This is a genomic window from Herminiimonas glaciei, from assembly GCF_042664955.1.
GTDB lineage: Bacteria > Pseudomonadota > Gammaproteobacteria > Burkholderiales > Burkholderiaceae_D > Oxalicibacterium > Oxalicibacterium glaciei.
In genome coordinates, this window is sequence record NZ_JBHTBU010000001.1 from 541,658 (window position 1) to 599,328 (window position 57,671).

The 57,671-nt window shown below is 54.6% G+C and carries 51 protein-coding genes (2 of these 51 running past the window's edge); 32 read left to right on the forward strand and 19 right to left on the reverse strand.

Annotated features, from left to right (window positions below; genetic code table 11):
* A protein-coding gene (locus ACFQPC_RS02335; RefSeq protein WP_382270035.1) for an MFS transporter crosses the window boundary here: on the forward strand, window positions 1-1,381 show its 3' portion. The gene continues 8 nt to the left of window position 1, outside the view; 1,381 of the gene's 1,389 nt are visible here — the last part of the coding sequence; its start codon lies off the left edge, out of view; the stop codon is at window positions 1,379-1,381.
* 508 nt (window positions 1,382-1,889) lie between these two features.
* Window positions 1,890-2,852, forward strand: coding sequence for an MBL fold metallo-hydrolase (locus tag ACFQPC_RS02340; RefSeq protein WP_382270036.1), 963 nt, complete (start codon window positions 1,890-1,892; stop codon window positions 2,850-2,852).
* A 117-nt stretch (window positions 2,853-2,969) separates the two neighbouring features.
* Here the strand turns inward: ACFQPC_RS02340 and ACFQPC_RS02345 are convergent, their stop codons facing one another.
* Window positions 2,970-3,914, reverse strand: a complete 945-nt coding sequence (locus ACFQPC_RS02345) for a TIGR03571 family LLM class oxidoreductase (RefSeq protein WP_382270037.1) — start codon at window positions 3,912-3,914, stop codon at window positions 2,970-2,972.
* A gap of 3 nt (window positions 3,915-3,917) precedes the next feature.
* Window positions 3,918-4,592, reverse strand: coding sequence for a DsbA family oxidoreductase (locus ACFQPC_RS02350; RefSeq protein ID WP_382270038.1), 675 nt, complete (start codon window positions 4,590-4,592; stop codon window positions 3,918-3,920).
* Window positions 4,593-4,711: 119 nt separating this feature from the next.
* Between ACFQPC_RS02350 and ACFQPC_RS02355 the strand changes: the two genes are divergently transcribed.
* From ACFQPC_RS02355 to ACFQPC_RS02400, 10 genes are all read left to right on the forward strand, one after another.
* Complete coding sequence (locus ACFQPC_RS02355; RefSeq protein ID WP_382270039.1) at window positions 4,712-5,632, forward strand: LysR family transcriptional regulator; 921 nt, start codon at window positions 4,712-4,714, stop codon at window positions 5,630-5,632.
* 133 nt (window positions 5,633-5,765) lie between these two features.
* Complete coding sequence (locus ACFQPC_RS02360) at window positions 5,766-6,956, forward strand: FAD binding domain-containing protein (protein ID WP_382270040.1); 1,191 nt, start codon at window positions 5,766-5,768, stop codon at window positions 6,954-6,956.
* A gap of 205 nt (window positions 6,957-7,161) precedes the next feature.
* Window positions 7,162-7,404 (forward strand): DUF1427 family protein, encoded by a 243-nt coding sequence (locus ACFQPC_RS02365; RefSeq protein WP_382270041.1) that lies wholly within the window; start codon window positions 7,162-7,164, stop codon window positions 7,402-7,404.
* Between the two features lie 241 nt (window positions 7,405-7,645).
* Complete coding sequence (locus ACFQPC_RS02370; RefSeq protein ID WP_382271853.1) at window positions 7,646-9,487, forward strand: amidohydrolase; 1,842 nt, start codon at window positions 7,646-7,648, stop codon at window positions 9,485-9,487.
* 4 nt (window positions 9,488-9,491) lie between these two features.
* Entirely contained in the window at window positions 9,492-9,911 is a 420-nt protein-coding gene (locus ACFQPC_RS02375; protein ID WP_382270042.1) for a DoxX family protein, read from the forward strand.
* Window positions 9,911-11,491 (forward strand): MFS transporter, encoded by a 1,581-nt coding sequence (locus tag ACFQPC_RS02380; RefSeq protein ID WP_382270043.1) that lies wholly within the window; start codon window positions 9,911-9,913, stop codon window positions 11,489-11,491. Before ACFQPC_RS02375 ends, ACFQPC_RS02380 begins: the two co-directional genes overlap by 1 nt.
* Window positions 11,492-11,575: 84 nt before the next feature.
* The gene (locus tag ACFQPC_RS02385) at window positions 11,576-12,268 is read left to right on the forward strand and encodes a hydrolase (protein ID WP_382270044.1); all 693 of its coding nucleotides are present in this window, start codon (window positions 11,576-11,578) and stop codon (window positions 12,266-12,268) included.
* A gap of 367 nt (window positions 12,269-12,635) precedes the next feature.
* Entirely contained in the window at window positions 12,636-15,731 is a 3,096-nt protein-coding gene (locus tag ACFQPC_RS02390; RefSeq protein WP_382270045.1) for a sensor histidine kinase, read from the forward strand.
* Window positions 15,731-16,360, forward strand: coding sequence for a response regulator (locus ACFQPC_RS02395; RefSeq protein WP_382270046.1), 630 nt, complete (start codon window positions 15,731-15,733; stop codon window positions 16,358-16,360). Before ACFQPC_RS02390 ends, ACFQPC_RS02395 begins: the two co-directional genes overlap by 1 nt.
* 122 nt (window positions 16,361-16,482) lie before the next feature.
* A complete protein-coding gene (locus tag ACFQPC_RS02400) occupies window positions 16,483-16,935 on the forward strand; it encodes a helix-turn-helix transcriptional regulator (RefSeq protein WP_382270047.1) in 453 nt (150 codons plus the stop codon).
* Between the two features lie 198 nt (window positions 16,936-17,133).
* Here the strand turns inward: ACFQPC_RS02400 and tal are convergent, their stop codons facing one another.
* From tal to pgi, 4 genes are all read right to left on the reverse strand, one after another.
* On the reverse strand, window positions 17,134-18,069 hold the full coding sequence (gene tal / locus ACFQPC_RS02405; protein WP_382270048.1) for a transaldolase: 936 nt from the start codon (window positions 18,067-18,069) through the stop codon (window positions 17,134-17,136).
* A gap of 93 nt (window positions 18,070-18,162) precedes the next feature.
* Window positions 18,163-19,023 (reverse strand): MurR/RpiR family transcriptional regulator, encoded by an 861-nt coding sequence (locus ACFQPC_RS02410; RefSeq protein WP_382270049.1) that lies wholly within the window; start codon window positions 19,021-19,023, stop codon window positions 18,163-18,165.
* A 15-nt stretch (window positions 19,024-19,038) separates the two neighbouring features.
* Window positions 19,039-20,508: a glucose-6-phosphate dehydrogenase gene (gene zwf, locus ACFQPC_RS02415; protein WP_382270050.1), complete on the reverse strand. Its 1,470-nt coding sequence runs from the start codon at window positions 20,506-20,508 to the stop codon at window positions 19,039-19,041.
* A gap of 45 nt (window positions 20,509-20,553) precedes the next feature.
* Complete coding sequence (pgi, locus tag ACFQPC_RS02420) at window positions 20,554-22,194, reverse strand: glucose-6-phosphate isomerase (protein WP_382270051.1); 1,641 nt, start codon at window positions 22,192-22,194, stop codon at window positions 20,554-20,556.
* A 317-nt stretch (window positions 22,195-22,511) separates the two neighbouring features.
* On the opposite strand from pgi, the gene edd reads away from it, so the two are divergent.
* The 4 genes from edd to rpiA all read left to right on the forward strand — a co-directional run bounded on the left by edd (window position 22,512) and on the right by rpiA (window position 27,766).
* Window positions 22,512-24,440 (forward strand): phosphogluconate dehydratase, encoded by a 1,929-nt coding sequence (gene edd, locus ACFQPC_RS02425; protein WP_382270052.1) that lies wholly within the window; start codon window positions 22,512-22,514, stop codon window positions 24,438-24,440.
* A 2-nt stretch (window positions 24,441-24,442) separates the two neighbouring features.
* Window positions 24,443-25,063 carry a bifunctional 4-hydroxy-2-oxoglutarate aldolase/2-dehydro-3-deoxy-phosphogluconate aldolase gene (gene eda / locus ACFQPC_RS02430; protein WP_382270053.1) on the forward strand — a complete coding sequence of 207 codons (621 nt, stop codon included), beginning with the start codon at window positions 24,443-24,445 and terminating at the stop codon, window positions 25,061-25,063.
* A gap of 163 nt (window positions 25,064-25,226) precedes the next feature.
* Window positions 25,227-26,981 (forward strand): cation:proton antiporter, encoded by a 1,755-nt coding sequence (locus ACFQPC_RS02435; protein ID WP_382270054.1) that lies wholly within the window; start codon window positions 25,227-25,229, stop codon window positions 26,979-26,981.
* A 113-nt stretch (window positions 26,982-27,094) separates the two neighbouring features.
* Entirely contained in the window at window positions 27,095-27,766 is a 672-nt protein-coding gene (gene rpiA, locus ACFQPC_RS02440) for a ribose-5-phosphate isomerase RpiA (protein WP_382270055.1), read from the forward strand.
* Between the two features lie 52 nt (window positions 27,767-27,818).
* On the opposite strand, the gene ACFQPC_RS02445 is transcribed toward rpiA, so the two are convergent.
* The 4 genes from ACFQPC_RS02445 to ACFQPC_RS02460 form a co-directional block, all read right to left on the reverse strand.
* A complete protein-coding gene (locus ACFQPC_RS02445; protein WP_382270056.1) occupies window positions 27,819-29,912 on the reverse strand; it encodes a putative bifunctional diguanylate cyclase/phosphodiesterase in 2,094 nt (697 codons plus the stop codon).
* A 181-nt stretch (window positions 29,913-30,093) separates the two neighbouring features.
* A complete protein-coding gene (locus ACFQPC_RS02450; RefSeq protein ID WP_382270057.1) occupies window positions 30,094-30,960 on the reverse strand; it encodes an MBL fold metallo-hydrolase in 867 nt (288 codons plus the stop codon).
* 106 nt (window positions 30,961-31,066) lie between these two features.
* The gene (locus ACFQPC_RS02455) at window positions 31,067-31,237 is read right to left on the reverse strand and encodes a hypothetical protein (protein ID WP_187148327.1); all 171 of its coding nucleotides are present in this window, start codon (window positions 31,235-31,237) and stop codon (window positions 31,067-31,069) included.
* Between the two features lie 56 nt (window positions 31,238-31,293).
* The gene (locus tag ACFQPC_RS02460; protein ID WP_382270058.1) at window positions 31,294-31,623 is read right to left on the reverse strand and encodes a putative quinol monooxygenase; all 330 of its coding nucleotides are present in this window, start codon (window positions 31,621-31,623) and stop codon (window positions 31,294-31,296) included.
* A gap of 233 nt (window positions 31,624-31,856) precedes the next feature.
* Between ACFQPC_RS02460 and ACFQPC_RS02465 the strand changes: the two genes are divergently transcribed.
* From ACFQPC_RS02465 to ACFQPC_RS02475, 3 genes are all read left to right on the forward strand, one after another.
* Window positions 31,857-33,107 carry an Hsp70 family protein gene (locus ACFQPC_RS02465; protein ID WP_382270059.1) on the forward strand — a complete coding sequence of 417 codons (1,251 nt, stop codon included), beginning with the start codon at window positions 31,857-31,859 and terminating at the stop codon, window positions 33,105-33,107.
* Window positions 33,108-33,372: 265 nt separating this feature from the next.
* Window positions 33,373-34,827 carry a Ppx/GppA phosphatase family protein gene (locus ACFQPC_RS02470; RefSeq protein ID WP_382270060.1) on the forward strand — a complete coding sequence of 485 codons (1,455 nt, stop codon included), beginning with the start codon at window positions 33,373-33,375 and terminating at the stop codon, window positions 34,825-34,827.
* A gap of 82 nt (window positions 34,828-34,909) precedes the next feature.
* The gene (locus ACFQPC_RS02475) at window positions 34,910-35,509 is read left to right on the forward strand and encodes a DedA family protein (RefSeq protein WP_382270061.1); all 600 of its coding nucleotides are present in this window, start codon (window positions 34,910-34,912) and stop codon (window positions 35,507-35,509) included.
* Window positions 35,510-35,523: 14 nt separating this feature from the next.
* Here the strand turns inward: ACFQPC_RS02475 and ACFQPC_RS02480 are convergent, their stop codons facing one another.
* Window positions 35,524-36,642: an ABC transporter substrate-binding protein gene (locus tag ACFQPC_RS02480; protein ID WP_382270062.1), complete on the reverse strand. Its 1,119-nt coding sequence runs from the start codon at window positions 36,640-36,642 to the stop codon at window positions 35,524-35,526.
* A gap of 193 nt (window positions 36,643-36,835) precedes the next feature.
* Here ACFQPC_RS02480 and ACFQPC_RS02485 point away from each other — a divergent pair, with 193 nt between their 5' ends.
* The 4 genes from ACFQPC_RS02485 (at window position 36,836) to ACFQPC_RS02500 (ending at window position 40,324) form a co-directional block, all read left to right on the forward strand.
* Window positions 36,836-37,495, forward strand: a complete 660-nt coding sequence (locus tag ACFQPC_RS02485; RefSeq protein ID WP_382270063.1) for a hypothetical protein — start codon at window positions 36,836-36,838, stop codon at window positions 37,493-37,495.
* 173 nt (window positions 37,496-37,668) lie between these two features.
* Entirely contained in the window at window positions 37,669-38,436 is a 768-nt protein-coding gene (locus ACFQPC_RS02490) for a GNAT family N-acetyltransferase (RefSeq protein WP_382270064.1), read from the forward strand.
* Window positions 38,433-39,293: a UDP-2,3-diacylglucosamine diphosphatase gene (locus tag ACFQPC_RS02495; protein ID WP_382270065.1), complete on the forward strand. Its 861-nt coding sequence runs from the start codon at window positions 38,433-38,435 to the stop codon at window positions 39,291-39,293. The genes ACFQPC_RS02490 and ACFQPC_RS02495 overlap by 4 nt, the downstream gene beginning before the upstream one ends.
* On the forward strand, window positions 39,275-40,324 hold the full coding sequence (locus tag ACFQPC_RS02500; protein WP_382270066.1) for a glycosyltransferase family 4 protein: 1,050 nt from the start codon (window positions 39,275-39,277) through the stop codon (window positions 40,322-40,324). Before ACFQPC_RS02495 ends, ACFQPC_RS02500 begins: the two co-directional genes overlap by 19 nt.
* A gap of 58 nt (window positions 40,325-40,382) precedes the next feature.
* Here ACFQPC_RS02500 and ACFQPC_RS02505 read toward each other — a convergent pair whose 3' ends face one another.
* On the reverse strand, window positions 40,383-41,567 hold the full coding sequence (locus ACFQPC_RS02505) for an MFS transporter (RefSeq protein ID WP_382270067.1): 1,185 nt from the start codon (window positions 41,565-41,567) through the stop codon (window positions 40,383-40,385).
* 257 nt (window positions 41,568-41,824) lie between these two features.
* Between ACFQPC_RS02505 and ACFQPC_RS02510 the strand changes: the two genes are divergently transcribed.
* On the forward strand, window positions 41,825-42,166 hold the full coding sequence (locus ACFQPC_RS02510) for a zinc ribbon domain-containing protein YjdM (protein WP_382270068.1): 342 nt from the start codon (window positions 41,825-41,827) through the stop codon (window positions 42,164-42,166).
* Between the two features lie 61 nt (window positions 42,167-42,227).
* A complete protein-coding gene (locus tag ACFQPC_RS02515) occupies window positions 42,228-42,638 on the forward strand; it encodes a hypothetical protein (protein WP_382270069.1) in 411 nt (136 codons plus the stop codon).
* A gap of 5 nt (window positions 42,639-42,643) precedes the next feature.
* Here the strand turns inward: ACFQPC_RS02515 and sixA are convergent, their stop codons facing one another.
* Together sixA and ppk1 are read right to left on the reverse strand one after the other, a co-directional pair.
* Entirely contained in the window at window positions 42,644-43,102 is a 459-nt protein-coding gene (gene sixA, locus ACFQPC_RS02520; RefSeq protein ID WP_382270070.1) for a phosphohistidine phosphatase SixA, read from the reverse strand.
* A 4-nt stretch (window positions 43,103-43,106) separates the two neighbouring features.
* Window positions 43,107-45,206: a polyphosphate kinase 1 gene (gene ppk1, locus ACFQPC_RS02525; protein ID WP_382271854.1), complete on the reverse strand. Its 2,100-nt coding sequence runs from the start codon at window positions 45,204-45,206 to the stop codon at window positions 43,107-43,109.
* A 178-nt stretch (window positions 45,207-45,384) separates the two neighbouring features.
* Between ppk1 and pstS the strand changes: the two genes are divergently transcribed.
* The 7 genes from pstS (at window position 45,385) to phoR (ending at window position 52,021) form a co-directional block, all read left to right on the forward strand.
* A complete protein-coding gene (pstS, locus tag ACFQPC_RS02530; RefSeq protein ID WP_382270071.1) occupies window positions 45,385-46,428 on the forward strand; it encodes a phosphate ABC transporter substrate-binding protein PstS in 1,044 nt (347 codons plus the stop codon).
* 149 nt (window positions 46,429-46,577) lie between these two features.
* Window positions 46,578-47,570 carry a phosphate ABC transporter permease subunit PstC gene (pstC, locus tag ACFQPC_RS02535; protein ID WP_187148379.1) on the forward strand — a complete coding sequence of 331 codons (993 nt, stop codon included), beginning with the start codon at window positions 46,578-46,580 and terminating at the stop codon, window positions 47,568-47,570.
* On the forward strand, window positions 47,567-48,427 hold the full coding sequence (gene pstA, locus ACFQPC_RS02540) for a phosphate ABC transporter permease PstA (RefSeq protein WP_382270072.1): 861 nt from the start codon (window positions 47,567-47,569) through the stop codon (window positions 48,425-48,427). The genes pstC and pstA overlap by 4 nt, the downstream gene beginning before the upstream one ends.
* 19 nt (window positions 48,428-48,446) lie before the next feature.
* Complete coding sequence (gene pstB / locus ACFQPC_RS02545) at window positions 48,447-49,229, forward strand: phosphate ABC transporter ATP-binding protein PstB (protein WP_382270073.1); 783 nt, start codon at window positions 48,447-48,449, stop codon at window positions 49,227-49,229.
* A gap of 84 nt (window positions 49,230-49,313) precedes the next feature.
* Window positions 49,314-50,024, forward strand: coding sequence for a phosphate signaling complex protein PhoU (gene phoU, locus ACFQPC_RS02550; protein ID WP_382270074.1), 711 nt, complete (start codon window positions 49,314-49,316; stop codon window positions 50,022-50,024).
* Window positions 50,025-50,030: 6 nt separating this feature from the next.
* The gene (gene phoB / locus ACFQPC_RS02555) at window positions 50,031-50,720 is read left to right on the forward strand and encodes a phosphate regulon transcriptional regulator PhoB (RefSeq protein WP_012080139.1); all 690 of its coding nucleotides are present in this window, start codon (window positions 50,031-50,033) and stop codon (window positions 50,718-50,720) included.
* A gap of 17 nt (window positions 50,721-50,737) precedes the next feature.
* The gene (phoR, locus tag ACFQPC_RS02560; protein WP_382270075.1) at window positions 50,738-52,021 is read left to right on the forward strand and encodes a phosphate regulon sensor histidine kinase PhoR; all 1,284 of its coding nucleotides are present in this window, start codon (window positions 50,738-50,740) and stop codon (window positions 52,019-52,021) included.
* Between the two features lie 137 nt (window positions 52,022-52,158).
* On the opposite strand, the gene ACFQPC_RS02565 is transcribed toward phoR, so the two are convergent.
* The 5 genes from ACFQPC_RS02565 to asnB form a co-directional block, all read right to left on the reverse strand.
* A complete protein-coding gene (locus ACFQPC_RS02565) occupies window positions 52,159-54,105 on the reverse strand; it encodes a polysaccharide biosynthesis protein (RefSeq protein ID WP_382270076.1) in 1,947 nt (648 codons plus the stop codon).
* Window positions 54,106-54,237: 132 nt separating this feature from the next.
* On the reverse strand, window positions 54,238-54,801 hold the full coding sequence (locus tag ACFQPC_RS02570; protein WP_382270077.1) for a sugar transferase: 564 nt from the start codon (window positions 54,799-54,801) through the stop codon (window positions 54,238-54,240).
* An 85-nt stretch (window positions 54,802-54,886) separates the two neighbouring features.
* Entirely contained in the window at window positions 54,887-56,065 is a 1,179-nt protein-coding gene (locus tag ACFQPC_RS02575) for a glycosyltransferase (RefSeq protein WP_382270078.1), read from the reverse strand.
* Window positions 56,062-57,339, reverse strand: a complete 1,278-nt coding sequence (locus ACFQPC_RS02580; protein ID WP_382270079.1) for a glycosyltransferase — start codon at window positions 57,337-57,339, stop codon at window positions 56,062-56,064. The genes ACFQPC_RS02575 and ACFQPC_RS02580 overlap by 4 nt, the downstream gene beginning before the upstream one ends.
* Before the next feature lie 2 nt (window positions 57,340-57,341).
* Window positions 57,342-57,671, reverse strand: the final stretch of a protein-coding gene (gene asnB, locus ACFQPC_RS02585) for an asparagine synthase (glutamine-hydrolyzing) (protein WP_382270080.1). Its footprint extends 1,686 nt past the window's final position; 330 of the gene's 2,016 nt are visible here — the last part of the coding sequence; the start codon falls outside the window, past its right edge; it ends in the stop codon at window positions 57,342-57,344.

The following is a 57,671-nucleotide window of genomic DNA, read 5'->3' on the forward strand; positions in this document are numbered from 1 at the left end:
AAATGATCTTGAGACAGCAGCGATCAGCGCTGCCGACAGGCTGGAGCGCCTGCCCATCTGCAACTACCACCGCTTCCTGTTTATGGTGATTGCGCTGGCATTCTTCTTCGACAACCTGGACCTGGCGATGATGGCCTACCTGCTGGGTTCGATTAAAACCGAGTTTGGCCTCACTACTGCGCAAGCAGGCATGCTGGGAAGTGCCAGCTTTGTCGGCATGGCGATAGGTGCAGTCAGCTCGGGCATGCTGGCGGATAAATTCGGACGCAAACCTATCTTTCAAATCAGCATGATCATTTGGGGTGTGGCCAGTTATCTGTGTTCCACTGCAAATGATCCCGTTTCGCTCGCTATCTATCGCGTCTTGTTGGGGATAGGCATGGGTATGGAACTGCCCTTGGCGCAGACCTTGTTGTCTGAGTTTATTCCTGCCAAGCGAAGGGGGAAATACCTGGCACTGATGGATGGCAATTGGCCCATTGCATTTATCTGTGCAGGCTTGATGTCGTACTACGTTCTTGCATCCTACAGCTGGCGCACGATGTTCCTGCTGGGCGCTATTCCTGCAGTATTCCTTTTTGTTATCCGGCGATATGTGCCTGAATCACCACGCTGGCTTGAATCAAAAGGGCGGCATGCAGAGGCATCCAACATTGTCGACGGCATAGAGGGTGAAGTGAAGAAGATACTAAAAGTAGATTCCCTGCCACCGATAGTGCAAACCGCAATGATGCGGGATCAGGAAGCGTTTGGCATAAAAGTCCTGTGGTCTGCGGTTTATCGGCGCCGCACACTCACTGTCTGGGGCTTGTGGTTCTTTGCGCTGCTTGGCTTTTACGGCTTGAATACATGGATAGGGGCCTTGCTGCAACAGTCCGGTCTTGAAGTCACCAAATCCGTTCTCTATACCGTGTATATCGCCTGTGGCGGCATCCCCGGTTTCCTGTGGGCGGCCTGGGTGGTGGAACGATGGGGGCGCAAGCCGGCCTGCGTTTCCACACTGCTGGGTGGTGCGGTCATGGTGTTCATCTATGGCTGGGTCGCCAGCTCTGCGCATACCTTTATCGCGCTGGTATCGGCCGGTGCGATGATGCAGTTCTTCATGTTTGGCATGTGGGCGGTGCTCTACACATATACCCCGGAGCTGTACCCGACACGGGCTCGTGCATCAGGTTGCGGCATGGCTTCTACCGTCGGACGTCTCGGCTCATTATTGGGGCCTACGATCGTCGGCGTGATTTTGCCATTGGTCGGGCAGATTGGTGTCTTTACTGTTGGGGCAGGCTGTTTCGTGGTTGCAGCATTTATTGTCTATCGATTCGGCATCGAGACGCGTGGTTTGTCCCTGGAAGAAATTTCGGAAATCAAGATACGGAAGTAGTGTGACGCAGATAGCAAGTTGGGCGGCAAGGCCTGGCGTCGATTAATACAAAAAAGGCAGACCACGGTCTGCCTTTTTTGTATTCCCCCTGATAAGGTTGGGATATTGTGAATGTTCCAAGACGCGCGCTTGAGCAAGGATGTCTGTCCCTGCGAAACTATGATCAGGCGTTCGAGGATCCAGTACGCTAGGGCGGACATCAGCAAGAGCACGCCGTAAATGGCGGACTAAAGGCAACTTCATGCATTCGTTTTTTTATGCATGCTCACCGATGTTTATACTGGGTGGTGCAAACAACTTAAACCATGCAAAAGCATTCTGATACAAGACAGGCCACATTTCATTTTCTAAGATCGGGATGCCTTCCAAGTTCATCGGAGCGTTACCTCAAGCCGTGTCTGCAGGAGCTATCTGATCGTCGCAGGATATATAAGCTCACGCTCGTTGCGCGAGCCGACATACTTGGGTGGGTGCACATGTGCTAACTACTCAATATATAGGATCCCGAATGAATATCTCTCGTTTTTACAAGCCTGTTGCGCCGCTAGCGGTTTTGCTCGCTGGCATGCTTATACAGACATTTGCAACGGCTGCTGCGCCGCAAGTCAAAACCCAGGCTCCCGGTTACTACCGTATCCCGATAGGCAGCTATGAGATTACGGCCCTTAGTGATGGGACAGCCGAGTTACCGGTTGAGAAGGTGTTGCATGAAGCACCGAAAAAAACGACAGCGGCCTTGCGCAAACATTTTCTAAGTACGCCGACTGAAATGTCTTTCAACAGCTTTCTTATTAATACCGGGAACAAACTGATATTGGTTGACACCGGTGCCGGCAGTCTTTTTGGGCCTACCCTGGGGAAACTGGTCGACAATCTGAAGGCAGCCGGTTATCAGCCCGAGCAAGTGGACGAAATTTATATTAGCCATATGCACCCGGATCATATAGGTGGTTTGGGCAGCGATAAGCTGGTCTTTCCGAATGCGATTGTGTATGCAGATAAACGTGACGCCGACTACTGGCTGAGTGCATCCAATATGGCGAAAGCATCATCGGAAAATAAAGAATTTTTTGCGGGTGCCATGAGTACGGTTGGACAGTATGCAAAAGCAGGGAAGCTGAAGACCTTCGATGGAAATACCCAACTTGAAACCGGAATTAAGGCAGTCGCCAACTATGGACATACGCCAGGTCATACTATTTTTGTCGTAGAGAATGGCGGACAGAAGCTGGTGCTTTTGGGTGATATGGTGCATATCGCTGCGGTTCAGTTTGACAAGCCTTCGGTCACCATTTCTTTTGATTCAGACACCAAGGCGGCGCGCGCGAGACGGATAGCGGTGTTCGCTGAAGCCGCCAAACAGGGATATTTGCTTGGCGCATCCCATCTGCAGTTTCCCGGCTTGGGACATATCCGGGCTAAAGGAAATGCGTATGAATTTGTTCCGGTAAATTATTCAATACCGCATTGAGTTTTGTAACTGTGGCAGCCGACCTGCCATGTCGGCTGTTTTTGTACGCATGGGATACGGATAATTTTAAAATCAACTTGTGACGGACCGCCATGCCTGCGGACAGGAACGCCTCCCTCAAGGAGGAAATCGGGGAATGACGTATTGACCGATTTCCTCGATTATTTCTCCCGCATTGCGCTGCTTGAGTGTCAAATTAAGGATGACATGGCTTACCCCCATCGTCTTCAGCCCTGCCAGATATCTGTTTAATCCATTACGCCCTGTACGTAAGCCCAATTCCAATGGCTCCGTTGCGGTGTCCGGATCACTGCTTAATTCGAGTTGGATAGACTGGATAAATGGCTTGTTCAGGCTTGCTCCCTTTTGCTCCAACGATAGTCGCCACAGTCCTATGCGCCCCTGCTGGCGTGCGTCTTCCCGATGATAGGTGGCCCAGGCATCGGCATGCTCGGCAATCCACTGCAGCGACTGTCTAGACGTGCCCACCACGATCATAGGAATGTCGCTGGCGGGTTTGCTCATGAGATCGAATCCGCCTGTGGCTGATCTCAGTACTGAGCGCTGTTCGTCCGACGAACTTAACGCTGATCGCAATAGTTTCCAGTGCTCCCGGTAAACGGCTGCTCTCGTTTCCGGGTCCTCATTGAAGGCGGCAAATTCTGCTGGTCGATCTCCGGACCCCAAGCCAAGAATAAACCGTCCCTTGCTTAATCTATCCATACTCAGCGCTGTTTTTGCCAGATGAATTGGATTGCGTAGCGTGAGGACCGCCGCCGCCGTACCCAGCGCAATCCTCTTGGTCACACCGGCGATGCCCGCCAACCAAATGAATGGATCATCGAGATTGCTTGCGGTATTGGCACTTCCTTGCGGCACCATCAGTGGGACATCGCGTACCCACAAGGCTTTAAAACCCAATTCGTCAGCCATCGCGGCCAGCCGGAATTGATCTTCCATGTCAGCCAGATCATGCGTAGCGTCGCCGAACGGTGTCATTAAGCCCAGCGTCAATTCGCCATTCTGGAACACCTGGGTGTGGGCAGAATTGAAATGTGGCATCAATTAATTCCTGGCGTTATGGGTGGAAGAGGGGCTGTCGGTGGCTATCAGTCCTGCGGCACGATGCAGCACGATCCTGAAGTGCTCCATCGATTGTGCGCCACTAATTATCTCTCCGTTGATATTAATCAGCGGCACACTGCGTATACCATCGAGCTGTATGGCATGTTCTGCTGCGCGCACTTCATGCACACCGGCATCGCTGGCGAGGAAGTTTACGGCTGTTTTCCGAGGAAGTCCGTTGTCCCGGGCAATATCGGCCAATACTTCGATATCGCCGATATCAGCACCGCGCTCGAAGTAGGCGGAGAATACCGCTCCTGCTATGGCAGTGGCTACGCCCTCGCGCCTTGCCAGTTGCATGAGGCGATGAGCAAGAAACGTGTTTGGCGTCTTCTTGATGGCGGCGTAGTCAAATGCGACCCCTTTATTTTGTGTCGCCTGCACGGTGTGTGCGTCCATTGCCTGGCTGCGTTCCCAACTGCCGAATTTCATCGTTCGATAGGTTTTACGGTCCATCCCCTGGACTGGCATATCGGGATTGAGTTCAAACGGATGCCAGCGTGTCTCGACGGTGATGCCGTCCGGCAGTTCGTTAATTGCCTGACTCAATTGACGTTCGGCGACGAAGCACCAAGGGCAAATGAAATCGGATGTGATATCGATGATGAGCTTCATAGTAATCTCCGCATGAAATGATCTTCAGCACCTATGTTGCAGCCATTCATCGGAAATGATAATGCATTGAAATATGATATGTTCTTTGCGTTTTGTGCAAAGATTGATTGGAGAATATCTTGGACCGATTCGCTGCTCTGAGCGCCCTCGTAGCGGTTGTCGAACACGGTGGCTTCGCACCCGCGGCACGTCGCCTGGATTTGGCACCGTCGTCGCTAACGCGACAGTTGAACGTGCTGGAAGAAAGCCTGGGCACTATCCTGCTGAACCGTTCCACCCGTGCCGTCACCTTGACTGAGGCAGGGCAGCGCTACTACGAAGACGCGCGCAGGATTCTTGAGGAGCTGGAGAACGCTGATCGCTCTGCGAGCGAGTTGGCCGGCCCGCCAAGCGGTTTGCTGCGGATCTCCCTACCCGCGGCTTTTGGTCGCTTGCACGTAGCGCCTGCACTGCCTTTGTTTTTGCGCCAATGTCCGGACATGCGTCTGGATATCCAGTTAAGCGACACGATCGTCAATTTGGTGGATGACCGGATTGATGTTGCCATTCGCCTGGGCTCGCCAGCATCAGACAATTTGGTCGCCCGCAAGCTTGCGCCGCATCGGAGGGTGATATGTGCCAGCCATGACTATCTTGGTGAACATGGTGTTCCGACCCAGCCGGGCGAGCTATCCGGACACAATTGCTTGTTGTTCGACTACGCGACCGTCACGAGTACCTGGAATCTGACGCGTGACGGCAAGACAGAGAAAGTGTCAGTCTCGGGCAACTTGCGCGCCAACGGCTCCGAGCTGCTGCGCGAGGCCGCCATCGGCGGTGCCGGACTATTGCTCATGCCGACCTGGCTGGTCGGGGAAGACATCGCTGCCGGCCGCCTGGTGCCGGTACTGGAGGAATGGTCGCCCGCTGTTGGTGCAGACGATGGCGCGATCTGGGCGGTTTACCTGCAAAGCCGGCGTGGCTCCAAGAAGCTGGCGGCTTTTCTGGATTTCCTAGTGCAGCACTTTGGCACCCCCCCCTATTGGGAGCGTTATAAATAAGCGTTGCCTCTTTCCCGGGGAGGCGACGATTGCCGTCTTCTTTGCGTCTGGCGCAAAGAAGATAGCGAAATATATCTAATTATCATCAGAATAAAATTGGAGCACAGTGTGGGCATCGCAAAGGAGCCACGCCATGCCCAGTTACCCTGTTTCCCAACCCACCCTCGCAACCCGTCCCCGCGCCCTGGTCATCGGTGGCTCGCTTGGAGGTTTGTTCACGGGTAATTTGTTGCGTCATATCGGATGGGATGTCGATATTTTTGAGCGTTCGGCGCACGATCTCGACAGCCGTGGTGGCGGTATCGTGTTGCAGCCGGACGTGGTTGAGGTGTTTCGCCGGATCGGCGTCGACTTGAATGAAATCGACCTGGGTGTGTCCTCGGTCCATCGCACGGTATTCCAGCCGGATGGCCGTATCCGCTCCAGGCAGTACGCACCCCAGACGCAAACCTCATGGTCACTGATCTACACCACACTGCGATCAGCCTTTGCGGATGCCCACTATCACCAAGGCAAGGTACTGACGCTGGTCGAACAGGATGCCGGTACCGGCAAGGTCACTGCCCACTTTGCCGATGGTAGTTCCGAGATAGGCGATCTTCTCATCGGCGCAGATGGAGGAAATTCGGCAGTACGCCAGCAGTTCTGGCCCAATCAAGTAGCGACGTATGCAGGCTATCTGGCATGGCGCGGGCTAGTCCCGGAAAACGAAATGCCCGCTATCGCCCGGGACGCACTGCTTGGCGACTTCGGCTTCGCCAACAACACGGGGTCCCATATCCTGGGCTATCTGGTGCCGGGTGAGAATAACGACGTACGTCCCGGTCATCGCCTCTACAACTGGGTGTGGTATCGCGTGGCGGATCCGATTCAGTTGGAACAAATCATGATAGACAGGGACGGTCGGCAGCGTGGCTATTCCCTGCCCGAAGGTATGTTGGCCGAACACTGGATAGAACATATCTACCGGGAAGCGCAGCTGCTGTTGCCGCCCGGTTTCCGCGCCGTTGTCGAGGCGACGCAGCAGCCATTCGCGCAGGCGATCCGGGACCTTGCTTCGGACCAGATGGTAGCGGGTCGTGTTGCCATACTCGGCGATGCGAGTGCGATACCGCGCCCACATACTGCAGCGAGTACCTCGAAGGCCGCGTCCAATGCAATGGACCTGGCCGACGCACTGCTAGCCTCGCCAGCAGATATTGATGCGGCGTTGCATGCTTGGGCACCGCGACAAATCGCGCTCGGGCAAGCATTGCGTCGCAAAGGGACTGAGGCCGGCGACTATCTGCTGTTTCATCGTATTTCCATCACAAGTCCCGCCTGATACAGGAAGAAAACATGCGCAATCCTGTCTTGCACTGTTCCTGCGATTGTTTTGGCGTATGCACTTTACAACTTTGCCAGGCCATAAGGTTGGACATCGGAGTTGACGGCCGTCAGCAGCTTTAAAAAATAGCATTCTGATACAAGTGTATGTTTAACGGATAACTAATAATCCACTTCATATGAAGATCTCGAGGAGGTATTCCATGTATTTGATTTCCATCGGAACCGGAGTGTTGGTCGGCGTGCTGTACGGACTGCTCCATGTACGTTCACCGGCACCACCGGCGATAGCGTTATTGGGGCTGCTCGGCATGTTGATCGGTGAACAATTGGTGCCTATCGCCACCCGCATCCTTCATCGAGAGCCTATAACTATGTCGTGGTTTTGCGAAAACTGCACTCCCAAGATTACAGGCGTCGACGCTACAGAAAAAAACAAGAAATAACTTGCATAACCATACTTCCAATTTACTGTTTTCTTACATCTGACGGGTTCTTCTCATGAATAACAATCGTAGAAATGTACTCAAGTCCGTTGCTTCCGGGGCCGCGTTGGCGACATTCGGTACCATCGGTGGTCGCTCCGCTCCAGCTGCTGCGGCGAATGCTGCTAACCCTGGTCTGCCGGCCAAGGCCCAGGCAGCGGGGAGTACGGCAGCGACCGCGATCGGCGGTACGGCTGGCACCATGATTTTGATCAACGGTCGTTTCCATACCGTTGACAAGAGTCGCCCGACTGCAACTGCGGTCGCGATCAAGGATGGCAAGTTCCTTGCCGTAGGCGATATCGAGGATGTGATGCGCCATCGCACCCCGGATAGTCAAGTGATAGACCTCAATGGTCGCACCGTGATCCCGGGTTTGAACGATTCGCACATCCATTTGATCCGCGGCGGTTTGAACTACAACCTCGAATTACGCTGGGAAGGTGTGCCTTCGGTCGCAGATGCTTTACGCATGTTGAAAGAGCAGGCTTTGCGTACACCTAATCCACAGTGGGTACGTGTAGTTGGCGGTTGGACCGAGTTTCAGTTCGCAGAGAAACGCATGCCGACACTGGATGAAATCAATGCCGCTGCGCCGGATACGCCAGTGTTTGTATTGCATCTTTACGATAGGGCATTACTTAATCGCGCTGCCTTGCGTGCGGTTGGTTATACGAAGGACACGCCGAATCCTCCAGGGGGTGAAATTCAACGTGATAAGGCGGGTAATCCGACCGGCATGTTGGTGGCGAAACCGAATGCACTAATTTTATATGCGACGCTGGCCAAGGGACCGACCCTGCCACGTGAGCTGCAAGTGAATTCGACCCGCCAGTTCATGCGCGAACTGAATCGCCTCGGCATCACCAGCACCATAGATGCGGGCGGTGGCTTCCAGAATTACCCGGAAGACTACGAAATTATCAGTGAACTTGCACGCGAACAGCAGTTGACAGTGCGCATCGCCTATAACCTGTTCACCCAGAACAAGGGCAAGGAGCTGGAAGATTTCCAGAAGTGGACAAATATGATCAAGCCCGGGCAGGGCGATGATTTTTATCGACACAACGGTGCCGGTGAAATGCTGGTGTTTTCTGCCGCGGACTTTGAAGACTTCCTGGAGCCACGCCCTGAACTGGCGGCAGGCATGGAAGACGAACTGGAAAAAGTGGTGCGCCATCTGGTGTCACAACGCTGGCCGTTCCGCCTGCATGCTACTTACGATGAGTCTATAGGCCGCATGCTGGATGTGTTCGAGAAGGTCAACCGCGATACGCCATTCAATGGCTTGCGCTGGATGTTTGATCATGCAGAGACGATTACGCCACGCAATATCGACCGTGTCCGCGCATTGGGTGGTGGTATTGCGATTCAACACAGGATGGCGTTCCAGGGTGAGTACTTTGTTGAGCGTTATGGCGCCGAAGCGGCAGCGCATACGCCACCTATCAAACGCATGCTGGATGCCGGCATACCTGTGGGTGGTGGCACCGATGCGACCCGTGTCGCCAGCTATAACCCATGGACGGCCTTGTACTGGCTGGTATCCGGGCGCACGGTAGGCGGTATGAAGTTGTACCAGGCTGGCGCACAGCTATCACGTGATACCGCATTGGAGTTGTGGACCAATGGCAGTGCATGGTTCTCCAGTGATCAAGGCAAGAAGGGCCGCATTCAGGAAGGCCAATTGGCCGATCTGGCCGTATTGTCGGCAGATTTTTTCAGTATCCAGGAAGACGCAATCAAATCGCTGGAATCGGTCTTGACCGTCGTGGGCGGCAAGATCGTATTCGGTGCAAATGAGTTTGTGAACCTCGCACCGCCACCGATCCCGGTATTGCCGGACTGGTCACCGGTCAAAACGGTGCCAGGTCATTACCGTCAGGTGAGTGCACGCCAGCAAGTCGCAGCCTTGCCGCATCAATGTGCCGGTGCATGCGGTGTCCATATGCATGCACACGATGTGGCGCGCAAATCTTCCGTACCTATTTCAAATTACTCCGGTTTCTGGGGTGCACTGGGTTGCAGCTGTTTTGCATTCTGACGCCATGACAAAAACTTCTTTTGGCCTGAATGCGCCACACATTGATCTCGGCTTGCTGTTTCTGCGGCTCAGCGGTGCTTTTATGCTGTTCCACGTACATGGCTGGCCCAAAATCGTGCATTACAGCGAGGAGCTGGTACGGATCGAAGACCCTTTTGGTTTGGGTACGACCTTTTCACTGCTGGCGGCGATTTTTGCAGAAGTGATATGTGCGGGACTGATCGCGATAGGTTTGCTGACACGCTTGGCATGCCTGCCCGTCATAGCGGTGTTGGTGGTGTCCATGTTGATCGTGCATCCGCAATGGTCTATTGCCGAAGGACAATTTGGCTGGTTGCTGTTGATTATTTTTACTGCGATTGCGTTGTGCGGTCCCGGCAGGTTTTCAGTAGATGCAATGTTCGCACGTAAGCAGGAGGACTGATGGCGAACTCCTCTTTTAGTCCGCTGAAAAATAAGCTGTTCCGTGCCTTATGGCTAGCTACGGTTGCATCAAACATCGGTACCTGGATGCATGATGTGGGCGCCGGCTGGATGATGACTTCGCTGAGCACCGATCCGTTCATGGTGGCTTTGGTACAGGCCGCGACCAGTCTCCCCATGTTTTTATTTGCCTTACCTTCCGGTGTGCTGGCCGACATCATCGACCGTCGCAAGTATTTATTGTTTGCCCAGTACTGGATGCTGGTCACCGCAGCGGTACTGAGTGCGTTGGCATTTCTCGGCATGGTGACGCCTGAAATTTTGCTGGCCGCGACGTTCTTTCTCGGTATCGGTGCGGCAATGGCGGCCCCGCCGTTCCAGGCGATCGTGCCTGACCTGGTACCCAAGGAAGACCTGGCGGCGGCAGTTGCACTTAACTCGCTGGGTATCAATATCAGCCGCGCTATCGGACCGGCGCTGGCCGGTGTGATTCTGTCTTTTGCCGGACCGGCGGTGGTGTTCACGCTGAATGCCTTGTCGGTACTGGGTGTGGTCGCCGTACTGTATTTCTGGAAGTCGCCGCCGCGGGTGCAGCGTTTGCCGGCTGAACACTTCCTGCCGGCGGTGCGTGCCGGCTTGCGCTATGTACATGCCGCACCGGTATTGCAAGTGGTCTTGATCCGCGCAGTTGCTTTCTTTGTATTTGGCAGTGCAGCGTGGGCTTTGTTGCCGCTGGTGGCAAGGAATGGCCTTGGCCTGGGAGCCGGTGGTTATGGCATTTTGCTGGCTTGCATAGGCGTGGGTGCGGTGGTCGGTGCCCTGGTCTTGCCGGGTTTGCGCAAACGTTATTCCAACGACATCCTGGCACTGGGTGCGACGTTGATCTTTGCCGCTTCGATGTTGGCGCTAGGGCTGATGAAAAACGCGGTGTTGCTGGGTGTCGTGTTGCTGTTTTCCGGCTTTGCGTGGATCGCCATGCTGTCCATCCTGAACGTGGGTGCGCAGCGGAGTTCAGCGGGCTGGGTCAAGGCACGGGCGTTGGCGGTGTATCTGGTGGTGTTCTTTGGTTCGATGGCCATGGGTAGTGCAATCTGGGGGCAAGTGGCGGGGAAGTTCGGTACATCAAATGCACTTGTCGCCGCGGCGATCGGCATGGCCTTGTTCTGTGTCACGGCATTGCGCTGGCGTCTCGATTTATCGCCGGACCTGAATTTGGCGCCATCAAAACATGTGAGCCAACACGAATCCGTAGATGAGACAGATGGTCCGGCACACGATTCCGGGCCGGTGATGATCACGGTCGAATATTTGGTCACGCCCGAAAATCAGGCCGATTTCAAAATCGCAATCCAGGAAATGCGCCGCGTGCGGCGACGTGGCGGTGCGCTGACGTGGGGGATTTTTGCAGATACCGCCAGGCCGGGTCGTTATGTAGAAACCTTTGTAGTTGAATCCTGGCTTGAACATTTGCGGCAAGAGTATCGATTTACCGAGAACGACAGGGCGATCACCACGCATGCGTACAGTTTTCATAGCGGTCCGGAAGCACCCCATGTCGAACATTTTATTGCAAGCGTATAGGGCAGTGGATAGGCATTTTTTACCCATTTGATTTTTTACCGGCTATGAGCATTCATAGTTATTTTCAACTTAATGGAGCAAAGCATGAGCAATTCGAAACTGGAAGTATTGACCCCCAAGAATTCGCAAATTATTTTTATTGATCATCAGCCGCAAATGGCGTTTGGCGTGCAATCGATAGATCGTCAGGTGCTGAAGAATAATGTGGTGGCACTGGCCAAAGCCGCCAAGGTATTCAATATTCCGACCACCATTACGACGGTGGAAACGGAGAGCTTCTCCGGCCATACTTATCCTGAATTGCTGGATGTGTTTCCGGGTAAAGATATACTCGAACGGACTTCAATGAATTCCTGGGATGACCAAAAAGTACGCGATGCGCTGAAGGCAAATGGCCGTAAGAAAATCGTTGTTGCCGGCTTGTGGACCGAGGTGTGCAACAACACCTTTGCACTATGCGCGATGCTGGAAGGCGACTATGAAATTTACATGGTGGGTGATGCCTCCGGCGGCACATCGTTGATGGCCCACGATCTTGCGATGCAACGCATGATCCAGGCTGGTGTGGTTCCTGTCACCTGGCAACAGGTGATGCTCGAATGGCAGCGTGACTGGAGACATAAAGAAACCTATGACGCCGTTACCACGATAGTCAAAGAGCATTCGGGCGCCTACGGTATGGGCATCGATTACGCCTACACCATGGTACACAAAGGTCCTGAACGTGCGGTCGGCCCACACAAAACATTGGCACCGATAGCCGCTCCGGTACGCTGAAGTATATGAGTTGCTGTACCGTGGTGCAGCAACTCTTATTCGCTTCGGTATGGTCTTTAACTGGCGACTTGCATCGCCGAATGTATGCAGCATATTATTCCAGTGTCATCTGGAATGTTTACCAAACAGACCCTGGTCCCGGCAATCAAGTAAATTTCTCAAAAAATTGCCGGACTCCGTTGCTAATGCCATGGTGTGATGATCGCACCATTCAGGCGTCCTGGTTCTATCAACGCTACTGATTGATGGATCTCCCTAAACTTGTTGATTGCTTGATTGTCGGGCAAGGAAACGGCGGCTGAGGCAAGTATTGAAAGATGATAGACCCGATCGGGACATCTTCGATTCACCGCAATGACGGATAGCCATGACCTTATTCCAGCAATTGGTGGCAAAGATACGCAGGGCTGCCGGGAACGGGCGTGCTGCCATCACTTTGGGCCGGGGATACCTTCTTCCGCATTTAATTACGCTATGCATGCTGCTGGCCAGCGCAGAAGTACTGGCAACAGGCACTTCATCGTTGGGGCATCTGGAGCATAGGCGCTGGTTGGCGGCCGACGGTGGCCCGAGTCAGGTCGGCGCGATCGCACAAACACGCGACGGTTACCTCTGGTTGGGTACCAACGATTCCTTGTATCGTTTCGATGGGTCCCGCTTTATTCGCTATGAAACGCCCGACCGTAAGGCACTGGGGATAGTGTCGTCGTTACTGGCGGACGGAGATGACCTTTGGGTCGGGATGCGCGCTGGTGGCGTAACCCTGATAAGGGCAGGTGACGCACACCGTTTTGCGCCGGATATCAATCTTCCCGGTGGCGCCATCTACAGTTTGGCGCGCGATCGCAAAGCGCAGATATGGGCCGCGGCCGATGACGGCCTGGCGCGTTTTGACGGCAAGAGCTGGCAGCATATTTCACTCGATTGGAAGTTTCCAGGACGTAAAGCGCGTGCGGTCTTTGCTGACCGTAGCGGGGTAATCTGGGCCGCGAATGAAAATCGCCTTTTTTATTTGCCGGAAGATGGCCGCGCATTCATCGATACGGGTCTGTCCGTCGACGGTGTGAGTAATATCACCCAGGCGGCAGATGGGTCAATCTGGTTTGCCGGGCGTTACAGTGGAAAACTGCATCGTGTCGTGCTCGCCGCCGGGAAGTTGACCATCAGCAGTGCGCGCGATATTTCGTCCAGCGGCATGTTGTTTGATCGCACCGGCAGCTTATGGATCAGTACGCTGGGACATGGATTGAAATACGTCGCCGCACCTTCTAATCTCAATGCATTAGGTACACGGGAAAATTTTTCCAGCAAGGATGGTTTAAGTTCGGATTACGTCTGGCCAATGCTGGAAGACCGTGATGGCAATGTGTGGATAGGAACCAATGCGGGCCTGGATCGATTCCGTAAGCGCGCCCTGATGCCTGCCGATTTTCCATTGGATGCACTGAATTATGCTTTGGTGGCGGGTGTTGACGGTAGCCTGTGGGCTGGCAGTAGCAATCGTCCTGCGATGAGATTAAATGGAAAAAATGTGCATGTGCTCGGGATGCCTGCGCCCACTACTAGCGCTATGCGTGATAGCGCGGGCCATATCTGGATGGCTGGCCCGGGTGGCATATGGCGCTCGCAAGGAGAGCGTCTGGTTTTTGTCGCTCCCTTACCGGCAGGAGCCCCGGCAGATTCTTCTGTGCGGGCGATGGCGCATGATGCTGCCGGTAGTTTATGGGTGGCGATTAATCGTCTCGGACTTTTTAAACTGCAGGCGGGTGTATGGGAGCAGATGCCTGCGCCGACAAATGCATCCAGCCAGTTGATGCCGGTGGTGGCGGCCGCGGATCTGCAAGGACGCTTATGGTTCGGTTATCGCGATAATCTGCTGGTGATGCGTGAGGCTCAAAAGGAACGTCGCTGGGGTAAAGATGACGGCCTCAATATAGGGCATATAACGGCAATTTCGCCGCAACGATCACGGATATGGATAGGTGGCCAGCACGGCATAGGCTACATTGAGGGAGAGCGGTTTTATCCGTTGCCCATGCCGGCTAACGGCTTGTTCGACAATATATACGCGATCCTTGCGGTGCCGAAGGAAAGTGGTGAGGATTTGTGGCTGCACACCAAGGCAGGGATATTCGAGTTGACCAGGGCAGAGCAGGAGCGCGCACTGGCTGATCCTGCTTATCAGATTCGCTACCGTTCTTACAATTTGATGGGTGGCCTGGCAAACGATCCATATCAGGTTTTACCATTGCCGACAGCAGTGCGTACCGGAGATGGACGGCTATGGTTTTCCACTAGCAACGGTGTCATGTGGATCGATCCGGCACGGCCGCGACAGGACGATGCCGTACCTGAAGTCACTATCGAGTCTGTCAATGTCGATGGCGCATATCTCGATGCAACTACGCCAAGCCTGCTTGCATCGAATGCACAGCGCATTGTTATAGATTACGCTGCGCTCAGTTTGTCGGCGCCTGAGAGTCTCTCTTTTCGTTATCGCCTCGATGGTTACGATCTGGATTGGCACGATGCAGGTCGGCAGGGGGAAGCAATTTATACAGCCCTCGCGGCTGGTGAGTACCGGTTTCGTGTGCTGGCATATAACAAGGACGGCCTGCCAAGTTCACAAGAAGCGGTATTTTCTTTCACTATTCCACAAGTGTTCTACAAGCGGCCGTTATTCCTGTTCATGATCGCCGCCGCGATTTTTGCGCTGCTATTCTTTTTCTACCGGATCAATGCGCGACGGGCAGCAGAGCACGTGCGTGCAAGATTGGAAGAAAGGCACGCCGAACGTGAACGTATCGCACGGGAATTACACGATACTCTGTTGCAAGGTGTTTACGGTTTGATATTACGTTTTCAGGCCGTTGCGCAATCAATTCCAAATGATCATGCAGCACGTATTGGTTTGGAAAAGGCTTTGGATCGTGCGGATGAAGTTCTGAACGAGGGACGTGATAGGGTCCGCGATTTGCGGAATGATGTGGTAACTGGCGATTTGCATGATTGTATACAGGCGCTGGGTGTAAGCCTGGCATATGACGGGAGTGCTCAATTCAACTTGATAATCCGTGGTACGCCATCTCCGTTAAAAGAATCGGTCAAGGATGAAATATACCGAATAGCACATGAGGCAATTAACAATGCATTCAGGCATGCCCGGGCCCAACGGGTGAATGTAAGAATTGAATATTCATTCTTCTTTTTCCGTATGAATATCAGCGATGACGGCATTGGAATGAACCAGGCATACATCAATATTAAAGGGCGCCCGGACCATTGGGGCTTGCGCGGCATGTATGAGCGGGCGCGCAAGATAAATGCAGTGCTGACGATTAATAGCAGTGTGGATACCGGCACCAGTATCCGGCTCAGGCTGACGGCCAGGTCGGCGTATCGGAATATCATGCGGCGCTGGCTGGGAGCCGCCTTACCCAAGAAAAAAGAAAGTGATGTGTGATGATTGGAGACAAAGTGATCCGGGTACTTGTTGCTGATGACCATCCGTTGATGCTGGAAGGGATAGCCGCAGTGATAGGAAGCCAGGAAGATATGCAACTGGTAGGTGAGGCGGCAGATGGTATTGAAGCGCTCTCCTCGTACCGTACTTTACAGCCGGATGTGACCTTAATAGACCTGCAAATGCCGAAGGCAAATGGTATAGATGCCGTACGCATGATACGGGCGGAATTTCCATTCGCATGCATTGCGATATTGACGACCTACAGCGGTGACGTACGCGCATTACATGCAATCAAGGCCGGGGCGCAGGGATATCTGCTTAAAAGCGCCTTACGCAAGGAGTTATGCGATGCGATAAGGGTGCTGGCGAGTGGTCAGCGCTATTTTCCGCCGGAAATTTCAAATGAACTGATGGCTTATCTGGGACAGGATTGTCTTAGCCCGCGTGAAATCCAGGTTTTGAAGCTGATAGCGCAAGGTTTTAGCAATAGGCAGATTGCCGTGCAATTGGTATTGACCGAAGATACTATCAAAGGACACCTGCGCAGTATTATGGACAAGTTGGGTGCTAACAACCGTACACATGCGGTAACTATCGGTATTGAGCGCGGTTTTATAGAATTGTAGTTTTTAGTGTAAACCACACTTAAGTGTAGTTTTACTTCCCCCAGCCAGGAGCTTTTCGGCAATGGCTTACACACGCATCATCCTCGCTTGTGACTATCGCGTCATGTTAACAGGAGTAATTCGTGCAGACCATTCAGCCTCGCAGTTCTTCCGTATGCCATAAACGCCTCAATACAGATATCCCTTTTTGGGAAGATGTCTCCCCTACTAAAGGGTGCAGAAAAACGCTACTTAGCGTTAGGCAAATCCGCAATCTGAACACGTACATTGATGAACGAATGGCGACACGAATCAGGACGATGGATCTGGCTGCAGATCTGGGATTGAGCGTGAGTCATTTTTCAAGAATATTTAAACAGACTACGGGCACTTCACCGCGTATCTATATTTTGCGACGGCGCATTGCAGGTGCTTGCGCCACCATGCTGCTATCTGATTTGCATTTGACCGATATTGCGTATATGTACGGCTTCTGCGATCAATCACATTTTAATCGTGCCTTTAATTTTGCTAATGGCATATCTCCATTAGAGTGGCGCAGGGTGCAAAGAAAAGTGGTTTCAAGTTTCCGCTGACACTTGGGAGATTTGTATCCGAAAGCATTGCAGGGAATGCGGTATCACAGTGGGTTAGGCCAGCAGGAAGGTCGTGCATTTGCTGTTTGCGCAGGCAGACGCAAAACAACGCGATTCAATTTGTATATGAATGCAAGCGAGCAAGCTCACGCTTGCCCGCTTAATCAAAATCAACTTGCCTGTATGGGCAAGGTCTGTCTACTTTACCGACTCAATCAATTTATCCAGCTTCACCGCATCAACACAGAATGCACGTATGCCTTCTGCCAGCTTCTCGGTCGCCATAGCATCGTCATTCAGCAGGCTGCGGAAGGTTTTTTCATCCAGCGTGAGCTTGACGATGTCTGCATTCTTCGCTTCTGCCGGCACCAGTTTGCGTGTCAGCGGTGCGTCGGTTTCTGCGAGTTTCTGCAAGAGTTCGGGGCTGATGGTCAGCAGGTCGCAACCGGCGAGTTCGATGATTTGCGATGTGTTGCGGAAGCTGGCGCCCATGACTTCGGTGTCGTAACCGAACTTGCGGTAGTAGGTGTAGATGCGCTTGACCGATTGCACGCCCGGATCATCTGCACCGGTGTAGTCGGTGCCGGTCGATTTTTTGTACCAGTCGTAGATGCGGCCGACGAAAGGCGAGATCAGCTGGACCCGTGCATCGGCGCAGGCGATCGCTTGCGGCAGCGAGAACAGCAGGGTCAGGTTGCAGTGTATGCCTTCTTTTTCCAATACCTGCGCTGCACGTATGCCTTCCCATGTGGATGCAATCTTGATCAGGACGCGGTCGCGTGAAATGCCGGCGGCTTCATACAGGCGGATCAGGGTACGGCCTTTTTCTATCGAACCTTCAGTGTCGAAAGACAGGCGCGCATCGGTTTCGGTGGAAACACGGCCCGGGATGACTTTCAGGATTTCCTGACCGAAGGCGACCAGCAGGTGGTCGACGATTTCATTCGTGCTTTTGCCTGCGTGATCGCGCGCGACCTTTTCCATGATGGGCCTGTACTCATCTTTTTGTACGGCCTTCAGGATCAGCGATGGATTGGTGGTTGCATCTTGCGGTGCAAATGCCTTGATCGACTGGAAATCGCCTGTGTCGGCAACAATGGTGGTGTATTGCTTCAGTTGTTCGAGTTGGTTCATGGCACGCTAATGAGTTGGCTGTAAATGAAGGTATTGACAACCTTATTGTACGCAATGTTTCGCCATCTTTGCTGCTGCCGGCGCAGGCAAATTTTAGGGTGCTTGCAGGAAGGAATCGAATTGCAGGTCGAATTTTTGCAGCGCCTTTTGCGCATTGAGCATTTTCTTGCGGCGTTCAGGGCTCAGGCGTAGTGCCAGTCCCACTGCCAGGATGTCGATCACGACGAGGTGCGCGAGGCGTGCCGAGATCGGGGTGTAGGGATCGGTATGGAATTGCAGGTCGATCGGGATCAGGACCGTGGCCAGTTCGGCCAGCGGTGTGCCGCTCGGTGCCAGCACGACGATAGCGGCGCCTGAACTGCGTGCCAGTTGCACACTGCGCAGCAGCGACAGGCTGCTGCCGCGTTGCGAGATGGCGACCACCACATCGCCTTTCTTTAACAGCGAAGCGGCGATGCTGTGGATGTGCGGATCGGAGTAAGCAACGGTCGGAACGCCGGAACGAAAGAATTTATGCTGCGCATCGGCGGCGATGATGCCGGAAGTACCCTGGCCGTAAAATTCTATGGTGTTGGCACGGCCCAGCACTTGCAGTGCTTGTTCAATTGCATTCGCATCCAGGCTGTTGCGCAGGTCGAGCAGGGTGTTGATCGAACGATTGCAGACCTTGTCGACCAGATCTGCCGCCATGTCTTCCAGCATCGGCGCTTCGTCGCCGGTGCCGGGGGAGAGTGCAAGCCCTTGTGCCAGCTTGAGCTTGAAAGCCTGCCAGCCGTCGAAACCGATGGCGCGACAAAAGCGCACCACGGTCGGTTCCGATACTTCGGCTTTTTTAGCGAGTGCAGTGATGTTTTCCGCAATCGCCAGTTCAGGCTGTTCCAATACGGCCAGCGCGACTTTCTTTTCCGATTTGGAAAGCGAGTCGTATTGCGTGCGTATTGAATCGAGCAACATGCGCTTGTGTTCCGCTTATTCCGGCAAGGCTTCTTCGCGCCACTGCAGGCCATCACGCCCGATCAGTGAGCTGGAGGCGGCAGGGCCCCAGGTACCGGATGCATACGGCAAAGGTTCATTGCCTTCCTGTTCCCAGTAGCGCAGCACCGGTTCCACCCATTCCCACGCGGCTTCCAGTTCATCACTGCGCATGAACAGTGTCAACTGGCCGCGCAAGACGTCCAGCAGCAGGCGTTCATACGCATCCATGCGCGGTGCCTTGAAGGTTTCGGCGAAGTCGAGTTCCAGTTCCACCGGTTTCAGGCGCATGCCGTCGCCCGGTGTCTTTGCCATCAGGTTCAGTTGCAGACCGTCGTCCGGTTGCAGGCGGATGACCAGGCAGTTCGGCTGGAAGCTGCTGGTAGATTGTGCAAAGATCGAATGCGGGATCGATTTGAAGCGCACCACGATTTCTGCCAATTGATCGGCCATGCGCTTGCCGGTACGCAGGTAGAAAGGCACACCGGCCCAGCGCCAGGTATCGATCTCGGCTTTGACCGCAACAAAGGTTTCAGTATTTGAATCAGGATCTGCGTTCTTTTCCTGGCGATATGCCGGCACCGCCACGCCATCTACATGGCCGGCGCGGTATTGGCCGCGCACCACATTCTTGGCCAGTGTGTTTTGCGTGAATGGTTTCAGCGAACGTAGTACTTTCAGCTTTTCATCACGCACCGCATCCGGTGTCACCGACAGTGGCGGTTCCATTGCGACGATACACAGCAGCTGCAGCAAATGGTTTTGCATCATGTCGCGCAAGGCACCCGAAGTTTCGTAGTAACCCATGCGATTGCCGACGCCCAGCTCTTCCGCAATCGTGATCTGTACATCGGAAATCCATTCGCGACGCCACAGGGGTTCGAACAAGACATTGCCGAAGCGCAGTGCCAGCAGGTTCTGTACCGCTTCCTTGCCGAGGTAATGGTCAATCCGGTAAATCTGCGATTCCTTGAAGACCTGGCTGACTTCCTGGTTGATTTGCTTGGCGCTGGCGAGGTCGCGGCCCAAAGGTTTTTCCAGTACGACGCGCGTTTGTTCGGTGGCCAGGCCGCGGGCCGACAGGTTGTGGCAAATCTTGGCGAACAGGGTAGGCGGTGTCGCCAGGTAAAACACGCGGGTAATCGCGCTGCTATCGCGCAATACATCGTTCAGAGGCTGATATGTGCTTGCATCGCTGGCGTCCAGCGCAACGTATTTGATGCGAGCACAGAATTTTTCCCACACGGCCTGATTGAAAGTCTTTTCATTGATATGCGATTTGGCGTTTTCATTGACGGTCTCAATGAATTCCGCAGCTGTGCGCGCGTTGCGCCCGACGCAGATGATCTGTGCGGTGGCGGGTAAATCGCCGGCACGGTCACGTGCATACAGTGCAGGAATCAGCTTGCGCATCGACAGGTCGCCGCCGCCGCCAAACAAGACAAGGTCAAAATCAGTAAGAGCCATGATAGGAGTGTGAATGAGGTAAATGTTCGTCAGAACGTCGTTGTTTTACAGTGCAGCCCTGGCCCGTGCGATCAAGCCATTGGTCGAGCTGTCGTGTTGCTCGGGTTTGGCTTTATCGCCCAGTTCGGCTGCGATGTTTTTGGCCAGCACCTTGCCCAACTCTACGCCCCATTGATCAAAACTGTTGATACCCCAGATTGCGCCCTGTACAAACACTTTGTGTTCATATAGCGCGATCAGCGCACCGAGTGCGCCCGGATTCAGGGTATCCATCAGGATGGTATTGCTGGGACGATTGCCGGGGAAAATGCGGTGTGGCAATAATTTGTCGATCTCGGCAGCAGGCAAACCCTGCGCCTGCATATCGGCGCGTACTTCTTCGGCATTCTTGCCGCGCATGAAGGCTTCGGATTGTGCGAAGCAATTTGCCAGCAACAGGACCTGGTGCTGTTCCAGTGCATGTGTAGGCTTGAGTGCGGCAATGAAGTCGACCGCCATGATGTCCGTGCCCTGGTGCAGCAGCTGGAAGTAGGCATGCTGGCCATTGGTGCCGACATCGCCCCAGATGACCGGGCAGGTTGTAGTGCTGGTTTTGGCACCATCCACTTGCACGCTCTTGCCGTTACTTTCCATTTCCAATTGCTGCAGGTAACCCGGGAACAGGCGTAAATCCTGATGATAGGGCGCGATCGAAATCGAGCTGCTACCGAGGAAATTGCGGTTCCAGATACCGATCAGCGCGAGGATGACAGGCAGGTTTTGTTCCAGCGGTGTGTCCTGGAAATGCCGGTCCATTGCATGCGCACCGGCGAGGAACTCCTTGAAGCCTTCCGTGCCGATTGCAAGCATCAGCGCCAGCCCGATGGCCGACCATACCGAATAGCGACCGCCTACCCAATCCCAGAACGGGAACATGTTTTCCGGTGCAATACCGAAGGCTTGTACCGCATCCAGATGGGTGGAGACGGCAACGAAGTGTTTGCTTAAATCGTTTTCCGTCGCGTGGTGCAGGAACCAGGCCCGTGCCGACTGCGCATTCATCATGGTTTCGGCAGTATTGAAACCTTTGGAAGCGATGATGAATAAAGTGGTGGCCGGATTGATGCGCGACAGCAGGGCATCGAGGTCGTGTCCGTCTACATTCGAGACGAAGTGCGTGTTCAGGCGCGGATGGGCAAACGAGCGCAGCGCCTGGCAAGTCATCTTCGGGCCGAGATAGGACCCGCCGATGCCGATATTGACGATGTCGGTGATCTCGCGATCATCGTAGCCACGCCATGTGCCGGAACGTACGCGTTCACTGAATGCAGCCATGCGGTCCAGTACTTCGTGTATTTCCGGGATGATGTCTTGTTGCCCGAGCAGCAGCGTTTCATTGCGCGGCTTGCGCAGCGCGGTGTGCAGCACGGCGCGATGTTCGGTGCGATTGACTTCCTTGCCGGCAAACATGGCGTCGCGTTGTGCTTCGACTTCGGTTTCGCGGGCCAGTGCGTACAGCAATGTCATCGTCTTGTCATCGACAATATTTTTTGAGTAATCAAGGAACAGGCCGGCGCCTTCGACGGATAATTTGTCAAAGCGGGCAGGGTCTTGCGCAAATAAATGACGGACCTGGCGGCCTTTGTTTTCAGTATGGTGCTGTTGCAGCGCCTGGAAGGCGGCAGTAGCGGTAAGGGTCGTGCGCATGGGCGTTATATGCGATCTATGGTTGGTTTTAACTATACATTAGTTTATGGTAATTTCACTACAAATAAATTTACGAGCAGCAACGCATGGCATTAAATATGTAACGCTGCTTGTTTGTAGTGAGCCTGTAACGGATACCTGCTAGCGAGGAAAGTTCAATCTGATCTTATAATTCCCCGATTTGCCGCGGGAGCTTGCAGGAATGAATTTCCGGCGCTGCATGTAGTCATAGCTTTTCACGCGCAAACAAAAAATGCCGATAGTTCGATGCAATTTATTGTAGTAAAATTTCAAAACTGTTTTTCAAGGGATTCAATATGTCGCTCCATCCTGTTGTGACGGCTGTAACCGCAAGGATAGTAGAGCGTAGCCGACCGTATCGTGCTGCCTACCTGCAACGCCTGGAAAATACGCGTCAAAAGGGTGTGCATCGCAGTACGCTGTCCTGTACCAACCTGGCGCACGGTTTTGCCGCCGCCCCGCAGAATGACAAGCTGGTGCTCAAGCAGCAAACCGCACCATCGATAGCCATCGTTTCCGCCTATAACGATATGTTGTCGGCGCACCAGCCCTTTGAACGCTTCCCGCACATCATCAAGGATGCGGTACGCAAGGCCGGTGGCGTGGCACAGTTTGCCGGCGGCGTGCCGGCGATGTGCGATGGTATTACGCAGGGGCAACCAGGCATGGAGCTGTCGCTGTTTTCGCGCGACACGATTGCGATGTCGACCGCGATTGCCTTGTCCCACAATATGTTCGACGCCGCCTTGTACCTCGGTGTGTGCGACAAGATCGTGCCGGGACTGGTGATAGGCGCGCTGCATTTCGGTCATTTGCCGGCGGTATTCGTACCGGCGGGACCGATGACCAGCGGCATGTCGAATCCGGAAAAAGCCAAGATACGCCAGCTTTACGCACAGGGAAAAATCGGCCGTGACGCCTTGCTGGAAGCCGAAGGGCAGTCCTACCACGATGCCGGTACCTGTACTTTCTACGGCACCGCAAACAGTAATCAAATGTTGATGGAAGTGATGGGCCTGCATTTGCCGGGTGCCGCTTTCATTACACCCAATACCCCTTTACGTGATGCCCTGACCGCCCATGCGGCCCAGCGCGCGGTCGAGATCAGTGCGCAAGGCAAGAGCTTCACGCCTATCGGCCGCCTGGTCGATGAAAAAACCATCGTCAATGCCGTGGTCGCCCTGTTGGCGACCGGCGGCTCGACTAATCACACCCTGCATCTGGTGGCGATGGCGAAGGCGGCCGGTATCGTGATTGACTGGAATGACTTCGACGCACTGTCGGCGATTGCACCGCTGGTCGCGCGTATTTATCCGAATGGCGACGCCGACGTGAATCATTTCCACGCCGCTGGTGGCACCGGCTTCGTGATCCGTGAATTGCTGGATGCAGGGCTGTTGCATGATGATGTGCTGACTATCCTGGGCCGTGGTTTGCGCGCCCATGCCGCAGAACCGTTCCTGCAGGGCGAGCAAGTGGTCTGGCAGCCGGCGCCTGCAGTCAGCGGCAATACGGATGTACTGCGCACTGCCGCTGATCCATTCTCCGGCGACGGCGGTATGAAGCTGCTGTCCGGTAACCTGGGGCGTGCGGTGGTCAAGGTTTCCGCGGTCAAGGTCCAGCATCGCATCGTGCGTGCGCCGGCCATCGTGTTTGATTCGCAGGAAGCGTTCATGCATGCCTACCAGGCCGGTGAGCTGAACCGCGACTTCATTGCGGTGCTGCGCCACCAGGGGCCGCGCGCGAACGGCATGCCGGAGTTGCATGCGTTGACACCGGCACTGGGTAGCCTGCAGGATGCGGGGCGTCATGTCGCACTGGTGACCGATGGCCGCATGTCCGGTGCATCGGGCAAGGTGCCGGCGGCAATCCACGTTTCGCCGGAAGTATTGGCGGGCGGTCCTTTGGGACGTGTGCGCGATGGCGACATCATCGAATTAAATGCGGAAACCGGCGTGCTGCAGGCACTGGTGCCGGAAGCGGAATGGGCGGCGCGCGGGGTGGAACCGGCTGACCTGTCGCAAAATGAAATCGGCATGGGGCGGGAATTGTTTGCGATGTTCCGCCATGTGGTGAGTGCGGCGGAAGATGGCGCCACCACCTTCGGCCTGCCGCCGCCATTGCTGGAAACCGACGAAGATAAACCGACCAATACGCTGGCTGTGCCCGACGATGAACCTTTCGTCGATGAAGATAATCTGATTGAGCGTCCGATAGGAAACTGAATATGAATCTGCTGGAAATCATGCGTGCGTCGCCGGTCATCCCGGTGATTGCAATCGACGACCTGACACATGCCGTACCCTTGGCGCGCGCGCTGGTGGCCGGCGGCATCCGGGTGTTGGAAGTCACCTTGCGTACACAGCATGGCCTGGCGGCCATCCGGGCGATTGCCGAACAGGTACCGGAAGCAATACTCGGCGTCGGCACGCTGACCCGCTCCGAAGACTTTGCCGCGGCGCGTGATGCCGGTGCGGTGTTTGGTGTGTCGCCGGGCCTGACCAGGGAATTGATCCAGGGCTCGCTGGCCAGTGGTTTGCCATTGTTGCCGGGCGTGATGACACCGTCCGAAGTAATGGCGGCGCGCGAAGCCGGCTTCCACCAATTGAAACTGTTCCCGGCAGTACCGGCGGGTGGCGTCGGCATGCTGAATGCGATTGCCGGACCCTTGCCGGATGTACTGTTTTGCCCGACCGGCGGGATTTCGCAAGAGACGGCGGCGCAGTTCCTGGCTTGCAAGAACGTGGCCTGCGTTGGCGGTTCGTGGCTGACGCCGAAGGATGCATTGGCGGCCGGGGATTGGGGGCGTGTGACCGCGCTGGCCAAAGCCGCTGCCGGCCTGAAGTAATTTCATTTGAAAAGCCGCCTTGAGCGGCTTTTTTTATGGCCTGTGGTGCCGGCTGTCAGCAATCCTCATGGACATCACCGGCATCTGTGTGTAAGGTGAAGTCAGCCACATCGCATCACGCCTCAGTCCGCACTGCTATAGAAACACGACGAAAGTTCAATCTATGCATGGAGCTGAATTTATTCAGGATCTGGCGGTGATCATGTTGATCGCCGGTATCGTCACGATCATATTCCATCACTTCAGGCAGCCGGTTGTCCTTGGCTACATCCTCGCCGGTGTCATCATCGGCCCGCATACCCCGCCATTCGAACTGATACAGGATGACCGCACCATCAAGATCGTCGCCGAGCTGGGCGTCGTATTCCTGATGTTTTCGCTGGGGCTGGAGTTCAATCTCAAGAAACTTAGCCGTGTCGGGGTGACCGCGTTTATTGCGGCGTTTGGCGAGATCGTACTGATGACCTGGATCGGCTATGAGATAGGGCGTTACTTCGGCTGGAATACCATGGATGCGCTGTTCCTCGGCGCGATGCTGGCGATTTCGTCCACGACCATCATCATCAAGGCGCTGGATGAGCTGGGCCTCAAGCATGAACGTTTCGCCCAATTGATTTTCGGTATCCTGATCGTCGAGGATGTCCTGGCGATAGGCATGATCGCGCTCTTGTCCGGTATCGCGATGAATGGTTCGGTCGATGCCGGCGATGTCTTCGTCACGGTAGGCAAGCTATCCTTGTTCATGATCGTGACGCTGGTGCTCGGTTTGTTGCTGGTGCCGCGCATACTGGCCTATGTCGCTAAATTCAAAAGCAATGAAGTATTCCTGATTACGGTGCTGGGCTTGTGTTTCGGCTTTTGCCTGTTGGTATTGCAGATGGAGTACAGCATTGCGCTGGGCGCCTTCATGATAGGTGCAATCATGGCCGAGGCGCGGCAGCTGCATTTGATCGAACGCCTGATCGCCCCGATACGCGATATGTTCAGCGCATTGTTCTTTGTCGGCGTCGGCTTGCTGTTCAATCCGACCGTGCTGGTCACCTACGCCTGGCCGATTGCACTGATTACCGTCGCGGTGGTACTGGGCAAGGTCTTTGCCTGCGGCCTCGGGACTTTTGTCGCCGGTAACGATGGCCGGACCTCGATGCGGGTCGGCATGGGCTTGTCGCAGATAGGTGAGTTTTCCTTCATCATCGCTTCGCTCGGCCTGACCTTGCAGGTCACCAGCGAATTCCTGTATCCGATCGTGGTGGCGGTTTCAGCTGTCACTACGTTGCTGACGCCTTACCTGATCAAGTGGGCCGATCCGGTCTCGTTGCGCGCCGCGAACGCGATGCCGGACGGCATCAGCCGCCTGGCCAATCGCTATACCGCATGGCTGCAGCATACGCAGCCGGATGGCGATCGTGCCGCCTTGTTCAAGATCGTGCTGCGTATCGTGGCGCAGGTGATCGTCAATTGCGCGATGACAGCGGCGGTATTCCTTGCCGGTATTTACATCTTTGGCGTGATTGAAAAACACCTGGCCGGTTCCATCGCCGATGAACATACACAAAAAGCCATCGTATTCGGCGGGGCGCTGGCTTTGTCCCTGCCTTTCCTGATTGCGACCTATCGCAAGCTCAATGCCTTGAGCCAGTTACTGGCGGAGATCGTAATCGGTGACGGTGGGCGCTTTGTCCACGGTTTGCGGCGTTTGATTTCTGAAGTGATACCCCTGTTGTCGATCTTCGGCATCCTGCTGCTGATAGGCTTGTTGAGTGCGCGCATCCTGCCGCCGACCAATATCCTGATGCTGCTTTTGCTGGCCGCTGCAATCATGACGGCCTTGCTGTGGAAGACTTTCATACGCTGGCATACACGCCTGCAAATAGCCTTGTTCGAGACGCTGGAGCATCCGGACCACGAAAAAGCTTGATAGGCTGATAAGGTAGCAAGCCATGATGGCGGCATTTTTGCCGCATTTCGGACTGGGCCGGCGGGGCTTCCGGTAAAATAGCCAGCTTCTCCAGACTTTTTCCTGCATAGCTCATGACTCAAGACGAAATGAAACAAGCGGTGGCGCGTGCTGCCATCGATTACGTAGTGGCGGGTGAAATCATCGGTGTCGGCACCGGTTCCACGGCCAATTTCTTCATTGATGAATTGGGCAAGATCAAGGATCGCATCAAGGGCGCGGTCGCTTCATCCGAAGCGACGGCAGAACGCCTGCGTGCGCACGGCATTACCATTTTCGATTTGAACGATATCGATTCGATGTCGGTATATATCGACGGTGCGGATGAAATCACTGCACAAGGCGCGATGATCAAAGGCGGTGGTGCCGCCCTGACGCGTGAAAAAATCGTGGCTTCGGTCGCCAAGAAATTTGTCTGTATCGCTGATGGTTCCAAGCTGGTCGACAAGCTGGGCAAGTTTCCGCTGCCGGTGGAAGTGATCCCGATGGCGCAGGCGGTGGTGGCACGCAAGTTGGCCGCACTTGGCGGCGAGCCGCGTTTGCGCGTGAAAGACGGCAAAGCGGTCGTCACTGATAACGGTTGCTACATCATCGATGTGCTGGGTTTGCAGATTGAAGATCCGGCGACGCTCGAAGCGCAGATCAACGATATCGTCGGCGTGGTGACGGTAGGCTTGTTTGCCCGTCGTGGTGCCGACATCGCTTTGCTCGGTACTGCCGATGGCGTCAATAGCCTGACATTCTGAAGCTGCTTCACATCTTTAATTCACATCTGTAAAGGCAGCCTGTCGCCCAAACTTATTGCGTGAGTAAATCCACGAAATTTTTGTTTGGCACAGGCTTGCTCATCAAATATCCCTGGCCTTCGTCGCAACCATTGGCCAGCAGGAACTGGAATTGATCTTCGGTTTCTATTCCTTCGGCCAGCACGGTCAGGTTCAAATTCCTTCCCAGTGAAATAATCGCTTTCACAATCGCCGCACTGTCCTGGTCGGTCGCAATATCGCGCACGAAGGATTGGTCTATCTTCAGCGTATCGACCGGGAAGCGCTTCAGGTAGCTGAGGCTGGAATAACCGGTACCGAAATCATCGAGCGATATCTTGACGCCCAGGCTACGTAACCGTGTCAACAGCGCAAACGATTTTTCGACATCGGTGGTCATCACGCTTTCGGTAATTTCCAGTTCCAGGTACTGCGCTTCGAGGCCGGTCTCTGTGAGTATGCGTTCCACCATTTCAACGATATCGCCGCGCGCCAGTTGCCGTGGCGACAGGTTGACGGAAATCGGAATGGGCGGGTAACCGGCATCCTGCCACGCACGATTCTGGCGGCAGGCGGTGCGCAAGACCCATTCGCCGAGCGGGATGATGAGGCCGGTTTCTTCCGCCAGCGGAATGAAGCTGGCCGGCGATACCATGCCGGAGTGCGCGCTATTCCAGCGCACCAGGGCTTCCGCCCCTATGATTTGATGGCTGGCGAGGCTGACTTTCGGTTGATAGTGCAACACAAAATCTTCATTCGTAATCGCCTGGCGCAAGCGGTTCAGCAATTCCAGGCGATCGGTGACCGAGCTATTCATTTCGGCCGAGAAGTACTGGAAGTTATTGCGTCCGAGTTCCTTCGCCTTGTACATCGCCGAGTCCGCATTCTTCAGCAGGGTTTCGGCATCGCGCCCGTCATCCGGACACAGCGTGAGGCCTATGCTGCAAGTGATCTGGAATTCGAGGTCATTGGCTTTCCACGGTTGCGAGACTTCATGCAGCACGCGTTGCATGGTGTGGGTAATCGCTTCTTCATTCGGCTGGTCGGTCAGCAGCAATACGAATTCATCGCCACCCTGGCGCGCCACGGTATCGCTTTCGCGCAGGCAGGAAGTCAGGCGTTGCGCGGTAATCTTGAGCAATTCATCGCCGACCTGGTGACCCAGGCTGTCATTGATGAATTTGAATTGATCCAGGTCGAGGAAGGCAATTGCCGTCAGCTTGCCGTAACGTTCGGAATGCAGCACTGCTTGTTGCATGCGGTCGTAGAGCAGGGTGCGATTCGGCAAACCGGTCAGCGCATCATGCGTCGCCTGGAACTGGATTTCCGCCTCATGCAATTTGCGTTCTGTGATGGCTTCCACCGTACCTTCGAAGAATAGCAAGGTGCCGTCATTGTTGTAGACCGAACGTGCGTTTTCTGAAATCCAGATGACTTCACCGTTGCGCCGGTGTACACGTGATTCAAAATTGGTGACCACGCCATGCTTGCTCATCAGGCGCTTGAATTCGAGGCGACGTTGCGGGTCGACGTAGACCTGGTTATCAATGTCGCGCAGCGTGGAAATCAATTCCTGCGGGCTGTCATAGCCGTACATGCGGGCGAGGGCGGGATTGACTGCGAGATAACCATCGTTGGGCGTCGACTGGTAAATCCCTTCGATCGCATTTTCAAAGATGCTGCGGTAGCGACGTTCCGCTTCACGTAATGCTTCATCCGCCTGCTTGCGTTCGGTCACGTCCTGGATAAAGCCTTCGAGGATGTCCCAGGTGTCATGTGAAATATTGGTGCCGCGTTCCCACACGTGGCGGATGCTGCCGTCGGCGCGCACGATGCGGTATTCGATATCGAAGCGGCGGTTATTCTGTACCGCTTCAAGTATCGTGTCGCGCACATGCTGGCGGTCATCCGGATGGGTAATCTGGTCATAAGACACGCGGCTATTGAAGAGCAAATCTTCTTCGGTGTAGCCGGTCAGCGCAAAGCAGCCTTCGCTGACGAACTCCATGGTCCAGTGGGCATCGAGACGGCAACGGTAGACCATGCCTTCCAGGTTGGCCAGCAAGGTGCTGAGCAAACGGGCTTGCAATGTCGGGTCAGCAGGGTGGGATGGCATGGAGAGCAACATGTTGGGATGCGGTATCTTAAATCACGAAGGCTTCCGGTTCCAGATATCCGGCGGGTCAGCTTATCGCTCAGGTAAATGCCTATTTTCAGGCAAATGACCATTTCTTCATAGCAATATTGATGCCATCGAAAGCAGTCGTTGTGCGCACCAAAATAGTGCGTTGCACTATGGCGAAATGTTGTTACCCTGGCAGCGTATTGAGTGGGATTTTCAGATAACGGATGCCATTGTCGTCGGCCGGAGGGAGGTTGCCGGCGCGGATATTGACCTGGATCGCTGGCAGGATCAGTGTCGGCATGCCCAGCGTCTTGTCGCGTGCGGTACGCATGGCGACAAATTCGTCGGCACTGACGCCGGTGCGGATGTGGATGTTCGTGGTGCGCTGCCTGGCGACCGTGGTTTCCCATGCCGGTGCGCGTTCATCGGGCGGATAGTCATGGCACATGAACAAGCGTGTCTGGTCGGGGAAGCTGAGGATTTTTTGTATCGAGCGATACATCGTATGTGCATCACCGCCGGGAAAGTCGCAGCGTGCAGTACCGGCATCCGGCATGAAGAGGGTGTCGCCGACAAAGATTGCATCACCGATGTGATAAGCCATATCCGCCGGTGTATGACCGGGCACATACAGGGCTTGCGCCGGCAGCTTGCCGATATGGAAAACTTCGTCTTCTTCGAACAGGTGATCGAATTGCGAGCCATCGAATTTGAATGAATCTTCAAGATTGAAAATGTCATCAAAGACGCGCTGGACCTTGGTAATCATGCGACCGATGGCAATGCGGCCGCCCAGTTTTTGCTTGATATAGGGAGCGGCGGACAGGTGGTCGGCATGCGCGTGGGTTTCCAGTATCCATTCGACGCTCAAGCCTTGCTGCTGCACGAACTGGATGACTTTATCGGCCGAGCCGGTACTGGTGTGGCCGGATTTCGGATCGTAATCAAGTACCGAGTCGATGATGGCGCAAGCCGATTCATGCGCGGCATGCACGACGTAGCTGACGGTACCGGTTTCATGGTCGAAGAAGGCGTGCACGACAGGTGGCATGGGCGATTCCTCGCAGGGAGTCAGGCAATGAATGTGCAGCGGAGGCCGGGCAGGGCGCCGCGGCCGGCCGGATGAAAGACGGGTGCACCAGGCACCCGTTGTGATATCAGCGTGGCTTGTCGGCGATTTCCCGCGCCATGCGGTCTTGCCGGTCGTAGAAATCCAGCGTGCCGATATCGCCGCTATTGCGTTGCCTGGACGGGACCAGATGCTCGATGTCGGCCATCAGCTCGTCATCGATCTCCATATCCTCTTCGCTACCCCAACTCGTATTCATAAATCCTCCGTAAGCCGGTATTTTACGACGCAGGCACGCAAACGGCTAGTTCGGCGCTAACCCAATGAGTCCGGCACTTCGCCGCTGCCCGGCAGCTTGGCCGCCAGTATGGTCAGTTTTTCAATGGCCGGTGGTTTTGCCAACAACTGTGTAGCGACTTCTCCCAGTGCCGCAGCAATGGCGCCATCGATATGGGCTTGCCGTCCGCTTTCGTTTTCGAACGCATCGAAGATAAGGAAGGTACCGGCATTGAGCTTGACTGCGAACCAGGCCACCGTTGCAGGTTCTCCCAGTGCGTACGGCAGTTGCGCACGCAGGAATTCTTCCAGTTCCTTTTCCTTGCCCGGTTTGGCTTCCAGGCGGACTTGCAATCCGACGTTAACCATAATGTGTCTCCTTTATCGTTGGCGATTGGGGTACCCATGTGGTGCAGACAGCTATTTTCATTGCAGGCAATGAAAGAACGACAATTGATTGTAACTCTCTTGGCGCATGCATGCTTTGATACGGCTATGACAACATTCAGTGGCTGGTAACGGGTGGTGCGGGCGAGAAAATAAACACTTGCCGCGGTCTATGACTTATCATCGTGACCCATTTCATTTTCACAGGTTTTTCCATGGCAAACGCATGCGGCGTCGATTTTGGGACGTCGAATTCGACAGTCGGCTGGAGCCGTCCCGGCCACTCGGCACTATTGCAACTGGAAGATGGCAAGGTGACACTGCCGTCGGTTGTTTTCTTTAATGCAGACGAAGAGCAGGTATATTACGGCCGTGCCGCGTTGGCAAATTACCTGCAGGGTTATGAAGGTCGCCTGATGCGCTCGCTCAAGAGCCTGCTCGGCACCAGCCTGATCGATGACCAGACCGAAGTCATGGGCAAGGCCTTGCCGTTCCGTACCTTGCTGACGCAATTCATTGCGGAACTGAAGCATAGGGCGGAGACTGCCGCCGGCCGTGAATTCAGCAGCGTGGTGATGGGGCGTCCGGTGTACTTTGTCGACGGTAATGAAGAAGCCGATATCCTGGCCGAAGATACGCTGTATGAAATCGCGCAATCGGTTGGTTTCAAGGATATTGATTTCCAATATGAACCGATTGCGGCGGCTTTCGATTATGAGTCACAGATAGACAAGGAAGAGCTGGTACTGATCGCCGATATCGGCGGTGGTACCTCCGACTTTTCGCTGGTACGGCTGTCGCCGGAACGGGCGAAGAAGGTGGATCGTCGTGACGATATCCTGGCTACCGGCGGTATCCACATCGGTGGTACCGATTTCGATAAATACCTGAGCCTGACCAGCATCATGCCTTTGCTGGGCTTGGGCAGTCGCCTCAATAACAATACCGAAGTGCCGTCCAGTTATTACTTCAACCTGGCGACCTGGCACACGATTAACCTGGCCTACACGCAAAAGGCCTGGTTGCAGATCAAGGATATTTATCGCGATGCACGTGACAAGGCGAAGCTGGATAGTCTCTTGCACTTGATCGAAAACCGCTCCGGCCATTGGCTGGCGCTGAAGGCGGAAGAGGGCAAGATCGCCCTGTCGTCGGCATTGGAAACGGAATTGCTGCTGGATCGCATCGCACCCAGCACCACGCTGATCTTGCGCCGCGATGAGTTCGATGATGCCATCGACAAGATGGTGAGCTCGGTCGAGGGCACGGTTGCCAAGCTGCTCAAGGATGCCGGTATTGCGGCGGAAGATGTCGATACCGTGGTGTTTACCGGCGGTTCCAGCGGCGTACAACTATTGCGTGAAAAAATCGGCGCCTTGTTGCCGGATGCGCGACGCGTAGAGGGTGACTTGTTTGGCAGCATCGGGGCCGGACTGGCGCTGGACGCGGTCAGGAAATTTGGTTGAAACAGGGATTTGCAAATACTCGCAAATCCTTGTTGGCGATTCGTATTTGAAAATGGTATAAATGATTTGCGCATCTATGATGCGCAATTTTTTTATATGCGCAGGGATGCAAGGAAACGCTGCCTTTATTGCGCGTCGGAATTGTCATCATGCGGTAATAATGCGGGCTTATTGTCACGCACTTTTCACGCGAAAACGCATGGAGTGCATGTGGAGATGCGTAGCCTGTTTTACTATGAAGCAGGCGCGTGATTGAGAGGATGGAATGTTTGCAGCGGTAGATCTCGGTTCGAATAGTTTTCGCCTGCATATAGGACGCCACGACGGCGACACCATGCGCATCATCAAGAGTGCGCGTGATCCGATCCGCCTGGGTGCGGGTTTGGACAGCAAGGGCAATCTGACTGCGGCCGCGATGGCAAGTGCAATTGAATCGCTGGGGCGCTTCAATTCCATCTTGAGTACTTTCCCACTCAGCGCGGTGCGCGTGGTCGCCACCAATACCATCCGTATTGCAAGGAATTCAGCCACCTTCCTGCCGGCGGCGGAAGCGGCCATCGGTTATCCGATAGAAATCATCTCAGGCGAAGAAGAAGGGCGCCTGATTTATATGGGCGTGGCCAGTACCCTGTCGCAGAATGAGCGCCGCCTGGTGCTGGATATCGGTGGTGGTTCAACCGAGGTGATCCTCGGCAAGGGGCCAAAAATTGAACAGGTGGAATCCTTCAGCGTCGGCACTGTGCCGCAAAGCCTGAACTTCTTCCCGAACGGCATCATCAATGCCGAGTCGTTTGATGCGGCAGTACTGTCAGCGCGCTCGCGCTTCGAAGATGCAGTGCCTTTATATAAGCCGGAATTGTGGACGAATGCCTATGGCTCGTCCGGCACCATACGTGCGCTTGCCGATGCCATCAGCAAGAATGGCCTGGGCGATGGCTTGATGTCGTTGAAGAGCCTGGAAGCATTGCGGAAGCGCCTGATCCAGTTCGGCCATGCCGGCAATATCGATTTGATCGGAATGAAGGCTGATCGTGCCGCCAGCATTACCAGCGGCCTGGCGATCCTGATCGCGCTGATGCAGGAATTCAGCATCAAGGTGGTGACGCCGATAGAAGCCGGCCTGCGCATGGGCGTGCTGTGGGATTTGCATTTGCGGGCGACCAAACGGGATCGGCGCGACCAGTCGGCGCGTGATTTCCTGCAACGTTTCAAGGTCGATGAAAAGCGGGCGGAACAGGCGGCCAATGTCGCCAGCGCTTTCTTTGCCCTGCTCAAGCCTAGCGATGACAGCTATGCCAAGTTATTGTTCTGGAGCGGCTTGCTGCACGAAGTCGGGCTGGTGGTATCGCATAGCGGCTATCACAAACACGCCGCGTACATGGTGGGGAATGCCGATTTGCCGGGCTTTACGACACGTGAACAACGTGTGATGAGCAGCCTCGTGCTGGCGCAAAAAGGTAATTTGCGCAAAGTGGCGGATGAACTGGCAGACAGTGATTTCGCCAAGGCGGTACTGGCATTGCGGCTGGCCCTGATGTTCATGCATGCGCGCATCGATGTTGTGATGGATGAGGTGCGTTTGCGCATGAAAAAAGGCATAGAGCTGGAAATCCGCAAGGAGTGGGCGACGCAGCATCCGACTGTTGCCTACTGGATAGAAAAAGAAAAAGAATGCTGGAGTGAAGTCGGCATCGATTTTGCCGTCAAACTCAACAACTAGACTTGTTCAATGTCGTCAGCGCTTGTTCATTCAAGCCTGACGGTTTAGGATGGCCCGTTTTTGATCATTTCAGGAGACGGGTTTGTTCCACAGTATTGTCGATATCGTGTCGCAAGGCGGCTATCTTGGTATTTTCCTGCTGATGCTGGCAGAAAATGTCTTCCCTCCCATCCCTTCCGAATTGATCATGCCGCTGGCCGGCTTTGTCGCCGCCCGTGGCGAATTGAATATATTCATCGTCATACTGGTGGGTACTGCCGGTTCCGTGGTCGGGGCCTTGCCCTGGTATTACGCGGGTGCCCTGTTCGGCAAGGATAGACTGAAGCGCCTTGCAGCCAGGCATGGCCGCTGGCTGACGGTGTCGCCGGGCGATATCGATAAGGCCTCGGCCTGGTTCGAACGGCATGATGCGGCGGCAGTTTTCTTTGGTCGCCTGGTCCCGGCGATACGAACGCTGATCTCGGTTCCGGCCGGTGGCGTGAAAATGCCGATGCTGCCGTTTTTACTGTATTCGACCGTCGGTTCGCTGATCTGGACCAGTTTCCTGGCACTGACCGGTTACTTGCTGCAATCGCAGTATGAAGTGGTACAGCACTATGTGGATCCGGTATCCAAGGCTGTCGTCTACACGGTCATCGCGGTGTACATCTATCGTTTTATCCGCTTCAAGCCACACGGCTAAACACCGTCCCGGGTTTAAAACACCAGGCCGTTCTTCTTGAAGAGTGCAATATCCAGATAGCCGGACAGGTGCCTGCTGTTCGGCGACGCCGTGACCGACAGGCCGCCGAGGTCGATATTCGTATCCTGGTTCATCAATTCCTGTAGTGCCGCCTGGTTACTGCGCTTGCTCCGCTGGATCGCCTTGGCCAGGGTTTTGGCGACCGTAAAGCCTTCCAGTGTCAGCGAGGACGGCGGCTCGTCGCGGTACTTCTTCATCATATTCAAATGCTCAAGCTGGATCGATGACTTGCCGGTATTCGGATTCGGTACCACCTGCGAGAACACGGTCCATTCCACAGCGCGTGCGCCGGCCAGTTCGCGCAGGGTTTCCAGGTTGATCAGCGAGGTACCGGCGACAAAAGTTTGCGGCGCCGAACGGCGGAATTCTTTCAGGAATAGCGACGTGCTGATGGTGTCTGCGATGACGATGACGAAACCCGGCTTGCCTGTAGCCAGGTTGGCGGCTTCCTGTGCATTTTGCTTTTCATTGTTGCCCAGCCTGGCCGCACCGTTCAGTTTCACGCCACGGCCGCGCAATTCTGCCGACAGGTTACGGAAGGCTTGTTGTGCCCACGGTGCATCCTGGTAAGCAATGCCAACATCTGTCATTCCCAGTTGGCTGAAGTGCGACAGGATGTGCCGTACTTCCTGCAGATAGCTGGGACGCCAGAACAGCACGCGCGTGCTATTGAGCTCGACCGTATCCACCAGCGGTGCAAACAGCACCAGGTTGCTGCGTTTGAACGCAGGGGTATTCAATACGGCTTGCGCAGTGCTGTCACCGACGCCGCCGAGCAGGAAGTCGATCTGGTCGCGTTCTATCAGTTCCGTCACCACTTTGGCGGCAACCGTAGCTTGTGCCTGGTCATCCCGGACGATGTAACGGATGCGTTTGCCGTTGACGCCACCGGCGGCATTGAGGGCATCGAAATAGGTTTTGATCCCGGCCACATAGTCGCGACCGACCGAGGCGTTCGGGCTGGACAGGTCGATCGCTTGTCCGACCACGATGGTGTTGGGTTCTTGTGCCGCGGCAGGGCCGGCCAGCAGGAAGGAGGCGGAAGCGATGGCGAAAAGCCGGAAGAGGGTCATGTGTGGAATGGAGTGAGCGTATTTGACCGCAATTCTCGTTTTGAATTATGACGCCTTGATGAATTTGCACATGTTGCAGCGCAACCTTGATGCCGGCATCAGGCTGCTGTTACATTGTCCGTGCGGTATTTTCTTGCAAAAAAGGAATAAACTATATATATTATTTATACTATTAATAATCAAGGAGAAGCTTGTGTCGAACGAAACAGAAGTGAAGGTGGAAGTAAAGCCGGAAGCACCGGTAGCTGCACCAGCCAAAAAAGCAGCGCCAGCGAAAAAAGCGCCGGTAGCCAAGAAAGCCCCGGCCGCAGCGAAGAAAGCAGCAGCCAAAAAAGCAGTCGCCAGCAAAGCGCCGGCTGCCAAAAAAGCGGTAGCTAAAACAGCAGCCAAGCCTGCGGTTAAAACTAAAGCGGCCAATGCAGCCAAAGCGCCTGCAAAAAAAGTCACAGCCAAACCGGCAGCGACCAAGTCGCCTGCAAAGAAAGCTGCAGCTAAGCCGGCCGGCAAACCAGCAGCAAGCAAGCGCGTCAGCAAGCCAGCGGCGAAACCTGCAGTGAAGCCTGTAACCAAGTCGGCATCCAAGCCAGCTACGCCAGTATTGGCCAAGCCGGTTGCGGAAGTAAAAGGCAAAAAAGCCAAGCTGGTACGTGACAGCTTCACCATGCCGGAAATCGAATACCAGGTGTTGAGCGAAGTGAAAAAAGCCTTCCTGAAAGCCGGTGTTGCGGTCAAGAAAAGCGAATTGCTGCGTGCCGGCGTCGCCTTGATCAAAGACCTGGACATGAAGAAACTCAATGCCGTGATCGCCGGTCTGTCGCCACTCAAGGCTGGTCGTCCAAAGAAATCCAAGTAAGTTTTTCTGCTTTTATAGCAAGGCAATCTGCCCCTTGTTTCAGGGCAAGTAAAAACCGGCGCAATGCGCCGGTTTTTCATAGTGTTGTCGTGTCATGAAAATGACATGCTCCTGTCATTTTGCTGAAGTAATCAACAGTTACGCTTCGTTCGTCATAATACAAAGGACGACACATGCGATTACTGAATGCTTCTGCCGATACCAATCTTGCTTCTTCCAAGCTGACGCTGAGCCTTGCCAGCACGCAAAAAGAAGTACGTGAAGTACAGCGTTTGCGTTACAAGGTTTTTATCGAGTCTATGGGCCTTTCTTCACTGAAGAACGAAGAGCGACTCGATAAGGATGAATTTGACGCGTACTGCGATCACCTGATCGTACGCGATTCAGAAACACTGAAAGTGGTAGGTACCTACCGCGTCATGAGCCCGCAAGCTGCACGCAAGATGGGCCAGTTTTACTCCGAGCAAGAATTCGACCTGAGCCGCCTGAACAATCTGCGCAACAGCATTGCCGAAGCAGGACGTGCCTGCATCCATCCGGATTACCGCAGCGGCGCCGTCATCATGTTGTTGTGGGCCGGCCTGGCCGCGTTCATGAAAAAAGAAAAATGCGAATACCTGATCGGTTGCGCCAGCGTCAGCCTGGCTGACGGCGGTCACAATGCTGCTGCCTTGTACCACTCGCTGGCAGAAAACAACCTGGCTCCAGCCGAGTACCGCGTCACACCGCACCTGCCTTTCCCTATCGCCGAACGCGAAGCCGGCCATGTCGCCGTGGTCCCACCGTTGATCAAGGGTTACCTGCGCAGCGGCGCCTGGGTGTGCGGCAACCCGGCCTGGGATCCTGACTTCCATAGCGCTGACCTGTTCATGATGTTGCCACTGGCCAAGCTCGACAGCCGCTATGCCCGTCACTACCTGAAAGAGGCACAACCAGCATGAAACCACGCGACCAATTTTTGACGACTGATTTTATCGGTGCGGAAGTTGGCGCGAAGCGCGAGCCAGTCCGCTTTCGTACAATCTGGATTTCAGACTTGCACCTGGGAACCACCGGTTGCCAGGCACAGCGCCTGCTGGAATTCCTGCGTAAAACCGAATCGGACACGCTCTACCTGGTCGGCGACATCATCGATGGCTGGCAGCTCAAGCGTCGCTGGTATTGGGAACAAGCGCATAACGATGTAGTACAGACGGTGTTGAAAAAAGCCAAGAAGGGCACCGAAGTCATTTTTGTCCCCGGCAACCATGATGAAGCGGTACGCCAGTTCATCGACCTGGATTTTGGCGGCATCCGCATCCGCGATGAACTCATCCATACGACGGCACAGGGCAAGCGCATGCTGGTCTTGCACGGTGACCGTTTCGATGGCGTGATCGCCTGCGCCAAATGGCTCGCCTATGTCGGCGACAACCTCTACACCGTCATCCTCAAGTTCAATCAATGGTTCAACGGCTGGCGCGCCCGTGCCGGCTTGCCGTACTGGTCGCTGTCGCAGTACCTGAAGCTGAAGGTGAAGAATGCCGTCAGCTATATCTCCTCATTTGAAAATGCGCTGGCAGCTGAAGCCAAGCGGCGCGGCCTCGATGGTGTGATCTGCGGGCATATCCACAAACCGGAAATCCGCGACATCGACGGTATTACTTATTGCAATGACGGCGACTGGGTGGAAAGCCTGTCGGCCCTGGTCGAGGAAGCTTCGGGTGCCTTGCGCCTGGTGACCTGGCAGGAAATCGTCATGTCGCATCAGGCGGCAAAACATGAAAAAGGTGAAGAATTATGCGTATCGCCATCGTAACCGATGCCTGGGAGCCGCAAGTCAATGGTGTGGTTAATACCCTGAAGGCCACCCGCAAGCAATTGCGCGCCCATGGCCATGCGGTATTGATGGTGACACCGGAAAACATGCGTAGCTATTCCTGCCCGACCTATCCGGAAATCCGCCTGGCGTACAAGCCGTATGCGAAGGTGGCGGCGGCGCTGGAAGATTTCGATCCGGATTGCATCCACATTGCGACGGAAGGCCCGATGGGGCTGGCGGCGCGCCGCTTTTGCATTAATCGCGGACTGGATTTCACGACCGCTTACCACACCCGCTTCCCGGAATACTTGCGTACCCGTTTCCACCTGCCGCTGGCGCTCACGTATCGCTGGTTGAAGTGGTTCCACCGGCCGGCCAAGGCAGTCATGGTGCCGACCCCGCGCATGCAGGATGCGCTGGAAAAAAGTGGTTTCAAGAATGTGGTGCAGTGGAGCCGCGGCGTCGATACCGATTACTTCCGCCCGGGCCAGCATGAAGAGGTGACGCACGAGCGCCCGCTGTATCTGTATGTCGGACGCATTGCGGTGGAAAAGAATATAGAAGCTTTCCTGCAGATGGAATTGCCGGGCGCGAAATGGGTGATCGGCGACGGTCCCATGCGCGAAGAGCTGGAAAAGAAATACCCGGATGTGCATTTCCTCGGTGCCAAGCCGCATGATGCCTTGCCGGCTTACTACAATTGCGCCGATGTCTTCGTCTTCCCCAGCCGTACCGATACTTTCGGCCTGGTACTGGTCGAAGCGATGGCTTGCGGCGTGCCGGTGGCTGCTTATCCGGTAGAAGGTCCGATTGATGTGGTGGCGCAGGGCAAGTCCGGCGTACTGCATGAGGATTTGATGCGGGCCTGCTTCGAGGCATTGAACCTGAAGCGTTCAGTGGTACGCGAACACGCGCTGCACTATTCATGGAGTGCGGCGACCCAGCAATTCCTCGCGCACCTGCATCCGGTACGCAAGACCGACCACATTCCTATGGTGCGGCGTCCGGCGCCCAAGCCAACTGCATGAAGCCTGCATGCAAGTAGCTCAAGCTCACTTGCATGCACTTCATGTGACTTTTCCGTCCTCAGCTATCCAGGTTTTTCTCCCGGCCGGTCAGGATCGCGGTTCCTATGCCCAGGGTAGCTGCAATGCCGCCGATCAGGAACACCGCCGCATAACCATAGTGATCGGCAAACAGGCCGGCCACCGGTCCGGTCAAGCCATAGGCTATATCCTGGTAAGCCGCAAAGCCGCCGACTGCTGTACCGCGTAATTGCGGCGGTACGCGCCTGACTACCTCCATTCCCATAGACGGGAAGATCATCGAACAGCCTATCCCGGTCAGCAAGGCTCCCAACAGTGCCCAGGCCGGTTCAGTCGCACTCCACAGCAGGAATTGGCCGACTGCCTCGATTGCCAGCGAAACGATGGCAACGCGGCTACCGCCGACTTTGTCCGGCAAATGGCCGCACAATAAACGCATGCCGACAAAGCCGGTGCCGAACAGCGTCAGTCCCAGGCTGCCATAGGCCCAGCCCTGGCTAATGAAGTGCAGCGTAATAAATGCCCCCAGCCCGGCGAAGCCGACGCCTTGCAGGCCCACCGTCAGGCCGGGGCGCCAGATACGGCCGAGGATGCGCCAGAAGGATATGCGTACACCTTGCTGCACGCTGCCTTCCGGCATGTTTTTGATCATCGCCAATCCCAACAATGGCAGGGCGGCGCATACCAGCATCAGGCCGCTGAAGCCCAGGTAGCGGAAGATGGCCAGGCCGAGCGGGCTGCCGACGGCAAACGCGCCATAGATGGCCATGCCGGATAAGGCAATCACGCGACCGGCGCGTGTCGGTCCCATTTGCGCAATGCTCCAGCCCAGCATGCCGACCAGGGCCAGGCTTTCGCCCCACCCGAGCAAGAGGCGACCGATGATCAGTAAGGTATAGCTGAGTGGGGCAGGGAAGACCGGCCAGGCCGAGATCCAGCACACCAGGCTGGCCAGCGTATAAATAATCAGGCCGCGCCGCATGCTGTGTTTGCCACCGGCGCGGTCAGTCAGGGTGCCGGCCTGGCCGCGGGTCAGGATGGTGGCGAGGAAGGTAATGCCGACGGCGAGGCCGGCCAGTACATTGCCGTATTGCAGTTGCTGGGTGACATATACCGGTAGCACCGGCAAGGACATGGCCACGGCCAGATAGGATAAAAACAGCGCTAGCGTCGTCCAGATCAGACGACGATACGCGGTATCAAAACGCGGGGATGCTTCAGACATGTGACAGACTCCGTAAAACCATGATCACGGGAGCCCGCTGCAGCACATACGTCAGCGCGCTCCCGCCATGATCCATGGCTGGTTGCGCGTTGATTGACGTAAACGCTTACGGCGTGCGCAGCTACGTGCGACAGCGCAAGCAGAATAGCATGAAAAATAAAATGAAAGATAGCCGGGGATTGTGCAAAGCGGCGGCTGGCCCGGGGCAAGGCGGTATACTGTTGGCCTTCTATTGGATTTATCTGTAAGGACGCACTATGAGCAATTTGCCTGCATGCCCGCTATGCAATTCCGAATTCACCTACGAGGACGGTGGCCTGTATATTTGCCCTGAGTGCGCACACGAATGGTCGGCGCAGGCTGCGACCGAAGCGGTGGAGCAAGCCAGGGTGTATCGTGATGCAGTCGGTGCGGTGTTGCAGGATGGCGATACCGTGACCATCATCAAGGATTTGAAGTTGAAAGGTTCCGGCGGTGTACTTAAAGTAGGTACCAAGGTTAAAAACATCCGCCTGGTCGACAGCGATCATGATATCGATTGCAAGATCGATGGCTTTGGCGCGATGAGCCTGAAGTCGGAATTCGTCAAGAAAGTGTAAGCGGGCAGCGGCGCGAAGGATGTGCGCCTGCTGATAACAGTTCAGCCATGGAGTGAGCGCCATGCAGTCGCCGTCGTTTGTCATGCGTGAAGAGTGCCCGCAAGGTCTGTGTACCTGTGAGCGCGACGATTTGCTGCGCAAGCCGGATGGCGATGTGCGCATCCTGCAACTGACGAAGTGGCAGGAAAAGCAGCTGATAGCGCGGATAGAGGCGATTTCCAGTTACGCGGATTTGAAGCATGTCGAAGAGCGCATGTATGCGCAACTAGGCATCGTGCTGCACATCTCGCCGGGTTTGAATGAAGTGCGTACCGTGCGTGGCTTGAATATCGTGCTGCAAGAACAGCAGGGCTTGTGCCGGAAGACGCGGCAAACGATACCGGCAGCGATTCGCAAATGCCTGGAACGCAATCCGGCGATTACTTATGCCATCCTCGATGCCGAGGGCTTGTTTGGTGTTGAGCCTGGGTAAGGGTTTTACTTGGCCAGCAGGTCCGGCGCCATCACCGCACGCACATAGTTCCCGGAAATCTCACCGCGTTCGCGCTGTACTATCCACCAGACATTGCCTTTGCGTATGGTCCAGTCTTGAGGACTGCCGGTGACCAGCGTTGCCGCCAGTTGCCCCAGCGTCGGTTGATGGCCGATCACCAGTACCGGTTCACGGCTGTCCGGCCAATGGGTGGCGGCCAGGATTTTTTCCACATTTGATTCCGGCGCCAGGTCGTCGACGATCTTGAACTTGCGACCCAGGGCCTCCGCCGTTTGTATAGTGCGAGTGGCGGGACTGACCAGGATCTTGCAGCTGTTGGGCAGGTTATGGTCCAGCCACTCCGCCATTTTCCATGCCTGCTTGTGGCCTTTTGCTGTCAATGCACGTCCCTCATCGGGCTCACCCATTTCCGCTTCCGCATGCCGCCACAAGATCAGTTCCATTTATTTACTCCACAGGGCTGCCTAATACCTGCATTAGATGTTGTTGGGCGCTGAATGCGCCGGATTTTCCACGAGGCTTGCGTTTTTGATAGACGCCGTTGGAATCTAGTTCCCATGAATTCAAATTGTCTTTGAGGTAGGGATCCAAACCTTCTGCGATCACACGTTTTTTTAACGCCGGATCGAGGATAGGGAAAGCCACTTCGATGCGGCGGAACAGATTGCGGTTCATCCAGTCGGCACTGGACAAATAAACATCGTGCGCCAGGTCGTTGCGGAAGTAATAGATGCGGCTGTGTTCGAGGAAGCGGCCAACGATGGAGCGCACGCGGATATTGTCCGACAAGCCCGGTACGCCGGGACGCAACGCACAGGCCCCGCGCACGATCAAATCGATTTTTACGCCATCGGCCGATGCGGCATAGAGTGCGCGGATGACGGATTCATCCAGCAGCGCATTCATTTTGGCGATGATGCGGCCGGGACGCCCCAGGCGCGCGATCTTCGCTTCATTGCGGATGGCGCGTATGAACTCTTTTTGCAGGGCGAAAGGCGCCAGCCACAGGTGGTCCAGCTTTTTCGGTTTGGTCAGGCTGGTGAGGTGGATAAAGACTTCATTGACCTCGGTAGCGATCGCCGGATTTGCTGTCAGCAGGCCGAAATCGGTATAAAACTTGGTGGTGCTTGGATGGTAATTGCCGGTACCCATATGCGCGTAATAGCGCAGTGCGCCGTTTTCACGGCGTATCACGAGTGCCAGCTTGGCATGGGTTTTCAGGCCGACCACGCCGTAGACGACTTGCGCGCCGGCACGTTCGAGGCGATCGGCCCAGTTGATATTGGCTTCTTCATCAAAGCGCGCCATCAATTCGACCACTACCGTAACTTCCTTGCCGCGTTGTGCCGCAATGATCAGCGACTCCATCAGGTCGGAGTTCATGCCGGTACGGTAAATCGTCTGTTTGATTGCGACCACATCCGGATCCTGCGCCGCGCTGCGGATGAATTCGAGGACCGGCTGGAAGGACTGGAACGGGTGGTGCAGCAAGACATCGTGTTTGCCTACCACTGCAAACAGGTCGGCATTCGCCAGTTTGGGCGGATACATCGGCGAATAGGGAGGGAAACGCAGTTCCGGCTTGGTCACGTGGTCTATCAGCTCGGACAGGCGCACCATATTCACCGGGCCATCCACCGCATACAGGCGGTTTTTATCGATGGAGAACTGTTCCAGCAGGAATTGTGACAGGTGCGGCGGGCAGTTTTTCGCAACCTCGAGGCGTACCGCGACACCGAAATTGCGGCTCTGCAGCTCGCCTTGCAAGGCCTGGCGCAGGTTTTTAACTTCTTCTTCATCTACCCACAGGTCGCTGTTGCGCGTGACGCGGAACTGCGAATAGGCCAATACTTCACGTCCGCTGAACAGGTCGTTGATATGGGCATGGATGATGGAGGAGAGCAGGCAGAAAGAGACGCCGTTCTTAGATAACTCCGGTGGCAGCTGGATGACACGCGGCAAAACCCGTGGCGCCTTGAGGATGGCAATCGCGGTGCCGCGGCCAAAAGCGTCCTTGCCGGACAGTTCAACGATGAAATTCAGACTCTTATTAACAACTTGCGGGAAAGGATGGGCCGGATCGAGGCCGATAGGCGTCAGCAAAGGACGCACTTCACGGTCGAAATAAGCCTTTACCCAGGCGCGTTGTGCATCATTGCGGTCCTGGTCACGTAATAAATGGATGCCTTCCTGCGCCAGCTGCGGCAGGACGCTCTCATTTAATACACGATATTGGCGTTCGACGATTTGATGACATTCGGCTCCGGCCACTGCCAGCGCGGCAGACAGGGCGGGCGGTTCGATAAACTCGCCTTCCATGTGATTATTGGCCAACAGGCTGGCGATCCGGACTTCAAACAGTTCATCCAGGTTATTACTGACGATGCACAAGTATTTCAGGCGTTCCAGCAGCGGGACGTCCGGATTCTCCGCCTGTGCCAAAACCCGGCGGTTAAACGCCAATTGTGACAATTCACGGTTTAAATAGATGGCGCTTTGCGGTAATACTGGGGCGGAAACGGCTTCTGCTACGGCTTTCTTGTGCATGTTCTTGACTTTGGCCATTGGTGACCTCGCAGAGTGTAGTGACCCATTATGACAACTTAATGACAGGTATTTTTGTCCAAAATCAAGTTTATGACATGATTTTTTGGAAGTCATAAAGATGTCATAATTGTCCGATAGAGTTCGCACTGTCTTATTTAGTTAACCCTAAGGAGCAGTTATGCGATTGAATCAATTTGTTAAAACCGCCATGGTAGCTGCAGTCGCAGCAGTGGCGTTCTCTTCCGCAGTAGCAGCTGATATTACAGGTGCTGGCGCGACCTTCCCTTACCCTATTTATTCCAAATGGGCTGAATCCTACAAAGCTGCAACCGGCACAGGCTTGAACTATCAATCTATCGGTTCCGGCGGCGGCATCAAACAAATCAAGGCAAAAACCGTTGATTTCGGTGCATCCGACATGCCACTGAAAGAAGAAGAGCTGGAAGCTGAAGGCTTGCTGCAATTCCCGGCGATCATGGGCGGCGTTGTGCCTATCGTCAACCTGGACGGCATCACCCCAGGTCAATTGAAAATGACGCCAGAAGTACTGGCTAACATCTACCTCGGCAAAATCACCAAATGGAACGATGCACGTATCACTGCGTTGAACCCAGGTGCAAAACTGACAGATTCCGACATCACCGTTGTGCACCGTTCGGACGGCTCGGGCACCACTTTCCTGTGGACCGACTTCCTGTCGAAAACCAATGCTGACTTCAAAGAAGGCGTGGGCGCAGGTACAGCAGTTAAATGGCCAGCAGGCGTGGGCGGCAAAGGTAACGAAGGCGTTGCAGCTAACGTTCAACGTATCAAGGGTTCGATCGGCTACGTAGAGTACGCGTACGCTAAAAAGAACAAAATGTCGCACACCCAGTTGAAAAACCGTGACGGTCAATTCGTTCAACCAGACGACGAAACATTCAAAGCAGCTGCAGCTGGTGCTGATTGGGCAAAAACCCCAGGTATGGGCGTGATCCTGACCAACCAGGCTGGTAAAGCTAGCTGGCCTATCACTGGCGCATCGTTCATCCTCTTGCACAAATCGCAAGCATCGGCTGAGCGCGCTAAAGAAGTGTTGAAATTCTTTGACTGGTCCTACAAAAACGGCGGCGCAATGGCTGCTGACCTGGACTACGTTGCAATGCCTGCACCAGTTGTGAAATTGGTTCAGGACGCTTGGAAAGCAAACGTCAAAGATGCTTCCGGCAAGGCTGTTTGGTAAGCGCTGATTCAATCGCTGATTTAATTGTAGATTCAGTCGCTATTTAACTAAGGGCTGTCCCGGCTATACATCGCGAGATGTGCTGAGGCAGCCCTGTTTAAAACCAAATAATCATGAGCGCAAATCTAAATACTATTCCTGCCCACGCAATGACTATCGATAAAGAAAATAGTGAAAGCGGCATCTTCAGCAAAGCGCTGATGGCCACGATGCGCAAGCAGCGTCTGCAGGATTTTCTGTTTCATAAAGTTACGTTCATCTTCGCGTTGAGCGTTTTGTTCGTTTTGCTCGGCATCATCGCATCCCTGATGATAGGTGCATGGCCGGCATTAAAAGAATTCGGTCTGCCATTTGTGACCAGCGTTGAGTGGGATCCAGTCAACGATAAATATGGTGCGGCAATTGCCATCGTCGGCACTTTAGCCACTTCCCTCATTGCCTTGGCGATCGCTTTCCCGATCAGCTTCGGCATCGCTTTGTTCCTCACGGAAATCTGCCCGGCCTGGTTGAAACGACCGCTGGGTACCGCAGTTGAATTGTTGGCAGGTGTGCCAAGTATCATCTACGGTATGTGGGGTTTGTTTGTATTTGCTCCCTTGTTCTCGGATTACATCCAGCCTGCACTGGCGGCTACCCTGGGCCAATTGCCCGTGATCGGTAATCTGTTCAAAGGTCCGATGATGGGTATCGGTATCCTGGCTGCAGGCATCATCCTGGCAGTCATGATCATCCCTTTCATTGCTTCCGTGATGCGTGACGTGTTTGAAATCGTGCCACCGGTGTTGAAAGAATCGGCGTACGCGCTGGGCTGCACCAAGTGGGAAGTGGTACGCAAAGTCGTATTGCCTTACACCCGCATCGGTGTGGTTGGTGGCGTGATGCTGGGACTGGGACGTGCGCTGGGCGAAACCATGGCGATTACCTTTGTCATCGGTAATGCGCATAAATTATCGTGGTCGCTGTTCTCAGCGGGTAACAGTATCGCGTCGACGCTGGCAAATGAATTCGCAGAAGCGGAATCGGTATTGCATGTGTCTTCCCTGTTTGCCCTCGGCCTGATCCTGTTCGTGATTACTTTCCTCGTCCTCTCGGCTGCGAAACTGATGTTGATGGGCATGTCCCGCAAGGAGGGTGCTAAATGAAAACCGAAGCCATGAACCCGGTATATCGGAAACGCCTGTTTATCCATCGCATCGGTATTGCGTTATCTTTCCTGGCGATGTTGCTGGGCTTGTTCTTCCTGATGTGGATTTTGTTCACACTGGTGATCAAGGGTGTCGGCGCGATCAACCTCGCAATCTTTACGCAAACCACACCTGCGCCTGGTAGTGAAGGCGGCGGTTTGATGAATGCGATTGTCGGCAGCTTGCTGATGGTCGGTGCCGCAGTCTTTATCAGTACACCGATCGGTATCCTGGCAGGTATCTACCTGGCGGAATACGGTGAAGTCAGCTGGTTTGCCAAAATCACGCGCTTCGTAACCGACATCATGCTGTCTGCACCATCGATCGTGATCGGCTTGTTTATCTATGCAATCTACGTCGCGAACGTCAAGCACTTCTCGGGCTGGGCCGGTAGCTTTGCGATCTCGCTGATTGCGATCCCGGTAGTGGTACGTACGACTGACAATATGCTCAACCTGGTGCCAACCAGCTTGCGCGAAGCAGCGTTTGCACTCGGTGCACCGCGCTGGCGTGTGGCGACCTTCGTGCGCTTGCGTGCCGTCAAGGCGGGTGTCATCACCGGCGTCTTGCTGGCGGTCGCACGTATCTCGGGCGAAACAGCACCATTGTTATTTACCGCGTTGAACAACCAGTTCTACAGCGCCAACATGAATGCGCCTATGGCCAACTTGCCGGTGGTGATCTATCAGTTTGCGATGAGTCCTTACGATAACTGGCGTTCGTTGGCATGGGGCGGTGCATTGCTGATTACCTTCAGCGTACTGGCACTGAACATCCTGTCGCGTTCTTTGTTCAATCAAAAAATCCATAACTGAATTTATCCAAGCGAACGCTATGACTACTCAAACGTCTGTGGACATGACCAAAAAGACCCTCGAAATTGCCAACCTGAATTTCTTCTACGGCTCCTTCCAGGGCCTGAAGAATATCAACCTGGATATTCACGATAAAAAGGTAACGGCATTCATCGGCCCATCCGGCTGCGGTAAATCGACCTTGTTGCGTACCTTCAACCGCATGTATGACCTGTACCCGGGTCAACGTGCGGAAGGCAAGATCATGTACCACGGCAAAAACATCCTGGAACCGGGACAAGACGTGAACATGTTGCGCGCCAAGGTCGGTATGGTGTTCCAAAAGCCAACCCCGTTCCCGATGTCGGTCTACGACAACATCGCTTTCGGTGTGCGCCTGTACGAAAACCTGCCGAAAGGCGAGATGGACGAGCGCGTGGAATGGGCCCTGAACAAGGCGGCGCTGTGGACCGAAGTCAAGGACAAGCTGAACAAGAGCGGCCTCAGCCTGTCCGGTGGTCAGCAACAGCGTTTGTGTATCGCACGCGGTGTAGCGGTGAAGCCGGACGTATTGCTGCTGGATGAACCAACCTCGGCGCTGGATCCGATCTCGACTGCAAAAATCGAAGAGTTGATCAGCGAACTGAAAGGTGATTACACCATCGCTATCGTTACGCACAACATGCAACAAGCAGCGCGTTGTTCGGACTACACCGCATATATGTACCTGGGTGAATTGGTCGAATTCGGTGAAACCGACCAGATCTTCATGAACCCGAACAAAAAAGATACGCAGGATTACATTACTGGCCGTTTCGGTTGATTTGATAAGAATAAAAACGTGCAGCGGGCTGCATACCAGCCGCTGTATATAAACATCTAACAGAATTTATTTAGGAGAAACCTGATGCCAGGCGAACACTCTTCCAAGCAATACGATATGGATCTGGAAACCATCCGTTCCAAGGTATTGCTCATGGGCGGCCTTGTGGAAAGCCAGTTTCATGATGCAGTGGCATGTTTCAAGAGCGGTAATGTCGCGCAGGCTGAAGCAGTGATCAAGGGCGATGACAATGTCAACAGCCTCGAAGTATCGCTGGACGATGCCTGCAGCCACCTGATCGTCAAACGCCAGCCGGCTGCCAACGATTTGCGTACCGTGATGGCTACGATCAAGGTCATCACCGACCTCGAGCGTATCGGCGACGAAGCGACTAAAATCGCACGCGCGGCGAAAAACATCACCGAACGCGGCGTCACCACCATCAACCACTATGAAACCATACGTGTGATGGCAACCAGCGCCAGCAATATGTTGCACGATGCGCTGGATGCATTTGCGCGCCTCGACGGCAAGCAGGCGATCAAGCTGATTGCGCAGGACGAAGTGGTGGATCACGAATTCCGCTCCATCATGCGTACCCTGATCACCTTTATGATGGAAGATCCACGCACGATTTCCGGCGCGCTGGATACCCTGTGGGTCGCGAAAGCGATCGAACGCATCGGTGACCATGCAAAAAATATTGCTGAATACGTGATCTACATTGTCGAAGGCAAGGATATTCGCCATACTGATTACGCTGCTACGCAATTAGACGAGCGCACCACTAACTAAGCGATTATGGCTGCTGAAAAACCTACCATACTGATTGTTGAAGACGAACCGCCAATTATCGAGCTGGTGACATTTACCCTGAAAGGGGCCGGCTGGAATGTTGCGGCGGTACAGAATGCAGGCGATGCCTGGGACTTTATCCAGCAACGCCTGCCGCAGCTGATCCTGCTCGACTGGATGCTGCCGGACCAAAGCGGTTTGCGCCTGTTATCGCGTATCCGTGCCGATCGCCAGTTCAATGAACTGCCTATCATCATGCTGACCGCAAAAAGCATGGAAGAAGACAAAATTGCCGGCCTCGACAATGGCGCCGATGATTACGTCACCAAACCGTTTTCGCCACGCGAGCTGACAGCACGTATCAATGCGCTGTTGCGTCGCAAGACGCCTGAGCATTCGCAGACCCTGATGACGGCCGGGAACATCAGCCTGGATCCGGTCAGCTGCAGTGTCAGCATGAATGATGAAAAAATCGATATCGGCCATGCCGAATTCAAATTGCTGAAATTCTTCCTCGCCCATCCGGACCGCGTATTCTCACGCAGCCAGTTGCTGGATAAGGTGTGGGGTGATCATGTGGTGATTGAAGAACGTACCGTGGACGTCCACGTGCTACGTTTGCGCAAAGCCCTGAAAGACGCGGAACACTTGATCAAAACGGTGCGTAGTGTAGGCTATATGCTTTCTACGAAATAAGCCGCGCTAACCACTCTATGAATCCTCAGTTGTTGTTCTGGGTACCCGCAAGCCTGCGACTATCCATCATCTTGATATTCTCAGGAATCGTCGGGTATTTCTTCGGCTTGTCGATAGGTTTGGCAAGCGCACTGGTGCTGATGATCGTCCTGATCGTCATCCAGCTCAAATATCTCTACCAGCTCAGCGGCTGGCTCGATCATCCGGATAGCGAAAAGCTGCCGGATGGCTGGGGTGCATGGACCGACATCTTTTCGCGCCTGTACCGCCTGCGTCGTGATGACGAGCGCAACCGCGCCGAGCTGACCGAATGGCTGGCGCGCTTCCGGCAGGCGATGAGCCTGTTGCCGGACGGTGTCGTCATCATGGATGATGTACTCTTCCTTGAATGGTGCAATCCGGCCGCGGAAAAGCACCTGGGCCTGAACAATGGCCGCGACAAGGGCATGCGCGTCACCAACCTGATCCGTAATCCGGACTTCATCGACTACATCATCCTCGGACGCTATGACCAGCCACTGACGTTGACGTTGAAAGACCGCAAGCTGATCGTGCAGATCATTCCGTTTGAAAACCGCCGTCAAATCCTGGTCACGCATGACGCAACCGAATCCGACCGTATCGAAATGATGCGTAGGGACTTCATCGCCAATGCTTCGCATGAATTGCGTACACCGTTGACAGTCATCAACGGCTTCCTCGAAATCGCACAAGGCCAGCCGAACCTGGATCCGGATGTCCGCATGTCGCATTTGAACCTGATGATAGAGCAGGGCAAGCGCATGCAAAACCTGGTCGAAGACATGCTGACGTTGACGCGGCTGGAGTCGATAGACTATCCATTGCGTCCGGAGCACGTGAATATCGGGAATTTGTTGAGGCAAATCCTGCAGGAAGCAGAAGCCTTGTCGGGCGGTCGCCATGTCATTTCACTGACAGTGGACGGCCCGGACATCCAGGGCAGCACCGACGAATTGCGCAGTGCCTTTGGTAACCTGGTGTCGAATGCGGTGCGTTACACGCCGGAAGGCGGCCGTATCGACATCAAATGGCAGGATGCCGGCAATGGACCGCAGTTTTCAGTCAAGGACAGTGGTATCGGCATCCGTGCCGAGCATATTGTCCGCTTGACCGAGCGTTTCTATCGTGTCGACAAGAGCCGTTCGCGTGAAACGCAGGGGACGGGGCTGGGGTTGGCGATTGTGAAGCATGTGCTGCTCAGGCACGGGGCTACGCTGGTGATTCATTCCGAACCGGAACAAGGTAGCGAATTCCTGGTTGTTTTCCCTCAAGCACAATAGTCATTCCCATAAGCGGGTAAAAAGTGTCCGGCGTTTTCCATATCGGAGAACGCCAGCTACTACGCTTGCCTGATTCGTTTGATTTGAGCCTGGACGATGAGGGAAAAGGGGCTAGTTTGTGCAGTCCTGGGGCTGGACTAAATTGCGCCGCCGAACGAGCCCATTTCCGCCTCATTTTCCATGTGAACCCAATCTACGATTTCACCACTGGGCTTGTAACCTGAAACAAGTTGTTGCAACATGAGCCGGACGACTTTGACATCGTTTATATCCAGGGCCATTTCCAAAGCATTGAGTTTGGATTCAAGGTCAGGCCATGGAATAAATTCTTCATCGGCTTTCATGATCCTGGGGTGGGACGTCAGTTTGGGATTGTCACCGATCAAAAGTTCTTCATACAGCTTTTCTCCCGGGCGCAGTCCGGTAATCTCTACCTCAATTTCGCCATTGGGATTTTCTTCATTTTTGACGGTGAGGCCGGACAGTTCAATCATGCGATAGGCCAGGTCAATGATCTTTACTGAAGCGCCCATATCCAGCACGAAGACATCTCCCCCTTTGGCCATGGCACCGGCCTGGATGACCAATTGCGCGGCTTCGGGAATGGTCATGAAGTAGCGGGTAATTTCCGGATGGGTCAGCGTAATGGGGCCGCCATCACGTATCTGTTGACGGAATTTCGGTACCACTGATCCGGACGAGTCCAGTACGTTGCCAAAGCGTACCATCGTAAATTTCGTGCCTGGATTTGTCGCTGCCAATGCTTGCAACACCATCTCTGCCAGACGTTTGCTGGCACCCATGATATTGGTTGGGCGGACCGCTTTGTCGGTGCTGATCAGGACGAAATCAGTGACACCGTTTTCGGCTGCCGCCTTGGCGGCCTTTTGTGTGCCCAGCACATTATTTTTTACACCTTCTGCCGGATTGTGTTCGACTAGCGGTACATGCTTGTAGGCGGCTGCATGGTAGACGGTGTCCGGCTTCCAGGTCGACATGATTTCGTGCAGGCGTTCGTCGTCTTGCACGGAACCGAGTAGTGGTACCAGCTTGATATCGCGGTCCGCCAGTTTTGCTTCCAGCTCACGATGAATTTCATACAGTGCAAATTCACTTTGTTCTATCAGCAAAAGTTTTTCCGGTCCCACGCTGAGGATTTGGCGACAGAGTTCGCTACCGATGGAGCCACCGGCACCTGTAACCAATACAACCTTGTTCAGTACATTCTTGGCCAGCAGGATGTGGTTTGGTGAAACCGGTTCGCGGCCGAGCAAATCGTATATATCCAGTTCGCGCAAATCGGAAATGCTGACCTTGCCTTGCGCCAGGTCAGTCACGCTAGGCAAGGTGCGTACCGAAACATGCGCATTTCGAATCTGCGCCAGGATTTCATTGCGGCGCTTGCGATTGAGCGATGGCATCGCGAGCAGGACATCACTGATGGGTAATGCCGATACGAGATAAGGCAGGTTGTCCGGATTGTAGATGGGTTGGCCATTGAGGACATGACCGTGCAATCGATCGTCATCGTCAAGGAAACCCACCACTTGCATCTCATAGCAATTGGACATGGCAGCTGCTAATTGCCGCCCGGTCTTTCCTGCGCCGTAAATCAGTGCTTTCGGGCGTGCCGCCTGTTTCAAAATGCTTTGATACTGGTCACCCAGCCATACCCTGGCCAACGCGCGTGATGCACCTACCAGCAGGAGCAGCAATATGGGCTGGATAATGCCTACGGTTCTTGGAACATCAGTAATGCCGATCGCCGTGAAAATGGATGCGTACAGGAGTCCGTAAATGCCAACGGCCCGTGCCACCGCCAACAGGGCCGGCCAGCCGCTGTAGCGGAAGATGGCGCGATACAAGCCCGAGAGCATGAAGATAGGCAATGCGATGCAGATGGATACAATAACGGCGAATAGTGCATTGCCCGACAGTGATTTGAATTCGCCCAGCCGCAGGTAATAGGCCAGCCATACCGTAAAGATGCAAAGACCCAAATCAACTGATGCGGCAATCAGTCTTTTTGCCGCTCTTGGTAAGTTGAGCATGGGTGTGGCAAGTTTAAGCCAGGGTTTTTTCATGATATGGATTCGTTAAGTGTATGCAGCGTGTTTCCGGGAGCAGCAAGCTTTCGTTTTTGTGAATGCCGCCGCCATGCTCATCCTGATAGTGACAGTTGCAAATTCATTTTCAATGCCGGTGCTTCAGCACGTTTAGTGCGATACACCATCCCGCTTTACTACCTTCAGGAAAGTCAGCCACAGGATGTGGAGATCGAAGCCAAGTGATTGCCGATGCAGGTACTCGGTGTCGAGTGCAACCTTTTGCGGTATGGGCAACTCATCCCGACCATTCACTTGCGCCCAGCCCGTAAGTCCGGGGAGTAATGTATGAACATCATTCTCGGTGCGCAATTTAATCAAGTCATCCTGGTTGAATAGTGCCGGGCGTGGTCCCACCAGGCTCATATCGCCTTTGATAATGCTCCATAGCTGCGGCAACTCGTCGAGGCTGCTGGTACGCAGGAATGAACCGATGGGGGTCATATAGCGTTTCGGATCTTCCAGCAAGTGTGTTGCTACTGCCGGGGTATCGATACGCATGCTGCGGAATTTTGGCATTTTGAATATGCGGTTATACCTGCCGACCCTGTCACTCCAATACAGGACAGGACCCTTGGAGGTAAGGCGTACGGCCAGCGCTACGAGCGCAATTGGCAGCAGCAAAACCAATGCAGCGCACAGGGCGAGTATGAGATCCAATAATCTTTTGCTCATGATTTATTCTTGGGATGCCAGTCGACGATTATTTGCATGCCTTCTTTCTTGCCGGATAACTGCCGTTAGCCCGGAATGTATATTCTTATGTGAGACGCTGTACATCGGGCGGCACGATAGTCGGCTTGCCATCAAAAAGACCCGCATAGTAACTGCGCCAGTAGTCGGTAATTCTATCTGCAGAAAAATATACGTGAGCGCGTTCCCGGGCACGATCACCGTACTGCATCCTTTGGTCCGGTGCCAGCATGCTTTCCATTGCAAGCATCAAGGCAACGGTATCGCCGGCCGGAAAAAGGAGGCCGGTAACGCCTTCTTCTACCGCATCGGTAAGGCCGTAGATGCGGGAAGCGATTGCAGGTCGCCCCATTGCTGCGGCTTCAATCACCACGGTACCGAAACCTTCGCGGAAACTTGGCAGGCAGAGTACATCTGCCAGGTCCAGGTAATCTTCAGGGCGTGCGGTGAGCCCGATAAGCCGGCAGTGATCGCCGGCAATTTCCTGTATGTTCGCTGCCAGTCCGCCCTCATCCGGGCCAACATACAGCAACCATGCATTTGGATATTTGAGGACAAGGGCGGCAAAGGCATGCGCCAGTACGAGCACACCTTTTTCGTGCTGGATACGACCTATAAATACGAATACGCATGCATCCATCGGAATGCCCAAGTCCCGGCGTAATTGTTCACGACGTCCGGTGACTGGTGAAAATCGCTGCAGGTCTACGCCGCTGATGGAGCCCAGTCCGAATACCTGGATAGCGGAGGCATCGCAAATTCCTTCCTGTTGCAAAAAATCTGCCTGCGAGCGGCTATCGGCTTGCAGGTTCGTGGCACAGGTGACGATTAAGCGATCCATTTTTTTCAGCAGAAAACGCATGAAACCACTGCGGTTTGCCCACACCTGTCCGGTGAAGGTATGTGTCCGATATGGGATTTTGCAAAATTTTGCGGCGAGCATCGCAATCAACCCGCCTTTGGGAGTCAGGCTATGGACGGCATCGAAGTTTCGTTTGGAAAAAAAACGGACCAGCCAGAATAATGCAGATACATCCTTGAACAGGCTGATTTCACGTACGATCGGGAAATGTAAAAGCTCGATACGTGGATCCAGTGCATCTGAAGGCTGCGAGCCTTGCGTGTTTACACAAACCGTTACGGCATAGTCGTCCGCAAGTGCCTTAAGGTGATTGAGCAAGAATGCGTTTAAGGCAAAAGGGCTCGTGAGTACCACGCAGATCGAACGTTGTGTTGAACGGTTCATTGTTTGCGCACCGCCGCGAGCAATGTTTCCAGGGCGGTTTCAAGTTTTGCAAATTGCGTGTCGCGCGTAAAATCGTGGCCCGGTGTCGGTGTAGTCTCCAGCCTGCCGGTGAGCGCCTTGCTTTTTTGCCAGGCCAGGAGATTGTTCGCGATACCTTGTGCATCGGAGACGACCGCACCTATGTTTGCATCTTCAATCCATGCACCGACATCGCAACGATGAGGGCCAATCGCGAGGATGGGGCGTCCCGCACCAGCGTACTCGAAGAGTTTGGTGGTATAGATGCCTGAATTTCCATCGCTCCACAGGAATAAAAGTAAAACGTCGGCGGAACGCTGCATGCTGATTGCCTGCCGGCGCGCGACGGTAGGCTGGAAGACCATCCAGTCGTCAACCTTCCATGTTTTGGCGGCTTCCAGCAATGGTGCAACATTGCGTCCGACTACATTTACCCGTGCCTTCCCGCCCTGCGTGCGGAAAGAGGCGAGGCCTGCACAAAAGGAGGCGAGGTCATGATGCTCCGGATAGACACTGCCGGTGTAGACGATTTCCAGCGTATCGCGCGCAGTCTCCATGATGGGAATGTCGTCAATCAGGTCGTCCGGATCGAATCCATTCCTGATTTCCCAAACCGGTTTGCCAAAACGTTTCAGTGTTTCGGCAAAAGGCGATGAAATAGTCACGAGCGCTGAAGCGCTTTTTAATAGATTTTTTTCCCACATGCGGTCAAGGTAAAGGCGCCATGCCGGATGGGAGTAGCTATGGTTGTCTGACCACAAGTCGCGGAATTCCGCGACCCAGGGAATACCTGTGCCGGCTGCAAGATTATGCCCGACCCGCAAGGCGGAAAAAGACGGCGACGTTACATAGATCAGATCAAAATCCGTGCTGGCCAGCACTTCCCGGCCGAGCGCAGTGGCGCTGCCCACCCAGCCGATTTCGGCGTCCGGCCAGTGCAGCAGCGTTTTATACCAGGCACCTATACGTTGCAGCCAGCCGCTGCGGGAACCGGATTGCATATATCCTTCGCGCGCCACTTTTTTGCGGCCACCAAGCAGCCACTGAATCGGTGCATTGACCGACCATCCCCGTGCTTCGTGTACCTGTACCTCCGGAATTTCCAAAGGCAAACCTTTGACGAAGGGTGGTTCGTGCGATGAGATAACGTGGACCGTATGCCCCTGGCGGTGCAGGTACTTGGCAAGCTTGCCTGGCCGCACCGCACCGACGGTGTTGTAGGGAGGGAAGTAATAACTGATGAGCAGTATTTTCAATTTCAGGCTGTCTCTACGTTGAATCGCTCTACCCAGGCACCGAGTGAAATCATGCGCCAGGGCAGGAAAGAAAAAGCTTGTTTACCGGCCAACACTTCGTTCAGGTAGTCCAGGGCATTCGGAGTCAGGATCCCGGCCGATTGCTCAATTGCCTTCTTGAGCGCGATCCGGAATTGCTCAGGTGCTTTTTCTTTCATCCATACGGATTCAGGTGTGGCAAAACCGATTTTGTCGCGTCGTTGCCGAATCGCTTCCGGCAGTACACCATCCATAGCGGTTCGCATCACGCGTTTGGTCAAACCTTGTTTTAACTTGAAATCGTCCGGCAGGGA

Coding starts and splice junctions, on each gene's coding strand:
- ACFQPC_RS02340 (WP_382270036.1), top strand. CDS start 1,890: ATGAATATCTCTCGTTTTTACAAGCCTGTTGCGCCGCTAGCGGTTTTG.
- ACFQPC_RS02345 (WP_382270037.1), bottom strand. CDS start 3,914: ATGCCACATTTCAATTCTGCCCACACCCAGGTGTTCCAGAATGGCGAA.
- ACFQPC_RS02350 (WP_382270038.1), bottom strand. CDS start 4,592: ATGAAGCTCATCATCGATATCACATCCGATTTCATTTGCCCTTGGTGC.
- ACFQPC_RS02360 (WP_382270040.1), top strand. CDS start 5,766: ATGCCCAGTTACCCTGTTTCCCAACCCACCCTCGCAACCCGTCCCCGC.
- ACFQPC_RS02365 (WP_382270041.1), top strand. CDS start 7,162: ATGTATTTGATTTCCATCGGAACCGGAGTGTTGGTCGGCGTGCTGTAC.
- ACFQPC_RS02370 (WP_382271853.1), top strand. CDS start 7,646: ATGATTTTGATCAACGGTCGTTTCCATACCGTTGACAAGAGTCGCCCG.
- ACFQPC_RS02375 (WP_382270042.1), top strand. CDS start 9,492: ATGACAAAAACTTCTTTTGGCCTGAATGCGCCACACATTGATCTCGGC.
- ACFQPC_RS02380 (WP_382270043.1), top strand. CDS start 9,911: ATGGCGAACTCCTCTTTTAGTCCGCTGAAAAATAAGCTGTTCCGTGCC.
- ACFQPC_RS02385 (WP_382270044.1), top strand. CDS start 11,576: ATGAGCAATTCGAAACTGGAAGTATTGACCCCCAAGAATTCGCAAATT.
- ACFQPC_RS02390 (WP_382270045.1), top strand. CDS start 12,636: ATGACCTTATTCCAGCAATTGGTGGCAAAGATACGCAGGGCTGCCGGG.
- ACFQPC_RS02395 (WP_382270046.1), top strand. CDS start 15,731: ATGATTGGAGACAAAGTGATCCGGGTACTTGTTGCTGATGACCATCCG.
- tal (WP_382270048.1), bottom strand. CDS start 18,069: ATGAACCAACTCGAACAACTGAAGCAATACACCACCATTGTTGCCGAC.
- ACFQPC_RS02410 (WP_382270049.1), bottom strand. CDS start 19,023: ATGTTGCTCGATTCAATACGCACGCAATACGACTCGCTTTCCAAATCG.
- zwf (WP_382270050.1), bottom strand. CDS start 20,508: ATGGCTCTTACTGATTTTGACCTTGTCTTGTTTGGCGGCGGCGGCGAC.
- pgi (WP_382270051.1), bottom strand. CDS start 22,194: ATGCGCACGACCCTTACCGCTACTGCCGCCTTCCAGGCGCTGCAACAG.
- edd (WP_382270052.1), top strand. CDS start 22,512: ATGTCGCTCCATCCTGTTGTGACGGCTGTAACCGCAAGGATAGTAGAG.
- eda (WP_382270053.1), top strand. CDS start 24,443: ATGAATCTGCTGGAAATCATGCGTGCGTCGCCGGTCATCCCGGTGATT.
- ACFQPC_RS02435 (WP_382270054.1), top strand. CDS start 25,227: ATGCATGGAGCTGAATTTATTCAGGATCTGGCGGTGATCATGTTGATC.
- rpiA (WP_382270055.1), top strand. CDS start 27,095: ATGACTCAAGACGAAATGAAACAAGCGGTGGCGCGTGCTGCCATCGAT.
- ACFQPC_RS02445 (WP_382270056.1), bottom strand. CDS start 29,912: ATGTTGCTCTCCATGCCATCCCACCCTGCTGACCCGACATTGCAAGCC.
- ACFQPC_RS02450 (WP_382270057.1), bottom strand. CDS start 30,960: ATGCCACCTGTCGTGCACGCCTTCTTCGACCATGAAACCGGTACCGTC.
- ACFQPC_RS02455 (WP_187148327.1), bottom strand. CDS start 31,237: ATGAATACGAGTTGGGGTAGCGAAGAGGATATGGAGATCGATGACGAG.
- ACFQPC_RS02460 (WP_382270058.1), bottom strand. CDS start 31,623: ATGGTTAACGTCGGATTGCAAGTCCGCCTGGAAGCCAAACCGGGCAAG.
- ACFQPC_RS02465 (WP_382270059.1), top strand. CDS start 31,857: ATGGCAAACGCATGCGGCGTCGATTTTGGGACGTCGAATTCGACAGTC.
- ACFQPC_RS02470 (WP_382270060.1), top strand. CDS start 33,373: ATGTTTGCAGCGGTAGATCTCGGTTCGAATAGTTTTCGCCTGCATATA.
- ACFQPC_RS02480 (WP_382270062.1), bottom strand. CDS start 36,642: ATGACCCTCTTCCGGCTTTTCGCCATCGCTTCCGCCTCCTTCCTGCTG.
- ACFQPC_RS02490 (WP_382270064.1), top strand. CDS start 37,669: ATGCGATTACTGAATGCTTCTGCCGATACCAATCTTGCTTCTTCCAAG.
- ACFQPC_RS02495 (WP_382270065.1), top strand. CDS start 38,433: ATGAAACCACGCGACCAATTTTTGACGACTGATTTTATCGGTGCGGAA.
- ACFQPC_RS02500 (WP_382270066.1), top strand. CDS start 39,275: ATGCGTATCGCCATCGTAACCGATGCCTGGGAGCCGCAAGTCAATGGT.
- ACFQPC_RS02505 (WP_382270067.1), bottom strand. CDS start 41,567: ATGTCTGAAGCATCCCCGCGTTTTGATACCGCGTATCGTCGTCTGATC.
- ACFQPC_RS02510 (WP_382270068.1), top strand. CDS start 41,825: ATGAGCAATTTGCCTGCATGCCCGCTATGCAATTCCGAATTCACCTAC.
- ACFQPC_RS02515 (WP_382270069.1), top strand. CDS start 42,228: ATGCAGTCGCCGTCGTTTGTCATGCGTGAAGAGTGCCCGCAAGGTCTG.
- sixA (WP_382270070.1), bottom strand. CDS start 43,102: ATGGAACTGATCTTGTGGCGGCATGCGGAAGCGGAAATGGGTGAGCCC.
- ppk1 (WP_382271854.1), bottom strand. CDS start 45,206: ATGCACAAGAAAGCCGTAGCAGAAGCCGTTTCCGCCCCAGTATTACCG.
- pstS (WP_382270071.1), top strand. CDS start 45,385: ATGCGATTGAATCAATTTGTTAAAACCGCCATGGTAGCTGCAGTCGCA.
- pstC (WP_187148379.1), top strand. CDS start 46,578: ATGACTATCGATAAAGAAAATAGTGAAAGCGGCATCTTCAGCAAAGCG.
- pstA (WP_382270072.1), top strand. CDS start 47,567: ATGAAAACCGAAGCCATGAACCCGGTATATCGGAAACGCCTGTTTATC.
- pstB (WP_382270073.1), top strand. CDS start 48,447: ATGACTACTCAAACGTCTGTGGACATGACCAAAAAGACCCTCGAAATT.
- phoU (WP_382270074.1), top strand. CDS start 49,314: ATGCCAGGCGAACACTCTTCCAAGCAATACGATATGGATCTGGAAACC.
- phoB (WP_012080139.1), top strand. CDS start 50,031: ATGGCTGCTGAAAAACCTACCATACTGATTGTTGAAGACGAACCGCCA.
- phoR (WP_382270075.1), top strand. CDS start 50,738: ATGAATCCTCAGTTGTTGTTCTGGGTACCCGCAAGCCTGCGACTATCC.
- ACFQPC_RS02565 (WP_382270076.1), bottom strand. CDS start 54,105: ATGAAAAAACCCTGGCTTAAACTTGCCACACCCATGCTCAACTTACCA.
- ACFQPC_RS02570 (WP_382270077.1), bottom strand. CDS start 54,801: ATGAGCAAAAGATTATTGGATCTCATACTCGCCCTGTGCGCTGCATTG.
- ACFQPC_RS02575 (WP_382270078.1), bottom strand. CDS start 56,065: ATGAACCGTTCAACACAACGTTCGATCTGCGTGGTACTCACGAGCCCT.